This is a genomic window from Pseudomonas taiwanensis, from assembly GCF_013393345.1.
In the GTDB taxonomy this organism is placed as follows: Bacteria; Pseudomonadota; Gammaproteobacteria; order Pseudomonadales; family Pseudomonadaceae; genus Metapseudomonas; species Metapseudomonas resinovorans_C.
In genome coordinates this window covers 113,788-169,706 of record NZ_QJRF01000070.1, presented here as the reverse complement: position 1 = coordinate 169,706, position 55,919 = coordinate 113,788, and the positions used below count along the sequence as shown (strand labels likewise).

The window sequence follows — 55,919 nt, the reverse complement described above, 5'->3', positions numbered from 1 at the left end:
CATCTTTGCGGGCGCGGGATCTGACTCCGGAGTCGGCGTGGCAATGGGGTCTGGTTCGACGGGCGCTGCCTGGAACACGGGCTGCTGCGGCACCGACAGGGGCGCGGCCGGCGGCGCGGGAGCGGGTTCGACTATTTCCGACAACAGCGGGATGCCGTCGGCATCCAGGGTTTCGGTGAGCAAGGGTGGTTCGGCGTCGCCGGGCTCGTCATCGAGCAGGGCACGAATGGATTCGAGGTCGTCCAGCAGGTTCGCCGGCTTTTGGGGGTGCTTGGGGGTGTCCATCGGTGCGGTACGGCTAGAGTTCGACTCGTTTCGGATCATAGCCCCGCTGCCGGTAGCTACGGAAATTCTCCCGGCAGGCGGCAAGCAGGTCGGGTTCCTGGTTGACGATCTCGATGATCCGGCTGAAGTGCTCGACGTGAGGGGAAATGGTCGAAGCAAGGTTGATCAGCAGGCCCTGCTGGGTGGCGGGTGCTTCGTCCAGGGCCAGCACCACCGGGGCGCTGGCGTCGTCGTCGATCAGGCTGTGGGGAACGAAGCTTTCGCCGCGAAAACGCCAGAGCAACTCGTTCAGCTCGTCGCGCTGGGCGGCATCGGTGCAACGTACGAGGACTGGCAAGCCATGTCGCCAGCCCTTGGCGGCCAACTGGCAGGCCGCGCGCAGGCGGTCAGCCGGATTGGCCGAAGAGAGCACGTAGAACTCAACTCTCACTTGATGCGGTCCAGCAGGTACTGGGTGAGCAGGGGGACCGGACGGCCTGTGGCGCCTTTATCCTTGCCGCCGCTGACCCAGGCGGTGCCGGCGATGTCCAGGTGCGCCCAGTGGAACTTCTTGGCGAAGCGCGACAGGAAGCAGCCGGCGGTGATGGTGCCGGCCTTCGGGCCGCCGATGTTGGCGATGTCGGCGAACGGGCTGTCCAGCTGCTCCTGGTATTCGTCGAACAGGGGCAATTGCCAGGCGCGGTCGTCGGCGTACTCGCCGGCCTTGAGGATCTGCTTCACCAGCGCGTCGTTGTTGCCCATCAGGCCCGAGGTATTGCTGCCCAGGGCGACGATGCAGGCGCCGGTGAGGGTGGCGATGTCGATCACCGCCTGCGGCTTGAAGCGCTCGGCATAGGTCAGGGTGTCGCACAGCACCAGGCGGCCTTCGGCGTCGGTGTTGAGAATCTCGACGGTCTGGCCGCTCATGGTGGTGACGATGTCGCCCGGGCGCGTGGCGCCGCCGCTGGGCATGTTCTCGGCGCAGGCCAGCAGGCCCACCAGGTTGATCGGCAGTTGCAGTTCCAGCACGGCACGGAAGGTGCCGAGCACGCTGGCGGCGCCGCACATGTCGTACTTCATTTCGTCCATGCCGGCCGCCGGCTTGATGCTGATGCCGCCGGTGTCGAAGGTGATGCCCTTGCCGACCAGGGCGAAGGGTTGCTCATCCTTCTTGGCGCCCTGGTAATTGAGCACGATCATCCGCGGCGGTTGCTCGCTGCCCTGGGCTACGGCGAGGAAGGCGCCGGCGCCGAGCTCCTTGAGCTTCTTCTCGTCGAGCACTTCGACCTTGAGGTTCTTGTGCGCCTTGGCCAGGGCCTTGGCTTCTTCAGCGATGAAACTGGGGTGGCAGAGGTTCGGAGGCAGGTTGCCGAGGTCGCGGGTGAAAGCCATGCCGTTTGCGATCGCCTGGGCGTGCAGGCTGCCGCGCTCGACCTCGGCCTGGTCGGCCTTTTCCACCAGCAGGGTGATTTTCTTCAGAGCCCTGGGTTCGGCCTTCTGGCTCTTGAAGCGATCGAAGACGTAACCGCCATCGGCCAGGGTTTCCACCATCAGGCGGGCCTTGCCGTAGGCGTCGCGGCCTTTGACGGCCAGCTCGGAGAGGGCCAGCGTGGCATCGCCGCCGCCGAGTCCTTTCAGCACGCCATTCACGGCGGCGATCATTTTGCGGAACTGGCGGTCAGAGAGGTCGCGCTCCTTGCCACTGCCCACCAGCAGTACGCGCTCGGCCTTGAGATTGGGGAGGCTGTGCAGGAGCAGGGTCTGACCCACCTTGCCGGCAATGTCGCCGCGCTTGAGCAGGGTCGCGATGGCGCCGCCAGCTGCGGTATCAACGGCCTTGGCGGCGTCGCCAAGCTTGCGTCCTTCGCCGACAGCGACGACCAGTGTGGCGGTTTTCAGGGTTTCCAGACGGGCGCTTTTGACGAGGAATTCCATGACATGTGTCCCCAAGACAAAGAGCCGGGATTGACGGATAATGCCGGCTATTTTTTCAGTGGCCCGTCAGAACGGCGGGCTGGCCATAAAGCGGCTAGTTTGAGCGTAGCCGCGTGAGCCTGACAACCCTGGAGTGTCTGGTTTGATTGTCTTCCGTTATCTCTCCCGCGAAGTCCTGGTCACCCTGAGCGCGGTCAGTGCCGTGCTGCTGGTGATCATCATGAGCGGCCGTTTCATCAAGTATCTGGCGCAAGCCGCGCAAGGGGCATTGGACCCCGGCGTGCTGTTCATGATCATGGGGTTTCGGATCCCCGGTTTCCTTCAGCTGATCCTGCCTCTGGGGCTGTTTCTCGGTTTCCTGCTGGCCTACGGCCGCCTGTATCTCGAAAGTGAAATGACCGTGCTCAGCGCTACCGGCATGAGCCAGCAGCGCCTGATGGTCTACAGCCTCGCTCCTGCGCTGCTGGTGGCGCTGCTGGTGGCCTGGCTGAGCCTGGGTCTCGCGCCCCAGGGCGTTGGCCAGGTCGCTCGCATCCTCAACGAACAGGATGCCCTGACGGAGCTGGACACCCTCGTTCCCGGACGCTTCCAGGCGCTCAAGGGTGGCGGACGGGTGACCTATACCGAGACCCTGTCTTCCGATCGCGGTGAGCTGGGCGGCGTGTTCATCTCCGAGAAGCGCATTTCGCGCCAGGACGGCAAGGATCGTGGCATTGGGGTGCTGGTCGCGGAGAAGGGCCACCAGGAGGTCCAGCCGGATGGCAGCCGCTACCTGATCCTCAAGAATGGCTATCGCTATGACGGTAATCCGGGCAAGGCCGATTACCGCATCATCCACTACGAAACCTACGGCGTGCTCCTGCCCAAGCCCGAGATTACCTCGGAAATCGGCGAGCGCGAGGCGGTGTCCACTTCCGAGTTGATCGGCAGCACAGACCCGCGCTACCAGGCCGAGCTGCAGTGGCGTCTGTCGATCCCGCTGCTGGTGTTCGTCGTCACCCTGCTGGCGGTGCCGCTGTCCAGGGTCAATCCGCGCCAGGGGCGCTTCCTCAAGCTGCTCCCGGCCATCCTTCTGTATATGGCGTACCTCGCCCTGCTGATCGCCGCGCGCGGGCAGCTGGACAAGGGGCGCATTCCCATGGCCCTCGGCCTGTGGTGGGTTCACGCATTGTTCATCGCGGTAGGCCTGTTGTTGTTGTACTGGGAGCCTCTGCGCCTGAAGTGGGCGGCTCGTCGTGATGCCCGTGAGGTGGCCCATGGTTAGGTTGGATCGTTACATCGGCACTAGCGTGTTCTTCGGCATCCTCGCGGTGCTGGGGATCATCGTCAGCCTCGCGGCACTGTTTGCTTTCATCGATGAGCTGGGCGACGTGGGGGGCGACTACGACGTGTTCGCCGCAGCCTGGTATGTCTTCCTCACCCTGCCGCGTCGGGTCTACGACATGCTGCCCATGGCGGCCCTGATCGGTAGCCTGATCGGTCTCGGCACCCTGGCCAGCAGCAGCGAACTGACCGTGATGCGTGCCGCCGGTGTGTCCATCGGCCGTATCGTCTGGGCGGTGATGAAGCCCATGCTGGTGCTGATGCTCGTAGGCGTGCTGATTGGCGAGTACGCCGCACCCTGGAGCGAGAACCTGGCCCAGGCCAATCGTTCCCTGGCCCAGGGCGGCGGGGATGCACAAAGCTCCAAGCGTGGTCTGTGGCACCGTCAGGGCGAGGAATTCGTCCATATCAACGCCGTGCAGCCCAATGGCGTGCTCTATGGCGTGACGCGCTATCACTTCGATGGCGAGCGCCACATGCAGTCGGCCAGCTTCGCCAAGCGCGCGTTGTTCCAAGGTGACTACTGGCAGTTGGAGGATGTGACCACCACGCATTTCCGGGGCGATCACACCGAGGTGCTCAACAGCGTCACCGAGCGTTGGAATATCGAACTCAAGCCGGAGTTGCTCGGCACCGTGGTGATGGAGCCCGAGGCGCTGTCGATCACGGGCCTCTGGCGTTACACCCACTACCTGGCGGAGCAGGGGCTGAACAACGGCCGTTACTGGCTGGCGTTCTGGACCAAAGTGCTGCAGCCCCTGGTCACGGCGGCCCTGGTGCTGATGGCAATTTCCTTCATTTTCGGTCCGCTGCGTTCGGTAACCCTGGGCCAGCGCGTGTTCACCGGCGTCGTTATCGGGTTCGTGGTGCGCATCAGCCAGGATCTGCTCGGGCCATCGAGCCTGGTGTTCGGATTCTCGCCGCTCTTCGCGGTTCTGGTACCGGCGGGTGTCTGCGCCCTGGCTGGCGTCTGGCTGCTGAGGCGCGCGGGCTGACCCTGAATCGATCCAAGAAAAAGCCGGCTTCTGCCGGCTTTTTTGTGGGTCACTTCTTGTGTGCGTCCTTGGGGACGCGAACGACCCGGGTTTCCGAATAGATGTCGTGCCAGGTGCGCTTCTCTTTGTCCCAGAGACTCCAGAGGAAGCCCAGGCCCAGCGCCAACCATGAGCCGATGGCAATGACGAAACGCAGCAGGGCCTGCCACAGGCTGATGGCCGAACCATCCTTGTTCTGCACGCGGATACCCCACACCTGCATGCCGAGGGTCTGTCCGTTATGGGTCCAGAACTTGGCGAAGAATCCGAACAGGGCGAATACCAGCAGCGTGGAGAGCACCGGGTCGCCGGAGAGGGCACCCTGGTCGGCCAGTTGGCGCAGGCGCTCGCCTCCGTAAATCAGGCGAAGGACGACCTGTTGATAGATCAGGGTGACCACCATCAGCAGGGCGACGCAGAGGAGGAAGTCGTAGAAGATCGCGGCGAAGCGACGAACCAGCCCGGCGGAGGGGAATTCCCCCTGGGGGCGCAGCTGATGTTTCGGCATTGCGGGCTCTTGGCGTGTGGAAGGCGCACCATTCTAGCAGCCGATTCGCGGGCACAAAAAAGCCCCTGATGTTTCCATCAGAGGCTTTCGGCGAAGCTCAGGTAGTTAGTTAACTACCTGAACCTTGTCAGCCTGCATACCTTTCTGGCCCTGAACGGCTTCGAAGGTAACCTTCTGGCCTTCTTTCAGGCTACGGAAGCCGGAGCCTTCGATAGCGCGGAAGTGAACGAACAGATCCGGGCCGCTTTCCGGGGTGATGAAACCAAAACCTTTCTCGTCGTTGAACCATTTGACGGTGCCGGTTTGACGATTCGACATATCTTTTTCCTTGAAACTGAAGTTGATGACAGCCTGCTGTTCACTGGTGCGCCAGAAGGGCTGGAACTGGTTGCAAAGAGGTAAGAGAAGTCGAGCGGGATGTAGCGGATCTGGTGATCTACCGCATCAGGTCACGATTCAACAGCGACCCATGCAAACACAGTTGGCCAACTCTACGCTAAGTTTCCCGGAAATGCCAAGCCCCGAAAGACCAATATTTACGGGCGGGGAAAGGGCCCCGGACGGGCGGAAAGTTGAGGGGGAGAAAGCCCAGAAAGAGCTTGGAGATATCGTGGTGCCCCGGGAGAGACTCGAACTCTCACTCTGTCGCCAGAAACGGATTTTGAATCCGCCGCGTCTACCATTCCGCCACCGAGGCACGATGGCGGCGGAGTATAGGGAGACGCTCTGTGTCGGTCAATCCGTCTGCGTGGTCAGAAACAGGCATTTCCTGTACTATCTGCGCCCCTGCGATACGACCCCCCACCATGCGCGTAGCCGACTTCCACTTCGAGCTCCCTGAAGCTCTTATTGCCCGCCATCCACTGGCCGAGCGTCGCGCCAGCCGCCTCCTCGTGCTGAATGGCGAATCTGGTGCACTGAACCATCGCCATTTCACCGACCTGCTGGAATACCTGCGGCCCGGCGATCTGATGGTGTTCAACAACACCCGCGTCATTCCCGCGCGCCTGTTCGGCCAGAAGGCTTCTGGCGGCAAGCTGGAGATTCTTGTCGAGCGTGTGCTGGACAGTCATCGCGTGCTGGCCCATGTGCGCTCCAGCAAGTCGCCCAAGCCGGGCTCGATGCTGCAGATCGACGGTGGCGGGGAGGCTGAAATGGTCGCTCGCCACGATGCGCTGTTCGAACTGAAGTTCGCCGAAGAAGTGTTGCCGCTGCTGGACAGGGTCGGCCACATGCCGCTGCCTCCCTATATAGACAGGCCTGACGAAGACGCCGACCGCGAGCGTTACCAGACCGTCTACGCCCGCCACGCCGGTGCCGTTGCGGCGCCGACGGCGGGGCTGCATTTCGACCAGGACCTGCTGGCCGCCATTGCCGCCAAAGGGGTAAAAAGTGCTTTCGTCACGCTGCATGTCGGGGCGGGTACCTTCCAGCCGGTGCGAGTAGAGCGCATCGAAGACCACCACATGCACTGCGAGTGGCTTGAAGTGGGCCAGGACGTGGTCGATGCCGTTGCCGCCTGCCGTGCCCGTGGTGGCAGGGTGGTTGCGGTTGGCACCACCAGCGTGCGCTCCCTCGAAAGCGCCGCGCGAGACGGGCAGCTCAAGGCGTTCAGCGGCGACACCGATATTTTCCTGTACCCCGGCCGACCCTTCCATGTGGTCGATGCCCTGGTTACCAATTTCCATTTGCCCGAATCCACCCTGCTGATGTTGGTTTCCGCCTTTGCCGGCTATCCAGAGACCATGGCCGCCTACGATGCCGCCGTGGAGCAGGGTTACCGATTCTTCAGTTACGGTGATGCCATGTTCATCACCCGCAATCCCGCCCCTCGCGGGCCCGAGGACCAAGCATGACGCGCACCTGCCGGATGAACTTCGAGCTGCTGGCCACCGACGGCAAGGCCCGTCGTGGCCGTCTGACCTTCCCCCGGGGTGTTGTCGAGACGCCTGCCTTCATGCCCGTAGGCACCTACGGCACCGTGAAGGGCATGTTGCCGCGCGATATCGAAGGAATCGGCGCGCAGATCATCCTTGGCAATACCTTCCACCTCTGGTTGCGCCCGGGCATGGAAGTGATCAAGCGCCATGGCGACCTGCACGACTTTATGCAGTGGCAGGGGCCGATCCTCACCGATTCCGGTGGCTTCCAGGTGTTCAGCCTGGGTGCCATGCGCAAGATCAAGGAAGAGGGCGTGACTTTCGCTTCGCCGGTTGATGGCGCGAAGGTGTTCATGGGGCCCGAGGAGTCCATGCAGGTCCAGCGCGACCTGGGCTCCGACATCGTGATGATCTTCGACGAGTGCACGCCTTATCCGGCTGACTTCGATACCGCCAAGCGCTCCATGGAGCTGTCCCTGCGTTGGGCCAAGCGCTCCAAAGCGGCTCACGGTGAAAGCACCGCTGCGCTGTTCGGCATCGTCCAGGGCGGCATGCACGAAGAACTGCGCATGCGCTCCCTGGAAGGCCTCAGTGAAATCGGCTTCGACGGACTGGCCATCGGCGGTCTGTCGGTGGGCGAGCCCAAGGACGAGATGATTCGTGTGCTGGACTACCTGCCCGGGCAGATGCCGACGGACAAGCCGCGCTACCTGATGGGCGTGGGCAAGCCGGAGGATCTCGTGGAGGGTGTGCGCCGCGGTGTGGATATGTTCGACTGCGTGATGCCGACGCGTAATGCGCGAAACGGTCACCTGTTCATCGATACCGGCGTGCTGAAAATCCGCAACTCGGTGCATAAGCATGACGAGTCTACGCTGGACCCGACTTGCGACTGTTACACCTGCAAACACTTCTCGCGCGCCTATCTCCACCATTTGGACAAATGCGGCGAAATGCTCGGCAGCATGTTGAATACAATCCACAACTTGCGGCATTACCAGCGCCTGATGGCTGGTTTGCGCGAGGCAATCCAACAGGGTAAATTGGCCGCCTTTGTCGATGCCTTCTACGCCAAGCGCGGACTACCGACTCCGCCCCTGGACTGATAAAGCCGCATATTCACAGTCGATTTTTTCAAATTTCCGCAACAGGAGTGCTACATGAGCTTTCTGATTCCCGCCGCCTATGCCGACGCTGCTGCGCCGGCCGCCGCTGCAGGTCCTGCCGGTACCGGTTTCGAGTGGGTTTTCCTGATCGGTTTCCTGGTCATCTTCTACCTGATGATCTGGCGTCCCCAGGCCAAACGCGCCAAGGAGCACAAGAACCTCCTGGGCAGCCTGCAGAAAGGTGATGAAGTGGTCACCTCCGGCGGCATCGCCGGCAAGGTCACCAAGGTCACCGATGACTTCGTAGTCATCGAAGTGTCCGATACCGTAGAGCTGAAGTTCCAGAAGGCGGCTATTGCGGCGACCCTGCCGAAGGGCACCCTGAAAGCCATCTAACAGATACATGGATCAACACCGACGGGGCGCCATCAGGCGCCCCGCTTCATAACGGGCGGAGTCATGCTCAACAAGTATCCACTGTGGAAATATCTGCTGATCCTGGCGGTGCTGGCGATCGGCCTGGTCTATTCCGCACCCAATCTCTATCCGGATGATCCGGCGATCCAGATCAGCGGCACCAGCACCGCGCTGAAGATCCAGCAATCCGACCTGGACAAGGCGAGCGAAGCCCTGAAGCAAGCGGGCATCGAGCTCAAGTCCTCCAGCGTCAGCGAACGCGGCGGCCTGCTGCGTCTGACCAAGCTGGGTGACCAGCTGCCGGCGAAGGATGTTGTACGCAAGGCGCTGGGCGACGACTACGTAGTCGCACTCAACCTGGCCCCGACCACGCCGGACTGGCTGCGCAAGCTTGGCGCTGCACCGATGAAGCTCGGTCTTGACCTCTCCGGCGGTGTGCACTTCCTGCTGGAAGTGGACATGGAGAAAGCTGTCGATGCGCGCCTGAAGATCTACGAAGGCGAAGTTCGTACCCTGCTGCGCAAGGAGCGGATCCGTTACCGCAGCCTGCCGGCCCAGGAGAACGGCTTCCAGCTCGGCTTCACCGATCAGGAGTCCCTGGACAAGGCGCAGTCGCTGATTCGCAAGAGCTTCAACGATTTCCAGATGACCACCACCGCGCGTGGCGATCAGCAGGTCCTGCAACTGGTCCTGACCCAGGCCAAGCTGGCTGAGATCCGCGAATACTCCATCAAGCAGAACTTGACCACCGTTCGTAACCGCGTGAACGAACTGGGTGTGGCCGAGCCGATCGTGCAGCGCCAGGGTGCCAACCGCATCGTGGTTGAACTGCCGGGTGTGCAGGACACCGCCGAAGCCAAGCGTATCCTCGGCAAGACCGCCAACCTGGAGTTCCGCCTGGCCGCTGAGTCGACCGCCAGCAAGGCTTCTACCGAATCCTTCGAGTTCCGTGAGCCGGGTCGTCCGCCGGTGCCGCTGGAGCGCAGTCTGATCATCACCGGTGACCAGGTGACCGACGCCCAGGCCAGCTACGACGAGAACGGTCGCCCGCAAGTGAACATCCGTCTGGATGGCCATGGTGGCGAACTGATGAGCCGTGCTACCCGCAACAACGTGGGCCGCAGCATGGCGGTGATCTTCATCGAGCAGCGCCCGGTTACCCGCTACGTCACCCAGGACGTCAACGGCGTCCAGCAGGAAGTCGCGGTCCAGAGCTTCAAGGAAGAGAAGAAAATCATCAGCCTGGCGACCATTCAGTCGCCGCTGGGCAGCCAGTTCCGCATCACCGGCCTGAACGGCCAGGGTGAGTCTTCCGAACTGGCCCTGCTGCTGCGCGCTGGTGGCCTGGCTGCACCGATGTACTTCGCGGAAGAGCGCACCATCGGCCCGAGCCTGGGTGCCGAGAACATCATCAAGGGCATCGAATCCACCGAGTGGGCGATGGTCTTCGTATCGCTGTTCATCATGGCCATCTACCGCTTCTTCGGCTTCCTGGCCACCATTGCCCTGGCGTTCAACCTGGTGCTGCTGGTCGGCCTGATGTCGGTGATCGGTGCGACCCTGACGCTGCCGGGTATCGCCGGTATCGTGCTGACCCTCGGCATGGCGGTGGACGCCAACGTGTTGATCTACTCGCGTATTCGCGAGGAGTTGAACAACGGCCTGTCGGTACAGCGTGCGATTCACGAAGGTTTCGACCGCGCCTATACCGCGATCGTCGACAGTAACCTCACCACCCTGCTGGTGGGCGGCATCCTGTTCGCCCTCGGAACCGGTCCGATCAAGGGCTTTGCCGTGACCATGTCGCTGGGGATCATCACCTCGATGTTCACCGCCATCATGTTCACCCGCGGCATGGTCAACCTGATCTTCGGTGGCCGCAACTTCAAGAAACTGTGGATTTGAGGCCTGTCATGATCAAGTCAACCATCCGTTTCATGGCGATACGCAACGTTGCGTTCGCCATCACCGTGATCATCAGCCTGATCGGTATCGGCAGCCTGTTCATCAAGGGTCTGAACTTCGGCCTGGACTTCACTGGCGGTACGCTGATCGAGCTCGCCTACGAGAAGCCGGCGAACCTCGAGCTGATCAAGAAGGAACTGGGCCAGGTCGGCTACCCCGACGCCATTGTGCAGAGCTTCGGTGCTTCGACCGATGTCCTGGTTCGTCTGGCTGGTGAAGACCCGCAGCTGGGCAACAAGGTCGCCGACGCCCTGCGCAAGGTGGATGCCGAGAGCAAGTTCGAGCTCAAGCGCGTCGAATTCGTCGGCCCGCAGGTGGGTGAAGAGCTGCGTGACCAGGGTGGCCTGGCCATGCTGCTGGCACTGGGCGGCATCCTGCTGTACCTGGCCTTCCGCTTCCAGTGGAAGTTCGGTGTAGGCGCTGTGGCCTCGCTGGTTCACGACGTGATTGTCACCCTGGGTATCCTGGCTTTCTTCCAGATTCCCTTCGACCTCACTGTTCTGGCTGCTGTGCTGGCGATGATCGGCTACTCGCTGAACGACACCATCATCATCTTCGACCGTATCCGTGAAAACTTCCGCGTGCTGCGTCGTGCTGACCTGATCGAGAACATCGACGTGTCCTGCACCCAGACCCTGCTGCGGACCATTGCGACCTCGATGTCCACTGCCCTGGCGCTGTTCGCCCTGCTGATCTTCGGCGGTGACAGCCTGCACGGCTTCGCCCTGTCGCTGTTGGTCGGTGTGGTCGTGGGTACGTACTCCTCGATCTATATCAGTGCCCCGGTACTGATCTGGCTGGGTCTGTCTTCCGAGGACCTGATTCCGCCGGCGAATACCGCCGAAGCGGATGACCGTCCCTGAGGCGTACCGCAGCTGAAAGCGAGGCCCGGCAAATGCCGGGCCTCGTCGTTTCTGCTGTATGAGACTGTCGTCCCATTTGTCGGAATATTCCCATGGGTTTGGGAACTTGGCATTTATCCGCCTATCCAAGGCGTTGAGCAGGGCAAGTAGGCCCGCTATGGAAGATTCAGGAGGTTCAAGTGAACAAGTCGATGCTCGTCGGTGCTGTATTGGGTGCGGTTGGTGTGACTGCCGGCGGCGCCGTGGCCACCTACAACCTGGTAGGCAAGAACGGCCCGGAGTATGCCGAAGTGCTCGCTGTCCAACCGATCAATGAAACCGTGAAGACCCCGCGCGAGGTCTGCAACGATGTGGCGGTGACCCGTCAGCGTCCGGTCAAGGATCAACATCAGATTGCCGGCACCGTCCTTGGAGCGGTTGCGGGTGGTCTGCTGGGCAACCAGGTCGGCGGCGGTAGCGGCAAGAAGATCGCCACTGTGGCTGGCGCCGTCGGCGGTGGTTATGCCGGCAACAAGGTGCAGGAGCACATGCAGGAAGGTGACACCTACACCACGACTGAAACCCGCTGCAAGACCGTCACTGACACGAGCGAAAGGCTCGTCGGCTATGACGTGAAGTACCAGTTGGATGGCAAGGTTAGCCAGGTTCGCATGGATCATGACCCGGGTCGTCAGATTCCGGTGACGAAGGAAGGTCAGTTGATCCTGAGCCAGCAGGGCGGCGGTATCGAGCCCCAGGGTGGCGGTGCAGGCGTGCAGCAATAAGCTGCGCTTGAGTACAAAAAAACCCGGCCTTGGCCGGGTTTTTTCATGGCTGCGCGATCAGCGTTTCAGCGACGGCGGCAGGTGCGGCTGGATGGCGGTCAGCACCGCCTTGAAGCACTTGGTGTTGCCGGCAACGATGTGGCCCTTCTCAAGGAAGTCATGGCCGCCGGTGAAGTCGCTTACCAGGCCGCCGGCTTCCTGAACCAGGAGGGCGCCTGCAGCCATGTCCCACTCGGACAGGCCGAATTCCCAGAACGCGTCGAAGCGGCCAGCGGCGACGTAGGCCAGGTCCAGGCTGGCGGAGCCGGCGCGGCGGATGCCGGCGGTCTGACCAACCAGGCTGCGGAACATGCCCAGGTAGTTGTCGAGGTTGTCCAGCTGGCTATCGCGGAAGGGGAAACCGGTGCCCAGCAGGGCGCCTTCCAGGCTCTTGCGCGGGCTGACACGCAGGCGGCGGCCGTTGAGGGCGGCGCCACGGCCGCGGCTGGCAGTGAACTCTTCCTGGCGGACCGGATCGAGGATCACGGCGTGCTCCAGGCGACCCTTGTATTTGCAGGCGATGCTGATGGCGAAATGCGGAACGCCACGAATGAAGTTGGTGGTGCCATCCAGCGGATCGATGATCCACAGGTAGTCGGCGCCTTCGCCCTTGCCTTCCAGCAGGCCGCCTTCCTCGCCCATGATGCCGTGGTTCGGGTAGGCCTTGCGCAGGGCCTGCACGATGGACAGTTCAGCGGCGCGATCGACCTCGGTGACGTAGTCCTTGGCGTCCTTCTCGTTGACGGAGATAACGTCCAGGCGCTCGATAGAGCGGAAAATCAGTTCACCGGCGCTGCGAGCGGCGCGCAGGGCGATATTCAGCATAGGCTGCATGGGGAGTTCACCTGGGTCGTTAAAGAAGAAAGCCGCACATAGTAGCAGAAAAAGCTCAAGGCAGGCAGAGGACGAGGCGTCATTCGTGGCGTTGCGTCGGGGGCTCCGGTAATATTCCGCTCCCTTGAGGTTCCGCTGGGAGACTAGAGCGTTGCTGCAGAACATTCGCGTTGTGCTGGTCAATACCAGCCATCCCGGCAATATCGGTGGTGCCGCGCGCGCCATGAAGAACATGGGCCTGTCGAAGCTGGTGCTGGTCGATCCCGAGGACTTCCCCAGTCCCGAGGCTCAGGCTCGCGCATCCGGTGCGGATGACATCCTCGCGGGTGCTCAGGTCGTTGCCACCCTGGAAGAGGCGCTGGTGGGCTGCAGTCTGGTCATTGGTACCAGTGCTCGTGATCGCCGTATTCCCTGGCCACTGCTGGATCCGCGCGAGTGCGGCAAGACTTCCGTGGAGCAGGCGCAGCTCGGCGGTGAGGTTGCCTTGGTGTTCGGTCGCGAGTACGCGGGTCTGACCAACGAAGAGTTGCAGCGCTGCCAGTATCACGTGCATATCCCGTCCAATCCCGAGTTCTCCTCGCTGAATCTGGCGGCCGCCGTTCAGGTGCTGGTGTACGAGGTGCGCATGGCGTGGCTTGAGCAGGAAGGCTTGCCGAGCAAGGTGGAGAAGGTGGAAACCACCGCCATGCTCAATGCCCAGCCGGTCACCGTCGATGAGCTGGAGCGCTACTACGAACACCTGGAGAGCACCCTGGTCGAGATCGGCTTCCTGGACCCGGAAAAGCCGCGACATCTGATGTCCCGTCTGCGCCGTCTCTATGGCCGTAGCGCCATCAGCAAGTTGGAAATGAATATCCTGCGGGGCATCCTCACGGAAACCCAGAAAGCCGCGCGGGGCGAAACAAGCAAGCGGAGTGACAAGTGATGTTCGACAGCATTCGAGAAGACATTCAGAGCGTATTCCACCGTGATCCGGCTGCGCGCAATGCCTTCGAGGTGCTCACCTGTTACCCGGGCCTGCATGCCATCTGGTTGCATCGCGTGGCCCACGCTTTGTGGGTCTCCGGTTGGAAGTGGCTGGCGCGCCTGGTGTCCAACTTCAGTCGCTGGCTTACCGGCATCGAAATCCATCCCGGTGCCAAGATCGGCCGGCGGTTCTTCATCGACCACGGTATGGGCATCGTCATTGGCGAGACTGCCGAAATCGGCAATGACGTGACTCTCTATCAGGGCGTGACCCTCGGGGGTACCAGCTGGAACCAGGGCAAGCGCCATCCGACGCTGGAAGATGGTGTGGTGGTAGGCGCGGGCGCCAAGGTGCTTGGGCCTTTCACCGTTGGTGCGGGCGCCAAGATCGGCTCCAATGCCGTGGTGACCAAGGAAGTGCCTGCCGGTGCTACGGCGGTGGGGATTCCGGGTAGGGTCATCGTCAAGGCTGATCCCGAGCAGGAGGCCAAACGTCAGGCCATTGCCGAGCGTTTCGGTTTCGACGCCTATGGCCTGGGCCAGGACATGCCTGATCCGGTGGCTCGCGCCATTGGCCAGTTGCTCGATCACGTGCAGGCGGTCGACGAGCGCCTGGACGGCATGTGCAAGGCGCTTACTGCGCTGGGCAGTGACTATTGCGCCAAGGCGTTGCCGGAGCTTCGTGATGAGGACTTTGCGGGCGTCAAGGACGAAGAGCGCAAGCCGGTCGCCTGACGCTTCCGATTCGACTTTGGTCCGGTGTTTTCGGGGCGGATTATTAGGGTGCTAACGGGATGTGCCTCTGCTATCATGCACGCCCCTGCAAGATGTAATCCCGACTATTTTGATCAGGCTTATAGTTGACTTAAATAGTCGGGAATCGCATACTCGCTGCATTCCAGCGATCCCGTGGTACTCACCATGCGACTGACCACCAAAGGCCGTTACGCCGTCACCGCCATGCTCGACCTGGCGCTGCATGCGCAGCATGGGCCGGTGTCCCTGGCTGATATTTCCGAGCGGCAGGGCATTTCCCTGTCCTACCTCGAGCAGCTTTTCGCCAAGCTCCGTCGCGGCAACCTGGTCAGCAGTGTGCGCGGCCCGGGCGGTGGCTACCAGCTTTCCCGCGACATGCATGGCATTCATGTCGCCCAGGTAATAGATGCGGTCAACGAGTCGGTAGATGCCACCCGTTGCCAAGGCCTGGGCGATTGCCATTCCGGCGATACCTGCCTTACCCACCACCTCTGGTGTGATCTGAGTCTGCAGATCCACGAGTTCCTCAGCGGCATCAGCTTGGCCGACCTGGTCAATCGCCGTGAGGTTCAAGAGGTCGCACAGCGACAGGATCAACGCCGCTGTGGAAGCAATGGCAGGATGCCGCACCTCGATAAGATTGAAGCGTCCGCCATCGATTGAGCAGGGCGCCGGCCCGTGATTGGCCCCGATACCTGATAGGAGAGCCCCGATGAAATTGCCGATCTACCTCGACTACTCCGCCACTACGCCGGTGGACCCGCGCGTCGCTCAGAAAATGAGCGAGTGCCTGCTGGTGGACGGCAACTTCGGCAACCCGGCCTCGCGCTCCCACGTGTTCGGCTGGAAAGCTGAAGAATCGGTGGAGAATGCTCGTCGTCAGGTCGCTGAGCTGGTCAATGCGGACCCTCGCGAAATCGTCTGGACTTCCGGTGCGACCGAGTCCGACAACCTGGCCATCAAGGGTGTTGCACACTTCTACGGTGGCAAGGGCAAGCACATCATTACCTCGAAGATCGAGCACAAGGCGGTCCTGGACACCACCCGCCAGCTGGAGCGCGAAGGCTTCGAAGTGACCTACCTGGAGCCGGGCGAAGATGGCCTGATCACTCCGGCCATGGTCGAGGCTGCCCTGCGTGACGACACCATCCTGGTTTCCGTCATGCACGTGAACAACGAAATCGGCACCATCAACGACATCGCCGCCATCGGCGAGCTGACCCGTGCCCGCGGCATCCTTTTCCACGTCGACGCTGCCCAGTCCACCGGCAAGGTCGAGATCGACCTGGAGAAGCTGAAGGTCGACCTGATGTCCTTCTCTGCCCACAAGACCTACGGCCCGAAAGGCATCGGCGCGCTCTACGTCCGCCGCAAGCCGCGTGTGCGCCTCGAAGCCATGATGCACGGCGGCGGTCACGAGCGCGGCATGCGCTCCGGCACCCTGGCGACCCACCAGATCGTCGGCATGGGTGAAGCCTTCCACATCGCCAAGCAGGAAATGGCCTCCGAGCGCTTGCGTATCAAGGCCCTGGCTGATCGCTTCTGGTCCCAGATCGATGGCATGGAAGAGCTCTATCTGAACGGCAGCGCCACGGCGCGCGTGCCGCACAACATGAACGTCAGCTTCAACTACGTCGAAGGCGAGTCGCTGATCATGGCGCTCAAGGACCTCGCGGTCTCCTCCGGTTCCGCCTGCACCTCGGCTTCCCTGGAGCCGTCCTACGTGCTGCGCGCCCTGGGCCGCAACGACGAGCTGGCGCACAGCTCCATCCGCTTCACCTTCGGTCGTTTCACCACCGAGGACGAAGTGGACTACGCCGCTGCCAAGGTGCGCGAAGCGGTCAGCAAGCTCCGTGAACTGTCCCCGCTGTGGGATATGTATAAAGAGGGCGTCGACCTTTCCCAGGTCGAATGGCAGGCGCACTGACGCCACCCTGATGAGTGAGGAATAGTTACCATGGCATACAGCGACAAGGTCATCGACCACTACGAAAACCCGCGTAACGTCGGCAAGCTCGACGCCCAGGACCCCGACGTGGGCACTGGCATGGTCGGCGCGCCGGCCTGCGGCGACGTGATGCGCTTGCAGATCAAGGTCAACGAGCAGGGCGTGATCGAAGACGCCAAGTTCAAGACCTACGGCTGCGGTTCCGCCATCGCTTCCAGCTCCCTCGCCACTGAGTGGATGAAGGGCAAGACCCTGGACGAAGCGGCTGCCATCAAGAACACCACCATTGCCGAAGAGCTGGCTCTGCCGCCGGTGAAGATCCACTGCTCGGTACTGGCTGAGGACGCCATCAAGGCGGCCGTCCATGACTACAAGCAGAAGAAGGGTCTGCTCTAAGCGCTCGAACGAGTAAGGAGTTGCAATGGCCATCAGCATGACCGAATCCGCCGCCCGTCACGTGCAGCGTTCCATCGACGGACGCGGCAAGGGTGAAGGTATCCGTCTGGGGGTGCGTACGACTGGCTGCTCCGGTCTCGCCTATGTGCTGGAGTTCGTCGACGAGTTGACTGCTGAAGACCTGGTCTTCGAGAGTCATGGCGTCAAGGTGATCATCGATCCCAAGAGCCTGACCTATCTCGATGGCACTGAGCTGGACTTCGTTCGCGAAGGGCTCAACGAGGGCTTCAAGTTCAATAACCCTAACGTGCGCGGTGAGTGTGGCTGCGGCGAGAGCTTCAACGTCTGAGGCGTGTGTGGGAACTCCCTGTCATTTCGCCCTGTTCGACCTGAAGCCGGGTTATCGACTGGACCTTGACCAGCTTGCGGCGCGTTATCGCGAGCTGGCGCGTACCGTCCATCCCGACCGTTTCGCCGATGCCTCCGAGCGTGAGCAGCGTCTGGCGCTGGAGCGCGCGGCGCAGCTCAACGATGCATACCAGACACTGAAGAGCGCGCCGCGACGGGCACTTTATCTGCTGGCGCTGAAGGGGCAGGAGCTGCCGCTGGAAGTTACGGTGCAGGACCCTCAGTTCCTGCTGCAGCAGATGCAGTGGCGCGAAGAGCTAGAGGAATTGCACGACAGCGCGGACCTTGATGGTGCGGGTGCGTTCAAGCGCCGGCTCAAGGCGGCGCAGGCGGAGCTGGATGTCGAGTTCGCCGAGTGCTGGGATGATGGCGAGCGCCGCGAAGATGCAGAGCGTCTGGCGCGCCGTATGCAGTTCCTCGACAAGCTGACCCACGAAGTGCGCCAACTGGAAGAGCGCCTCGACGATTAACCCGCGATGCCGTCATGGTTGCCGGTACGCCTGATAAATAGACAAGCATGGCCTTACTGCAGATCGCCGAACCCGGGCTGAGCCCCCAGCCGCACCAGCGCCGCCTGGCGGTGGGTATTGACCTGGGTACCACCAATTCGCTGGTCGCTGCCGTGCGCAGCGGTGTCGCCGAACCCCTGCCGGATGACGATGGACAGGTCATCCTGCCTTCTGCGGTCCGCTATCACGCCGATCGCGTCGAAGTTGGCCGCAGCGCCAAGCAGGCTGCCGCCAGTGATCCGTTCAACACCATTATTTCCGTCAAGCGCTTCATGGGGCGTGGACTGGAAGACGTCAAGCAATTGGGCGAGCAACTGCCCTATCGCTTCGTGGGTGGCGAATCGCACATGCCCTTCATCGAGACCGTCCAGGGCGCCAAGAGCCCGGTGGAAGTCTCGGCCGATATTCTCAAGGCCCTGCGTCAGCGCGCCGAGCAGACCCTCGGTGGCGAGCTTGTGGGTGCGGTGATCACCGTGCCGGCGTACTTCGATGAGGCCCAGCGCCAGGCCACCAAGGACGCTGCGCGTCTGGCCGGGCTCAACGTGTTGCGTCTGCTCAACGAACCTACCGCAGCTGCCGTGGCCTATGGCCTGGACAAGCAGGCCGAAGGCGTGGTCGCCATCTACGACCTGGGCGGCGGCACCTTCGATATCTCCATCCTGCGCCTGTCTCGTGGCGTCTTCGAAGTCATGGCCACCGGCGGCGACAGCGCGCTGGGCGGTGATGATTTCGATCATGCGATTGCTGGCTGGATAGTCGAGCAGGCTGGTCTTTCCGCTGATCTCGATCCTGGCGCACAGCGCAGCCTGTTGCGTACTGCCTGCGATGCGAAGGAAGCCCTGACCGATGCCGGCAGCGTCGAGCTGGTCCATGGCGATTGGCGCGGCGTGCTCACTCGCGCACAGTTCGACGCCCTGATCGAGCCCATGGTCGCCCGCAGCCTCAAGGCCTGTCGTCGCGCCGTGCGGGATGCCGGCATCGAGCTGGATGAGGTCGAAGCCGTTGTCATGGTCGGCGGTTCCACCCGCGTGCCGCGCGTTCGCGAGGCAGCGGCGGAGATGTTCGGCCGCCAGCCGCTGACCGATATCGATCCTGATCAGGTCGTGGCCATTGGTGCTGCCGTGCAGGCCGATACCCTGGCGGGGAACAAGCGCGGCGAAGAGCTGCTGTTGCTCGACGTGATTCCGCTGTCGCTCGGCCTGGAAACCATGGGCGGGCTGATGGAGAAGGTGATTCCGCGCAACACCACGATTCCAGTGGCTCGCGCCCAGGACTTCACCACCTACAAGGATGGCCAGACGGCCATGATGATCCACGTGCTCCAGGGTGAGCGCGAGCTGATCAAGGATTGCCGTTCCCTGGCGCGCTTCGAGTTGCGCGGCATTCCGCCGATGGTGGCGGGGGCGGCGAAGATTCGTGTGACCTTCCAGGTGGATGCCGACGGCCTGCTGGGTGTGACCGCTCGCGAACTGGCGTCCGGCGTCGAGGCGAGTATCCAGGTGAAGCCATCCTATGGCCTGACCGATGGCGAAATCTCTCGCATGCTGAAGGACTCCTTCGAATACGCCGGCGAAGACAAGAACGCCCGTGCCCTGCGCGAGCAGCAGGTCGAGGCCGAGCGCCTGCTGGAAGCTGTCCAGGCTGCGCTGGACGTCGATGGGGAGCGCCTGCTGGACGATACCGAGCGCGCCGCCATCCTCGACAGCATGCAGACCCTGAGCGAGTTGGCGATCGGCAGTGATGTCGTCGCCATCGAGGCCCAGATCAAGCGCCTGTCCCAGGTGACCGATGCCTTTGCTGCGCGTCGTATGGATGCCGCCGTCAAGGCTGCCCTGTCCGGCCGCCGACTCAACGAAATCGAGGATTGAACCAGAAATGCCGCAGATCATCTTCCTGCCCCACGCCGAGCATTGCCCCGAGGGTGCCGTGATCGAAGCGCAGCCGGGCGAAAGCATCCTGAATGCCGCCCTGCGCAGCGGCATCGACATCGAGCACGCGTGCGAGAAGTCCTGTGCCTGCACCACCTGCCACGTGGTGGTGCGTGAGGGTTTCAACTCCATGGAAGCTTCCGACGAACTGGAAGACGACATGCTGGACAAGGCGTGGGGCCTGGAGCCAAATTCCCGCCTGTCCTGCCAGGCATTGGTGGCTGATGAAGACCTGGTGGTGGAAATCCCGAAATACACCATCAACCAGGTTTCCGAGGGTCACTGAGCATGAGCCTGAAATGGACTGACGTACTCGAAATCGCCATCCAGCTCGCTGAAACCAAGCCGGATGTCGACCCGCGCTACGTGAACTTCGTCGATCTGCACAACTGGATCCTGGCCCTGCCGGAGTTCTCCGATGATCCGCATCGTGGTGGCGAGAAGGTCCTGGAGGCCGTGCAGGCCGCCTGGATCGAAGAAGCCGACTGAGCGACGTCCACCCCTGGGCTCCGGCCCTACGCATTTCCCCCTAACCCGCGTATAATTCGCGGGTTTAATTTTTCGCTTTAATCCTTGTTTCTGGAGTTTTTCCATGGCTGTCGAACGTACTCTCTCCATCATCAAGCCGGACGCTGTTGCCAAGAACGTAGTGGGCGAGATCATCACCCGCTTCGAAAAGGCCGGCCTGCGCGTCGTTGCCGCCAAGATGGTTCAACTGTCCGAGCGCGAAGCCGGCGGTTTCTACGCTGAGCACAAAGAGCGTCCTTTCTTCAAGGACCTGGTTTCCTTCATGACTTCCGGTCCGGTAGTCGTTCAGGTTCTGGAAGGCGAGAACGCCGTTGCCAAGAACCGTGAGCTGATGGGCGCCACCGATCCGAAGAAAGCCGACGCTGGCACCATCCGCGCCGACTACGCCGTTTCCATCGACGAAAACGCCGTACACGGTTCGGATTCCGAGGCTTCCGCTGCTCGCGAAATCTCCTACTTCTTCGCCGCCACCGAGGTGTGCGCTCGCATTCGCTAATCGCGAATGGGAGAGGGTGAAGCCATGACTGAATCGACCGGTAAAGTGAACCTGCTGGGTCTGACCCAGCCGCAACTGGAAAGCTTCTTCGAGTCCATCGGGGAGAAACGCTTCCGCGCCGGTCAGGTGATGAAGTGGATTCACCACTTTGGCGTCGATGATTTCGACGCCATGAGCAATATCGGCAAGGCCTTGCGCGACAAGCTCAAGGCCTCTGCCGAAATTCGCGGCCCGGAAGTGGTCAGCCAGGACATCTCCAGCGATGGCACCCGCAAATGGGTGGTCCGCGTGGCCTCCGGCAGCTGCGTCGAAACCGTATACATCCCGCAAGGCGGCCGTGGCACGTTGTGTGTCTCGTCTCAGGCCGGATGCGCCCTGGACTGCAGCTTCTGCTCCACGGGCAAGCAAGGTTTCAACAGCGACCTCACCGCCGCCGAAGTGATCGGTCAGGTGTGGATCGCCAACAAGTCCTTCGGGACCATTCCCGCGAAGATCGACCGTGCTATCACCAACGTGGTGATGATGGGCATGGGCGAACCGCTACTGAATTTCGACAACGTGGTCGCCGCCATGAACATCATGATGGACGACCTCGGCTACGGCATCTCCAAGCGCAAGGTGACCCTGTCCACCTCGGGCGTGGCGCCGATGATCGACAAGCTGGGCGAGGTGATCGATGTCTCCCTCGCGCTGTCGCTGCACGCGCCGAACGACCCGCTGCGCAACCAGTTGGTGCCGATCAACAAGAAGTATCCCCTTGAAGTAGTGCTCGATGCCTGCCGCCGCTACATCTCCCGCCTGGGCGAGAAGCGCGTGCTGACCATCGAGTACACCCTCCTCAAGGATGTCAACGACCAGCCCGAACACGCTTCCCAGATGATCGAGCTGCTCAAGGACTTCCCCTGCAAGATCAACCTGATTCCGTTCAATCCCTTCCCGCACTCGGGTTACGAGCGGCCGAGCAATAATGCGATCCGCCGCTTCCAGGACCTGTTGCACAAGGCCGGGCACAATGTCACCGTCCGCACCACTCGTGGCGAAGACATCGATGCAGCCTGCGGCCAGCTGGTCGGCCAGGTCATGGACCGTACCCGTCGCAGTGAGCGCTACATCGCCGTGCGCCAGCTGAACGCCGAAGCGGAGGCGTCCAGTAACGCCGCGAACCGGAACTAGAGAAGGACAACCCATGACCCTGCGCGCTGCGCTGCTCCTCGTTTCCTCCGTATTGCTCGCGGCCTGCGTGTCGACTGGTCAGGTCGACCCGATGAAAACCGACGCGGGCCGTGATGCAGCGCGTGATGCGTATATCAACCTGGGCATCGGCTACCTCAAGCAGGGCGCAACCGAACGTGCCAAGGTGCCGCTGAAGAAAGCCCTGGAGATGGATCCGTCCAACGCCGATGCCAACGCGGCCCTGGCGCTGGTGTTCCAGACCGAGATGGAGCCGGACCTGGCCGACCAGCATTACCGCAAGGCCCTGTCGTCCCGTAACGATCCGCGCATCCTCAACAACTACGGCACCTTCCTGTACGAGCAGAAGCGCTACAAGGAAGCGTACGAACGCTTCCAGCAGGCCGCAGAGGACAACCTCTACCCGGAGCGCTCGCGGGTATTCGAGAACCTCGGCCTGACCGCCCTGAAGATGAACAACCCGGCCCTGGCCAAACAGCATTTCGACAAGGCGTTGCGCCTGAACCGGCAGCAGCCCCTGGCGTTGCTGGAGATGGCCCAGCTGGCTTTCGATGAAAAGCAGTACGTGCCGGCTCGCGACTACTACGATCGCTATTCGCAGATTGCCCCGCAGAATGCTCGCAGCCTGTTACTCGGCGCGCGTCTGTCGACCATTTTCGAAGACCGTGACCAGGCCGCCAGCCTCGGTCTGCAACTCAAACGACTTTATCCCGGCACGCCGGAATATCAGCAATACCTGTCGGAGCAATGATGAAAGCGTCGCATCCCGAAGCTGTAGCGGCGACCCGCGCCAACCCAGGTGTAACCCTGCGTCAGGCCCGTGAGAGCAAGGATCTGAGCCTGGGTGAGGTCGCCCGTCACCTGAACCTGACCGAGCATGCCGTGCGCCAGCTCGAAGCCGGCGATTTCGACCAGTTGCCAGGGCACACCTTCGCCCGTGGTTACGTGCGCGCCTACGCCAAGTTCCTGGGTATGGACCAGGCTGCACTGGTCGCCGAGTTCGACCACTTCACTGGTACCGATGCCAAGGGCAGCAATGTGCACAGCCTGGGGCGCATCGAAGAGCCGGTCCGCCTGTCCCAGAGCGTGCTGCGTGTCGTCAGCTTCATCATCCTGGTAGCGCTGGGCGCGGTGGGCTTCTTCTGGTGGCAGGAGCATTCCAGCCGCAACAGCGAAGAAGCAGCCAGCGTGAACATGGAACATGTGGAAGTGGAAAGTGCCGACGGCACTACCCAGATCCACCCGCTCGACGAACCCGAGGACCAGGCGGTCGCCGAGGCCCAGGAAAGCCAGGTGCCCGCACCTGCCCAGGTATCGCCGGAAACCGCTGCACAGCCTGAACAGCCGGCCACTGAAGCTACTGCACCGGTTGCCGCCGGCGAGACCGCACCTGTTGCTCCTGCCGCTCCGGCGCAGACCCCGGCACCGGCAATCGCCGCTGCTCCGAGCACCCCGGTCGTCGCGCAGCCGTCCGCGCCTGCAGTCGCTCCTGCCGCGCCTGCGGTTGCCCAGCCCGAGACTCCCGCTACCGCTGCAGCAACCCCGGCTCCCGCCGCCCCTGCAGCAGCTCCCGCGCCGGCCCCCGTGGTCGCACAGCAGGGCCAGGGTGTGTTGCGTATCCAGTTCACCGCCAATTGCTGGACCCAGGTCACCGACGCCAACGGCAAGGTACTGGTCAGCGCCCTCAAACGTACCGGCGACAGCCTGGAGTTGGCCGGCAAGGCACCGCTGGAAGTTCGCCTCGGTTTCGCTCGCGGCGCCCAGCTCAGCTACAACGGCCAGTCGGTCGACGTGGCGCCTTACGTCCGCGGCGAGACCGCGCGCCTGAAGTTGGGGCAATAAGTCATGCATTGCGAATCACCGATCAAACGCCGCGTCTCGCGGAAAATCTGGGTTGGCTCGGTTCCGGTGGGCGGTGATGCGCCGATCGCCGTACAGAGCATGACCAACACCGACACCTGCGATGTCGCCGCCACTGTCGGGCAGATCCAGCGCCTGGTGGATGCCGGCGTCGATATCGTCCGGATTTCCGTGCCGGACATGGACGCCGCCGAGGCCTTCGGCCGCATCAAGCAGCAGGTTCAGGTGCCGCTGGTGGCGGACATTCACTTCGATTACAAGATCGCACTGCGCGTTGCCGAGCTGGGTGTCGACTGCCTGCGCATCAACCCGGGCAACATTGGTCGCGAAGATCGCGTCCGGGCGGTGGTCGATGCCGCGCGCGACAAAGGCATCCCGATCCGCATCGGCGTCAACGCCGGTTCGCTGGAGAAGGACCTGCAGAAGAAATACGGCGAGCCCACGCCGCAGGCTCTGGTCGAGTCTGCACTGCGCCATGTGGAGCATCTCGACAAGCTGGACTTCCAGGACTTCAAGGTCAGCGTGAAGGCATCCGACGTGTTCATGGCCGTCGAAGCCTACCGCCTGCTGGCCAAGCAGATCGTGCAGCCCCTGCACCTCGGCATCACCGAAGCCGGTGGCCTGCGTTCCGGTACCGTGAAATCCGCAGTGGGCCTGGGCATGCTGCTTGCCGAAGGTATCGGCGACACCATCCGCATCTCCCTGGCTGCGGATCCGGTGGAAGAGGTCAAGGTCGGCTTCGACATCCTCAAGTCCCTGCACCTGCGTTCCCGTGGCATCAACTTCATAGCCTGTCCGAGCTGCTCGCGGCAGAACTTCGATGTGGTCAAGACCATGAACGAGCTGGAAGGTCGTCTCGAAGACCTTTTGGTGCCGATGGACGTCGCCGTCATCGGTTGTGTGGTCAACGGTCCGGGCGAAGCCAAGGAGGCCCATATCGGCCTCACCGGCGGTACCCCGAACAACCTCGTCTACATCGACGGCAAGCCGGCGCAGAAGCTGAACAACGACAACCTGGTGGACGAGCTGGAGCGGCTCATTCGCGAGAAGGCGGCCGCAAAGGCCGAAGCTGACGCGGCGCTGATCGCCCGTAGCTGAAACAAGGAACCGACGTGAGCAAGACCTTGCAAGCCATTCGTGGCATGAACGACATCCTGCCGGAGCAGACGCCCGCCTGGCGTTATCTGGAAAACACCGTAGCTGATCTGCTGGACTCCTACGGTTACAAGGAAATCCGCCTGCCGATCCTTGAGTTCACCGAGCTGTTCGCCCGCGGTATCGGCGAAGGTACCGATGTGGTCGACAAGGAGATGTACACCTTCCTCGATCGCAACGAAGAGTCGCTGACCATGCGTCCGGAAGGCACTGCGGGCTGTGTGCGCGCCGTGCTCGAGCATGGCCTCACCGGTGGCGGCCAGGTGCAGAAGCTGTGGTACGCCGGCCCCATGTTCCGTTACGAGAAGCCTCAGAAAGGCCGCTATCGCCAGTTCCACCAGATGGGTGTGGAAGTCTTCAACCTGCCCGGCCCGGACATCGATGCCGAGCTGATCGTGCTCACCTGGCGCCTGTGGAAGAAGCTCGGCCTGTCTGACGCCGTGACCCTGCAACTGAACAGCCTGGGTTCCAGCGAGGCCCGTGCTCGCTACCGCGATGCCCTGGTGGCTTACCTGCAGGAACGTTACGACCTGCTGGATGAAGACAGCCAGCGCCGTCTGACCACCAATCCCCTGCGTATTCTCGATAGCAAGGACGGTGGCACCCAGGCCCTGTTGGTGGATGCGCCGACCCTGCACGACTACCTCGACGAAGAGTCCCTGGTCCATTTCGCAGCCCTCAAGGCGCGACTGGATGCAGTGGGCATTCGCTATGAGATCAATCAGAAGCTGGTACGCGGCCTGGACTACTACAGCCGCACCGTCTTCGAGTGGGTGACCGACAAGCTGGGCTCCCAGGGCACCGTCTGTGCCGGAGGCCGTTACGATGGCCTGGTCACCCAGTTCGGCGGCAAGCCGACCCCGGGCGTGGGTTATGCCATGGGCGTTGAGCGTCTCGTGCTGCTGCTGGAAACCCTCGGCCTGGTGCCGGAGGAGCTGAACACCCCGGCCGACGTTTATATCTGCGCCTTCGGAGAAGCCGCCGAGTTGGCTGCGCTTGGCCTTTCCGAGCAGCTGCGCGACGCCGTTCCGGGCCTGCGCCTGCTGGTCAACGCCGGTGCCGGCAGCTTCAAGAGCCAGTTCAAGAAAGCCGACAAGAGCGGTGCTCGCTACGCGTTGATCCTGGGGGACGACGAACTGGCCAAGCGCGTGGTAGGTTGCAAGCCGCTTCGCGACGACAGCGAACAACAAAGCATTGCCTGGGATGCTCTGGCCGAGCATCTCGCAGCCTGCCTGAAGCAGGCTTGAGCAAACAAAGATCAGGAGTACGGGGTTAAGCATGCAGACTGAAGAAGAACAGATTGCGCAATTCAGGGACTGGTGGCAGCGCAACGGCAAACCCATGCTCACTGGCGGCGCGTTGGCGCTGGCGGTGGTCTTTGGTTGGCAGGCCTGGCAGAAGTACGAATCCAATCAGGCCCAGGGTGCCTCTATCGTTTACCAGCAACTGCTGGAAACCGCTCTGAATCCGAGCGGCACCCCCGATTCGGCGAAAGTCGCCGAGCTCGCCGGCAAACTGAAGAGCGACTTCGGCGGTACCCACTACGCCCAGTACGGCAGCCTGTTCGTGGCCAAGGTCGCGGTCGAGGCCGGCAAGCTGGATGACGCTGCTGCTGAACTCAAGTCCGTGCTCGACAAGCCTGCCGACGCAACCCTGGGCGAACTGGCGCGCCAGCGCCTCGCCCGTGTTCTGGCTGCCCAGGACAAGGCCGATGAAGCCCTCAAGCTGCTGGATGGCGATGCCGACAAGGCCTTCGCTGCCAGCCGCGAAGAACTCAAGGGCGACCTGCTGGTTCAGCTGGGTCGCACCGACGATGCGCATGCCGCCTACCTGAAAGCCAAGGCCGCACTGCCCGAAGACGCCGCCGTGGGTGGCCTGCAGATGAAGCTCGACGACCTGGCAAAAGGGGACGCGTGACGTGATGCGTTGGAAGAATGCCGCAGTGCTGGCCCTCGCCGTTCTGGCCGTGGGCTGCAGCAGCAACAGCAAGAAGGAACTGCCGCCGGCCGAGCTGCCCGATATCACTGAAGAAGTGACGCTGGACAAGGGCTGGAGCCGTTCGATCGGCGATGGCCAGGGTGAGACCTACAACCTGTTGGTGCCCGCTGTCGATGGCGACACCATTTACGCCTCGGATGTGAACGGCGAGGTCATGGCGCTCAATCGCTTCAATGGCGACGTGATCTGGAAACAGGATCTCGAACTGCCGGTTTCCGGCGCTGTTGGCGTTGGCTACGGCCTGGTGATGGTCGGCACCCTGAAGGGCGAAATCGTTGCCCTGGACGCCACCAACGGCGAAGAGAAGTGGCGTGCCCGCGTCAACGGCGAAGTGCTGGCTCCGGCGGCCAACAACGGTGACGTGGTGGTCGTGCAGACCCAGAACGACACCCTGTTCGGCTTCGATGCCGCCACCGGCAACCAGCTCTGGATCTACGAGAACACCCCGGCCGTGCTGACCCTGCGTGGTACCGGCGCGCCCATCGTGACCAACAACCTGGCCGTGGCCGGCCTTTCCACCGGCAAGGTGCTCGCGCTGGATATCAAGCGCGGCATTCCGGTCTGGGAACAGCGTGTGGCCGTGCCCCAGGGCCGCTCCGAGCTGGATCGCGTAGTGGACATCGACGGCGGCCTGTTGCTCTCCGGCGGTACCCTCTACATGGCCACCTACCAGGGTCGCGTTGCCGCGTTGGACCTGGAAAGCGGCCGTGTACTCTGGCAGCGCGAGGCGTCCAGCTACGCCGGCGTCGCCCAGGGCTTCGGTAACGTCTATGTGAGCCTGGCCAATGGCACCGTGGAAGGCGTGGATGAGCGTTCCGCCTCCGCCCTGTGGAGCAACGATTCCCTTGCCCGTCGCCAGTTGTCCGCGCCGGAAGTGTTTTCCAGCTATGTGGCGGTTGGTGACTTCGAAGGCTACCTGCACCTGCTGAGCCAGGTGGATGGTCACTTCGTCGGCCGCACGAAGATCGACGGCGACGGCCTGCGTGCCCGTCCGCTGGTGGTCGGCGAGTGGATGTATGCCTATGGCAACGGCGGAAAGCTGGTCGGCCTGACCATCCGCTAAGCTGAAGCTTGATACCCGGCCGCTGCCGTCGAACGGCAGCGGCCTTTGTGTTTTCTGAAATAACGAGTGGAGAGCCTCATGGTTCCCGTAATTGCCCTGGTGGGTCGGCCCAACGTCGGCAAGTCCACCCTGTTCAACCGCCTGACCAAGACCCGCAACGCGATCGTCGCGGAGTACGCAGGTCTTACCCGTGACCGCCAGTACGGCGAGGCGAAGTGGCAGGGCCGCACCTTCATCGTCATCGACACCGGCGGTATCTCCGGCGACGAGGAAGGCATCGACGCGAAAATGGCCGAGCAGTCCCTGCAGGCCATCGAAGAAGCCGATGCGGTGCTGTTCATGGTCGACTCCCGCGCCGGCATGACCGCCGCCGACCAGATGATCGCTGAGCACCTGCGCAAGCGGAACAAGCGCAGTTTCCTGGTGGCGAACAAGGTCGACACCGTCGATCCGGATATCGCCCGCGCCGAGTTCAGCCCACTGGGTCTGGGCGACGCCCTGCCGATCGCCGCTGCCCATGGTCGCGGTATCACCCAGATGCTTCAGGAAGCACTGGGTGAGTTTGGTCGTGACGACCAGGCTGACGAAGAGGCTGCCGCCGAGGCCGAAGTGGTCGCCGAAGGCGAGGAAGCCAAGCGCATCCCGGGACCGAGCGAGAAGGATGGCATCAAGATCGCCATCATCGGCCGCCCCAACGTCGGCAAGTCCACCCTGGTGAACCGCATGCTCGGTGAAGAGCGTGTGATCGTGTACGACCAGGCCGGGACCACGCGCGACAGTATCTACATTCCCTTCGAACGCAACGAAGAGAAGTACACCCTCATCGACACCGCTGGCGTACGCCGTCGCGGCAAGATCTTCGAGGCGGTGGAAAAGTTCTCGGTGGTGAAAACCCTGCAGGCCATCCAGGACGCCAACGTGGTGGTCTTCGTGATGGACGCCCGCGAAGGCGTGGTCGAACACGATCTCAACCTGCTCGGCTTCGTGCTGGAAACCGGCCGCGCGCTGGTCATTGCCCTGAACAAGTGGGACGGCATGGAGCCGAGTGAACGCGACTACGTGAAGACCGAGCTGGAGCGCCGGCTGTTCTTCGTCGATTTCGCCGACATCCACTTCATTTCCGCGCTGCACGGCACTGGTGTCGGTCACTTGTACAAGTCGGTGCAGGACTCGTTCCGCTCGGCCATCACCCGTTGGCCGACCAGCCGCCTGACCCAGATCCTCGAAGACGCGGTGCAGGAGCACCAGCCGCCGCTGGTCAACGGTCGCCGCATCAAGCTGCGCTACGCGCACCTGGGTGGTGCCAACCCGCCGCTGATCGTGATCCACGGCAACCAGGTGGAGTCGGTGCCGAAGTCGTACTCGCGCTACCTGGAAAACACCTACCGGCGCGTGCTCAAGCTGGTTGGTACGCCTATCCGCATCGAATACAAAGGCGGCGAAAACCCCTTCGAGGGCAAGAAGAACACCTTGACCGAGCGTCAGGTGAACAAGAAGCGCCGCCTCATGTCGCACCACAAGAAAGCCGAGAAGAAGCGCCGCGACAAGAAGCGCTGATTCGCCGGAACGAAAGAGGGCGCCTTCGGGCGCCCTTTTTCATTTAGGGGCACCGTTACAGGTAGGAGCGAGCTCTGCTCGCGAACTGAGTCGGCACAATGTTTCGCCAGCAGAGCTGGCTCCTACAGGGGCATTCCTGTGGTGGCGAAACCCCTCAGGCCTTAAGCTATGACCCACACTTCCCAGTCGCCAGCAGCCTGAAGAAATGATCGCCAGCAAGTTGCCCAACGTCGGCACCACCATCTTCACCCGCATGTCCCAGCTCGCCGCTGAAGTCGGCGCCATCAACCTGTCCCAGGGATTCCCGGATTTCCCCGCGCCGGCTGCCCTGTGCGACGCGGTCGGCCGGCACATCGCCAGTGGACATAACCAGTACGCCCCCATGACCGGCCTGCCGGCCCTGCGCGAGCAGGTGGCCACCAAGGTCGCCACCTTCTATGGTCGCCAGGTCAGCGCCGACAGCGAGGTGACCGTCACCCCCGGCGCTACTGAAGCCATCTTCTGTGCGATCCAGGCCGTGGTGCGGACCGGCGACGAGGTGATCGTCCTCGACCCTTGCTACGACAGCTACGAGCCTTCGGTGGAACTCGCCGGCGGCCGCTGCGTGCATGTGCCGCTGGCGCTGCCGGGTTTCTCCATTGATTGGCAGCGTATGCGCGACGCCCTCAGCCCGCGTACACGCATGATCATCCTCAACAGCCCGCACAACCCCAGCGGCGCGCTGATTTCCCGCGCGGAGCTGGACCAACTGGCTGAGCTGATCCGTGACCGCGATATCTATCTGGTGTCGGACGAGGTCTACGAACACCTGGTGTTCGACGGCCTCGACCACGTCAGCGTGCTCGCCCATGACGAGCTCTATGCTCGTTCCTTCGTGGTCAGCTCTTTTGGCAAGACCTATCACGTCACCGGCTGGAAGACGGGCTACGTGGTGGCGCCGCCCGCGCTGTCCGCCGAGCTGCGCAAGGTTCACCAGTACGTGAACTTCTGCGGCGTCACCCCCTTGCAGTGGGCGCTGGCCGATTTTATGGCGGCACACCCAGAACACTTGGCCGAGCTGCCGGCCTTCTATCAGGCCAAGCGCGATCTGTTCTGCGACCTGCTGGCCGGCTCGCGCTTCCGCTTCACCCGCGCCGCCGGTACCTACTTCCAACTGGTGGACTACAGCGCCATTCGCGACGACCTGGACGACGTGGCCATGTCCGAGTGGCTGACTCGCGAGCACGGCGTGGCCGCCATTCCGGTGTCGGTGTTCTACCAGCAAGCGCCCAAGGACCTGCGTCTGGTGCGCTTCTGCTTCGCCAAACGTGAGGAGACGCTGCAGCAGGCGGCGGAAAAGCTATGCGCGATCTGACTTCCCTGCCTGATCTCAAGCTGGCCCTGGTGCAGACCACCCTGGCCTGGCACGACCGCACCGCCAACCTCGCCCACTTCGAGACCCTGCTGGAGCAGGCGAAAGGGGCGGACCTGATCGTTCTGCCGGAGATGTTCACCACCGGCTTCTCCATGGACTCGGCAGCTCTCGCCGAGCGCGAAGAAGGTCCGACGCACGTCTGGCTGCGTGAACAGGCGCGGCACCTGGATGCGGTGATTACCGGTAGCGTCATCATCCAGGCCGCCGATGGTAGCCATCGCAACCGCCTGCTCTGGGCGCGTCCGGATGGCGAAGTGCTGCATTACGACAAGCGCCACCTGTTCCGCATGGCGGGCGAGCACAAGCACTACACACCGGGTGAGACCCAGGCGCTGTTCGAGCTCAAGGGTTGGCGGGTGCGCCCGCTGATCTGCTACGACCTGCGCTTCCCCGTGTGGAGTCGCGATCCCAACGATACCGACCTGCTCCTGTACACCGCCAACTGGCCGGCTGCCCGCCGCCATCACTGGAATCGCCTGCTGCCGGCACGGGCCATCGAGAACCTTTGCTACGTGGCGGCGGTGAACCGCGTCGGCACCGACGGCAAGGGCCATGGTTACAGTGGTGACAGCCAGGTGCTGGATTTCCAGGGCGAGCACCTGCTGGACGCCGGCGATGGCGATGGCGTGTTCATCTCAAACCTGTCCGCTTCGCAACTGGCGGCTTACCGCGAACGCTTCCCCGCGATGCGCGATGCGGACGCCTTCGACCTGCACCTTTGAGTCCGGGGACACCATGAGCGAGCACAAGCCAATACCTGCCGGGGGCAACCTGCTCGTGGCGGGGGAGAAGGTCTACAACACGCCGGTGGAAGTCACTCTGGCGGTGATCGGTGGCAAGTGGAAGTCGCTGCTGGTCTACCACCTGATCCCCGAGTCGCGGCGCTTCTCCGAGCTCAAGCGGCTGGTGCCGGGCATCACCGAGAAGATGCTGACCCAGCAGCTGCGAGAGCTGGAGCGCGATGGCATCGTCTCGCGCACCGTGTACGCGGAAGTACCGCCGCGGGTGGAGTACCGCCTGACCGAACATGGCTTCAGCCTCAAACCCGTGCTGGACTCCATGTGCGCCTGGGGCAAGTGCCACTGGCAGCAGCAGGGCTAGGACGAGTCCGGGTACTAATGTAGGGGCGAATTCATTCGCCAAGGGCGGCGTAGCCGCCCCATGGAATACCAGTGGCGCGCCTTCGGCCCGCTTGACGATTGAAATCGCCCCCACAGGAGAAGGGCCGCCCACAAAAGAAAACCCCGCCGGATGGCGGGGTTTTTTATTGCAGCATCAGCCTTCAGGCCGCTTCGGCCTCGGCCTGGCTCAGGGCGCGGTTGAGGGCGCTGAACAGGGCACGGAAGCTGGCGGTGGTGAGGTTCTCGTCGATGCCGATACCGTGCAGGGCACGGCCGCCGTTGACGCGCAGTTCGATGTAGGCGGCGGCCTTGGCATTGGTGCCGGCGCCGATGGCGTGCTCGGAGTAATCCATGATCTCCACTTTCACCGGCAAGCTGGCCACGAGGGCTTCCAGCGGGCCCTTACCCATGCCGCGCAGGTGCTGGGTTTCACCGTTGAACTGAACCTCGATATCCACAGCGCTGGTGCCATTCTCTTCCTGCAGGCGATGGCCCTTCAGGGTGAACGGAGTGCTGGCCCGCAGGTACTCGGCGTCCAGCAGCTTGTAGATCTGCTCGGCAGTCATTTCCAGGCCCAGGCGATCGGTTTCCTTCTGCACCACCTGGCTGAACTCGATCTGCATGCGGCGCGGCAGGCTGATGCCGTATTCCTGCTCCAGCAGGAAGGTGATGCCGCCCTTGCCGGACTGGCTGTTCACACGGATCACCGCCTCGTAGCTGCGGCCGATGTCGGCCGGGTCGATCGGCAGGTAGGGCACTTCCCAGACGCCGTCTTCCTTCTGCTGGGCGAAGCCCTTGCGGATGGCGTCCTGGTGGGAGCCGGAGAAGGCGGTATGCACCAGGTCGCCCACGTAGGGATGGCGCGGGTGGACCGGCAGCTGGTTGCACTCTTCGACGACCTTACGCACGGCATCGATGTCGGAGAAGTCCAGTTGCGGGTGCAGGCCCTGGGTGTACATGTTCAGCGCCAGGGTCACCAGGTCGACGTTGCCGGTGCGCTCGCCGTTACCGAACAGGCAGCCTTCGACGCGATCCGCACCGGCCATCAGGCCCAGTTCGGTGGCGGCGACGCCCGTGCCACGGTCGTTGTGGGTGTGCAGGCTGATGATGACCGAATCGCGGCGGCTGACGTGACGGCCGAACCATTCGATCTGGTCGGCGTAGACGTTCGGCGTCGCGCATTCCACGGTGGCCGGCAGGTTGAGGATGATCTTTTTCTCGGGGGTCGGCTGCCAGACGTCGATTACCGCGTCGCAGACTTCCACGGCGAAATCCAGCTCGGTGGAACTGAAGATTTCCGGCGAGTACTGGAATGTCCAGTCGGTGCCCGGCTGCTCGGCGGCCAGCTTCTTGATCAGCCTGGCAGCGCTGGTGGCGATCTCGATCACACCGGCCTTGTCCTGGTTGAAGACGATGCGGCGGAAAGACGGCGCGGTGGCGTTGTAGACGTGAACGATGGCCTTCTTCGCGCCCTTCAGGGATTCGAAGGTACGGGTGATCAGGTCTTCACGTGCCTGGGTCAGCACCTGGATGGTCACGTCATCCGGAATGTGGCCGCCCTCGATCAGCTCGCGAACGAAGTTGAAATCGGTATCCGACGCGGAGGGGAAAGCCACCTCGATTTCCTTCAGGCCCACCTGCACCAGAGTCTTGAAGAAGCGCATCTTCTTCTGTGCGTCCATCGGCTCGATCAGCGACTGGTTACCGTCACGCAGGTCGGAGCTGCACCAGATCGGCACTTCGGTGATGGTCTTCGACGGCCAGGTACGGTCCGGCAGATTGATGGCGGGGAAGGCGCGATATTTGCGGGACGGGTCTTTCAGCATGCTCATGGGGCAAATCCTTTTTACTGCGGGCCGTATGGTGGTCGGCCAGGCATTGAAGTCGGCGGGTGCGGCGGAGGTGGGATTCAGCCACGCAGTCGTGGGCTGACCAGTCGCAGGCAGGCGTGTTGACGCAGAAGGATGAGGGTGTGTGCGGTTTTCATAGGGGCTAACCCTATTCATCGTGCGTGAATATGGCAAGCATTGTTAAAAAAACGGTGAAAAAGAGCGCAAGAATTTGCAGGGGAGGGATTTATTGCGCAATTGCGGGGTTTTTCTTGAGATGATTGCGCCGCTTTTTTGGGGTTAAGCAGCTCGCCCGCGAAAAGCCCGGTGTCGGGCAATCCGCGGGCAGTTTGGTCAATCGACCTTTGGCAGGCGAAGCGCGCGCATGTCCGCGCCGCTGGGGTGCTGGAACACCCGCAGGCCGAACTCGGGAAGAATCGCCAGCAAGTGGTCGAAGATGTCGGACTGGATGGACTCGTAGCTCGCCCAGGCGGTGGTATTGGTGAAGCAGTAAAGCTCCAGGGGCAGGCCGTCGGCGGTGGGGGCCAACTGCCGCACGATCAGGGTCATGTCCTTGCGGATGTCGAGGTTCTCCCGCAGGTAGTGCTCGACGTAGGCGCGGAAGGTGCCGATGTTGGTCAACTGGCGGCTGTTGATGGGCAGGCGAAGGGATTCATCCAGCTGGCTGTTCCAGCTGAGCAGTTCGCTTTCCTTGGCTTTCAGGTAACCGTCCAGCAGGCGGAAGCGGTGCAGGCGGTCGATGTCATCCTCGCTGAGGAAATGCACGCTGTTCTGGTCCAGGTACAGGCAGCGCTTGATCCGACGGCCGCCGGATTCCTGCATGCCCCGCCAGTTCTTGAACGAGTCGGTGATGAAGCGTTTGGTGGGGATGGTGGTGATGGTCTTGTCCCAGTTCTGCACCTTCACCGTATGCAGGGCGATGTCGATGACGTCGCCGTCGGCATTGAGCTGCGGCATTTCCACCCAGTCGCCGACGCGGATGATGTCACTGGAGGTGATCTGCACGCTGGCCACCAGCGACAGCAGGGTGTCCTGGAAGATCAACAGCAACACCGCCGCCATGGCACCCAAGCCGGAGAGCAGGATCAGCGGCGAGCGGTCGATCAGGCTGGCGATCATCAGGATGGTGGCGATGGCGAAGATGGCGATCTTCAGCACCTGCACGTAGCCCTTGATGGGCCGCAGGTGGGCGTCCTTGCGGCGCTGGTAGAGGCTGCTGACGATATTCAGCGCAGCGCTCAGGGCGAGTGCGATGGTGAGGATGATGAAAGCAGCGCAGACGTTGCTGATCACTTCCACCAGCGCGCCGGGCAGGTTCGGTACCACCTTGACGCCGAATGCCAGCACCAGGGCGGGCACCACGTTGGCCAGGCGCTTGATCAGGCCGTGGTCCTGTATATGCGCGCCGGTAATGCGGAACAGGCCGCGCAGGAGGATGCGGCGGACTATCCAGTTGGAAACCCAGGCCAGGAGGATGAGGGCGCTGGTGGAGACGACGGTGTGCAATTCGTTGTGCTGTCTTAGCCACATCAGCCAGTGGGTGACTTCGTCTTGCATGGGCTGCTCCCTTTATCTATCCGCTGCACGGGGCGGGTCCCGGAAAGCGCCGGACCATAACAAATCCGTCCCTCCGGCCCAAACCGAGGCTGTAAGCGCGGATGTCGCTCAGGGTTTGTAGGCACCGATGAAAATGGCCGGGTCCACTCGCACATCATTCAAGCTGACATTCCAGTGCATGTGCGGTCCGGTGGCACGGCCGGTGGCGCCGACGCGGCCGACCACGCCGCCGCGGGGCAATTGCTGGCCGAGCTTCACCTCTACCTTCGACATGTGACAGAACATGCTGATCAGGCCCTGGCCATGGTCGACGAACACTGTCTTGCCATTGAAGAAGTAGTCGCCGATCAGGATCACCTTGCCCGCTGCCGGTGCCTTGATCGGCGTGCCGGCGCCCACGGCGAAGTCCAGGCCGGAGTGCGGGTTGCGCTCCTCGCCATTGAAGAAGCGGCGCAGGCCGAAGGGGCTGGAAAGCGGGCCGTTCACTGGCTTGTCGAACAGCAGGTTGCTCGGCGAGCCGGGACTGAAGCGGCGGTAGGCGGTGGTCTGCTCGGCCAGTTCGCGGTCGATGCGCTTGAGGTCTTCCGGCAGTGGGTTCACCTGCCGTGTGTTGGCCAGTTTGATGCGCTGCTCACGATAGGTACGAGGACCAACGGCGAACGCCAGCTTGCGTCCGTCGCTGACCTGGATCTGCTGTTGGCCGGCCTTGGTACCCAGCGGAATGCCGACGATGGCGATCCAGTCGCGGCCGTCTTCCTTCACCACCAGCACGGGCTTGCCCTGGTAGCGCGCGGTGGGGGCCTGGGCGCCGTTGCCCAATTGGACCACCGCCACGCCACCCGGCACCGGTTTGTTCAGCAGGCGCGTGATGAAGCCTTCGGCGTGGACGGGGAGGGCAAGGCAGAGGAGCAGGGCGGCAAGCAGGCGCATTATCAATCCAGCAGGGAGAGGTTCACGGGAGTGAGGTGGTTGTCTTCGACACGCACGTCCAACTCGCCTTCCCCGAGTCGGGCCTTCAGGCGCTGGCCGGGGCGGGTCTGGCTGGCGGCGCGGACGGCCTGGCCGCGTTCGTCGAGCAGGATGCTGTAGCCGCGCCCGAGTGTGGCCAGGGGGCTGACCACGTGCAGGGTCTGGGCGAGGGCGTCGAGGCGCTGGCGACGGTCCTTGAGGGCATCGCGGGCGGCGCGGGGCAGGCGCTCGGCGAGGCTGTCGAGCTTCTGTCGCAGCAATGCCAGGCTGCGCCCCGGATGCTGTGCGGCGAGGCGGGTGTCCAGGCGAGCCAGTTGCTCGGTACGAATCTGCTGGCGGCGCTCGAAGGCGCGGCGCAGGCGCATGTCCAGGTCGTCCAGGCGCTGGGCCTGCTGGCGCAAGCGTTCGCCGGGATGACGCAGGCGCCGGAACAGGCCGTCCAGGCGCAGGCGCTCGCGGGTCAGGTGTTCCCGCACGCGCAGGACGAGGCGGCGGTGCAGGCTATCTAGGCGCTGCTGCAGTTCGCTCGCGTCGGGTGCCAGCAGTTCGGCAGCGGCCGATGGGGTAGGGGCGCGTACGTCGGCAACGAAGTCGCTGATGGAAACGTCCGTTTCATGGCCCACGGCGCTGACGATGGGCGTCTGGCAGGCGGCCACGGCGCGCGCCACGGCTTCTTCGTTGAAGCACCAGAGGTCCTCCAGCGAGCCACCGCCACGCGCCAGGATCAGTGCGTCGAAGCCCTTGGCGTCGGCCAGCGCGAGAGCACGGACGATCTGTGCGGTGGCTTCACGGCCTTGTACGGCCGTGGGGATCAGGGTCAGTTGCACCTGCGGCGCACGACGGCGGAACACGCTGATGATGTCGCGGATCACGGCGCCTGTGGGCGAACTGATGATGCCGATGCGTTGCGGGTGAGCGGGCAGCGGGCGTTTGCGTTCGGTGGCGAACAAGCCTTCGGCGGCGAGCTTCTCCTTCAACGCCTCGAAGGCCAGGCGCAGGGCGCCATCGCCGGCTGGCTCGACCGTATCGGCGATCAGTTGGTAGTCGCCACGCCCTTCGAACAGCGAAACCTTGCCACGCACGCGCACGGCCAGGCCATCGCGCAGGGCCTGGCGCACGCGCTGGGCGTTCTGGCGGAACAGGGCGCAGCGAACCTGGGCCTGGGCATCCTTGAGGGTGAAATAGAGATGGCCGGAAGCGGGGCGGGCGAGGTTGGAGATCTCGCCTTCCACCCAGACCTGCGGAAACACGTCCTCCAGTAAATGGCGGGCGCGCTGGTTGAGCTGGCTGACGGTCAGCACCTCGCGGTCGAGGCCGAGCCGTTGAAAGGGGTCTTTGAGCATGGGGGGAAATGATAATGACTTTGTCGCCATGCGCCATAGTTGACGAGTGAGGGACGACGGTTAAGCTGCGCGCCCCTTCCACCCAAGCAGGAGACCCGCGATGGAATCGAGCCAGTTGATCATCGTGCCGCAGATTTCCACTGTGCCCGGCCAGCAGGCCCTGGCGGGGCGCATGCTGCGCTGGCTGGCGCGGCGCGAGGTGGTCGAGGCACTGCCGAGCACCTGTGGGCTGCGCGGCAATCGCATGGCCTATGCCATCGCCGCTGGCGCGCGTGAGGTGGTGGAGAATCCGGAGCGCCTGCCATTCGGCCAGCCGGTGAATGGCCTCGAACTGGTGGACAAGCGTTGCATCTATACACCTACCCGCAACTTCCTCAGCGAAGCGGGCTGTCCGGAGTGCCGCCAGGAAGTGGGAGAGCCGCTGTTCGAGAGCCTGGAGGAGTGGTGGCCGGGGCAGACGGACAATTTCAGTTGCCCGGAATGCGGCTTCGAGGATGACATCAACGGTTTCCTCTTCCTCCAGCCCTGTGGTTTTTCCAACCTGGGATTCATCTTCAATGGCTGGGGTGAAACCCGCTTCACCCCGGCATTTCTTGATGCTTTCAGTGATCGGCTGGGGTTCGCCGTGCGCCAGGTGCGAACGGACGGCTGACGACCACTGATCGGCTTGGCATGTTTTTTTGCGGGAAACGCTCTACAGCCCATCGGTTGCGTTGAGCGGAGGCCGTGGCCTCGTTATAATGGCGCGCTTCCAATTTTCCCGCCTGGGAGCCCCCGCCATGCTGCGCATCAGCCAAGAAGCCCTGACCTTCGACGACGTTCTCCTGATTCCGGGATATTCCGAGATTCTGCCGAAGGATGTCAGCCTCAAGACCCGCCTGACCCGCGGCATCGAATTGAACATCCCGCTGGTTTCCGCGGCGATGGATACCGTGACCGAAGCGCGTCTGGCCATCGCCATGGCGCAGGAAGGCGGCATCGGCATCATCCACAAGAACATGACCATCGAGCAGCAGGCTGCCGAGGTGCGCAAGGTCAAGCGTCACGAGACCGCGATCGTCCGTGACCCGGTGACCGTAACCCCCTCCACCAAGATCATCGAGTTGCTGCAGATCGCCCGTGAGTACGGCTTCTCCGGCTTCCCGGTGGTGGAAGAGGGCGAACTGGTGGGCATCGTGACCGGCCGCGACCTGCGTTTCCGCCCGAACGTGGGCGATAGCGTCGCTGCGATCATGACTCCCAAGGACAAGCTGGTCACCGCTCGTGAAGGCACCCCGCTGGAAGAGATGAAGGCCAAGCTCTACGAAAACCGCATCGAGAAGATGCTGGTGGTCGACGAGAACTTCTACCTGCGCGGCCTGGTGACCTTCCGCGACATCGAGAAAGCCAAGACCTACCCGCTGGCGTCCAAGGATGCCCAAGGCAGCCTGCGCGTAGGCGCAGCCGTGGGTACTGGCGCCGACACCGGCGAGCGCGTTGCCGCACTGGTTGCCGCGGGTGTCGACGTGGTGGTGGTGGACACTGCACACGGCCACTCCAAGGGCGTGATCGAGCGCGTGCGCTGGGTCAAGAACACTTACCCGCACGTCCAGGTGATCGGCGGCAACATTGCCACCGGCGACGCCGCCAAGGCCCTGGCCGAGGCTGGCGCTGACGCGGTCAAGGTCGGTATCGGCCCGGGTTCCATCTGCACCACCCGTATCGTCGCGGGCGTCGGCGTACCGCAGATTTCCGCCATCGCCAACGTCGCCGCTGCCCTGGCCGGCTCCGGCATCCCGCTGATCGCCGACGGCGGCATCCGCTTCTCCGGTGACCTGTCCAAGGCCATCGTGGCGGGTGCCTCCTGCGTGATGATGGGCTCCATGTTCGCCGGTACCGAAGAGGCGCCGGGCGAGGTCGAGCTGTTCCAGGGCCGTTCCTACAAGGCCTACCGCGGCATGGGCTCGCTGGGTGCCATGGCGCAGTCCCAGGGTTCCTCCGACCGTTACTTCCAGGACTCCTCGGCCGGTGCCGAGAAGCTGGTTCCGGAAGGCATCGAGGGGCGCGTTCCCTACAAGGGCACCCTGACCGCCATCGTCCACCAGCTGATGGGCGGCCTGCGTGCCTCCATGGGTTACACCGGTTGCTCCACTGTCGAGGAAATGCGTACCAAGCCGCAGTTCGTACGCATCACCGGCGCCGGCATGGCCGAGTCCCACGTCCACGACGTACAGATCACCAAGGAAGCCCCGAACTACCGCGTTGGTTGAGGCTGACTGAAAGCTAGTGCGTCACGGGGCTGTCTGATTCAGCCCCGTGTCGTTTGTGAATTCCGTAACGAGAGATGGCCATGTCCCAAGACATTCACGCCCACCGGATCCTGATCCTCGACTTCGGTTCCCAGTACACCCAGCTGATCGCCCGTCGTGTGCGCGAGATCGGCGTGTACTGCGAAATCCACCCGTTCGACATGAGCAACGAGGCGATTCGCGCCTTCGCGCCGCGCGGCATCATCCTCGCCGGCGGCCCCGAGTCGGTGCACGAAGCCAACAGCCCGCGCGCGCCGCAGGCCGTGTTCGACCTGAACGTGCCGCTGTTCGGCATCTGCTACGGCATGCAGACCATGGCCGAGCAACTGGGCGGCAAGGTGCAGGGTTCCGACCTGCGCGAATTCGGTTACGCCCGTGTCGACGTGGTCGGCAAGGCCCGCCTGCTGGACGGCATCGAAGACCATATCGATGACGACGGCGTACTCGGCCTCGACGTCTGGATGAGCCACGGTGACAAGGTCACCGACATGCCGTCCGGCTTCCACATCCTGGCCAGCACCCCGAGCTGCCCGATCGCCGCCATGGCTGACGATCATCGCGCTTACTACGGCGTGCAGTTCCACCCGGAAGTGACCCACACCAAGCAGGGCGGCCGTATCCTTTCCCGCTTCGTGCTGGAGATCTGCGGCTGTGCCGCTCTCTGGACTCCGTCCAACATCGTCGAAGACGCCATCGCCACCGTGCGTGCCCAGGTGGGCTCGTCCAAGGTGCTGCTGGGCCTGTCCGGCGGCGTGGACTCCTCCGTGGTAGCGGCGCTGCTGCACCGCGCCATCGGCGACCAGCTGACCTGCGTGTTCGTCGACAACGGCCTGCTGCGCCTGCACGAGGGTGACCACGTGATGGCCATGTTCGCCGAGAACATGGGCGTACGCGTGATTCGCGCCAATGCTGAAGAGAAGTTCCTGTCTCGTCTGGCCGGCGTCGCCGACCCGGAAGAGAAGCGCAAGATCATCGGCCGTACCTTCATCGAAGTGTTCGATGAGGAAGCCACCCGCCTGCAGGGCATCAAGTTCCTCGCCCAGGGCACCATCTACCCCGACGTGATCGAGTCGGCCGGCGCCAAGACTGGCAAGGCCCACGTGATCAAGTCCCACCACAACGTCGGTGGCCTGCCGGAAGACATGCAGTTCGAACTGGTCGAGCCGCTGCGCGAGCTGTTCAAGGACGAAGTGCGCAAGATCGGTCTGGAGCTGGGCCTGCCGTACAGCATGGTCTACCGCCACCCGTTCCCCGGCCCGGGCCTGGGCGTGCGCATCCTCGGAGAAGTGAAGAAGGAATATGCCGACCTGCTGCGTCGTGCCGACCACATCTTCATCGAAGAACTGCACAAGGCGGACTGGTACCAGAAGACCAGCCAGGCCTTCGTAGTGTTCCAGCCGGTGAAATCCGTCGGTGTGGTCGGCGATGGCCGCCGCTATGCCTGGGTCGTGGCCCTGCGCGCGGTGGAAACCATCGACTTCATGACCGCCCGCTGGGCGCACCTGCCCTACGAGCTGCTGGAGACCGTCTCCAACCGCATCATCAACGAGATCGAAGGCATCTCCCGCGTCACTTACGACGTGTCGAGCAAACCGCCGGCGACCATCGAGTGGGAATGATGCGAGTGCGCAAGCACTAGCGAAACAGAACCGGCCAGGCCTCAAAGCCTGGCCGGTTTCGTTTTGGGGGGAGAGTTGCGCGGCGGGCTCTTTGTGGGGGCGAATTCATTCGCCAAGGGCAGCGCAGCTGCCCCGATTCCCCGTTGGCAGACCTTCGGCCTGCTCAGCGACTGAAGTCGCCCCCACAGTCATCACAAACGCTCAGGTATTGGCGCGGGTATCGACCACCAGTGTCAGCCGTGCGATGAATCCGTCGCCATCCTCCACCAGTTCAGCAACCGACTGTTCCCCGCCCTGCCGGCGATAGATGTAGTCCTGCTCCCGGGGTGTCCAATCCTGGCCAGGGTGGGAGTAGGGCGGTTTCGCCATCGCCGGGCGGATGAGCGATTCGGGGAAGTACAGCTGCCCGGTGTGGATATCCCGCTCGCTCAGATGCACCTTCAGGTGCACATGGTTGGTTCTGCCGGGGTAGTAGCCAGGGAGGATGCTGCGAAACTCCGCGCGACCGTCGTCGTCGGTGATCTGTACGCCACGGAGGAATCGGCTCGCCGCTTCGCTCCCCACGCCCGAATAGGCGCCGTGCGCATCGCAGTGCCAGATCTCCAGGGCGGCATCGCCCAATGGGCGACAGCTGTCGAGCTGCAGCACCTCGAACTGCAGTCGCAAAGCTGTGCCTGGTTTGCCGTCCGTGATGTCCTGGCGCAATAGCGCATCTTCCAGGTAGAAGGGGCCGGCGGTCTGCGCCGGGCTGAGGCGGCAGGTCCTGGTGGTATCGGCCTGGCCGAAACGCGGCCAGTTCAATAGCACCAGGCCGCCGAGACCGAGTTGCATCACTTGGCGGCGGGTGGGATGCACGGAGACGTTCCTCTGTAGAGAGTCGGACCTCACTTTCAGCCTAGACCTGGCGCGGACCGGCTGCTGCGCCCATCGGTCGCGGTCGACGCAGATGCTTTTACTTATCTTTCACAGCCCCTGGGTGTATCTTGTGCGCCCCAAAGCCGGCCCGACAGAGGCTGGTTCGATTAGCCGATGGGACAGCCCCGTTCTTCCCCAGAGGAGCCTGACCCCATGTCCTTCACTCGCAGACAGATTCTCGGCGGCCTTGCCGGCCTCGGCGTTGTCGGCCTTGGTGCCGGTGGCGCTCGCTACTGGCTGGGTCGCACCCTGGATGCCAAGACCCACGATTACGAACTGATCGCCGCGCCGCTGGATCTCGAACTGGTCCAGGGTCACACCACGCCTGCCTGGGCCTATGGCGGTCAGGCACCGGGCGTGGAGCTGCGCTCCCGCCAGGGGGACTGGCTGCGGGTGCGCTTTATCAACAAGCTCGACGAACCCACCACCATCCACTGGCACGGCATCCGTGTGCCCCTGGAAATGGATGGCGTTCCCTACGTTTCGCAGTTGCCGGTGCTGCCCGGCGAATACTTCGACTACCGTTTCAAGACCGACGACGCGGGCAGCTTCTGGTACCACCCGCACCTGTCCAGCGCCCATCAGCTGGGGCGCGGCCTGGTCGGTCCGCTGATCGTCGAAGAGCGTGAACCTTCCGGCTTCAAGCACGAGAAAGTGCTCAGCCTGAAGACCTGGCACGTGGATCAGGAAGGCGCCTTCACTGCCTTCAGCGTCCCCCGCGAGGCCGCCCGTGAAGGCACCCGTGGCCGCCTGAGCACCATCAACGGCAAGTCGCTGCCGACCATCGAACTGCCCGCGGGGCAAGTGGTGCGTCTGCGAATCCTGAACCTGGACAACACCGTCACCTACCGGCTCAACCTGCCGGGTGGCGAAGCGCGCATCTATTCCCTCGATGGTCACCCGGTGAAACCGCGCGACCTGGGCAAGGAGTACTGGCTTGGGCCGGGTATGCGCATCGAACTGGCGATCAAGGTGCCGGCCGAAGGCACCGAGGTGCCACTGCGCAATGGTCCGTTGCGCCTGGCGACACTGAAGAGCGTCGCCAGCAGCGAGGTGCCCGGCGACTGGCCGGCGCCGCTGCCGGACAACCCGGTGCCCGAGCCCGACCTGGAGAAGGCCCAGGTGTTGCGTTTCAACTTCGAGTGGGCGGCGACCCTGGCCAGCGCCGCCGGACGTCCGAGCAACTACTGGCAGATCAACGGCAAGGCCTGGGACATCAACGACAAGACCTGCGCGGACCGTCCCATCGCCCGGCTGAAGAAGGATGGCCACTACATCTTCGAGCTGCGCAATATGGCCCAGTACCTGCACCCCATCCACCTGCATGGCATGGCGTTCAAGGTGCTGGACTCGGACCGCAAGGACATCATTCCCTACTTCACCGACACCTACCTGCTGGGCAAGAACGAGACCGCGCGCATCGCGCTGGTGGCGGAGAACCCAGGTGTCTGGATGTTCCACTGCCACGTCATCGACCATATGGAAACCGGTCTGATGGCCGCCATCGAGGTTGTCTGAACCCACCATGCGCCAGCCCCAGATCATCGACCGCAGCCGCGACGAACATTTCATGCGTGAAGCCCTCTCCCTGGCGCAGCAGGGCGCGGCGTTGGGGGAGGTGCCGGTGGGCGCGGTGCTGGTCAAGGACGGCGAGATCGTCGGGCGTGGTTTCAATTGCCCGATCTCCGGCCACGACCCCAGTGCCCATGCCGAGATGGTGGCGGTGCGCGACGCCGCCAGCCGCCTGGAGAACTACCGCCTGGTGGGAAGCACCCTCTACGTCACCCTGGAGCCCTGCAGCATGTGCGCCGGGCTCATCGTCCACTCGCGGATTACCCGCGTCGTCTACGGTGCCACCGAGCCCAAGGCGGGCGTGGTGGTCAGCCGTGGCCAGTTCTTCAACCAGGAGTTCCTCAATCACCGCGTGCTGGTGGAGGGCGGGGTGCTGGCGCAGGCGTGCAGCGAGATGCTTTCCGGCTTCTTCCAGGCCCGTCGCGCCGCGCGCAAGGACGTCTGACTCGGACGCTTCCGACAGGCTATTCGACCAAGGTCGGGACAATTCCTGCTAGACCCTGAAACCTCCTGTGCTAAGGTGCGCGCCCGCCCGAACAGGGCGTCCCAGAGCGGCGTAAGCAAAAGTCGCCGGGGAAGGCCCCTACAAGGGGCCACCGCCAGGAGGCATCCGCAATCCCGTTGTCCCGCAGTGCCCGTTTCATCGTTTGACGGAAAGGCCATGGCAGCTTCAGGTCAGGGGCCTCCTGAAAACGAGAATGTGTTGTTGAGGGTGCTGTTATGAGTGAAACCAGGGTCCAGTCTTACCAGGATCAGGTTGGGACGGAGCCAGTCGATTCGTCGGGGCTGGCGGTCCATCGGCTGAGCTTCCTTGAAGCGGTCGCCATGATCGTAGGCACCAACATTGGGGCGGGCGTACTCTCCATGGCCTACGCCAGCCGCAAGGCGGGCTTCATGCCCTTGCTGCTGTGGCTCGCGGTGGCGGGCGTGTTCACCACCATTTCCATGCTGTACGTATCGGAAACCGCGCTGCGGACCCGTACCCACAACCAGCTGAGCGGCCTCGCACAGCGCTACGTGGGGTCGTTCGGTGCCTGGGCCATTTTCCTTTCGGTTGCGGTCAACAGCATCGGTGCGCTGATCGCCTACATGAGCGGCAGCGGCAAGATCCTCAGCGCCTTCTTCGGCATCAGTCCGGCGCTGGGCAGCTTGCTGTTCTTCCTGCCGGCGGCGCTGGTGCTCTATCTCGGCCTGGGCGCGATCGGCAAGGGTGAAAAGTTCATCAGCATCGGCATGGTCAGCATGATCGTGGTGCTGGTGGTCGCCACCCTGGTCAACGAGAACACCGACGTAGCCCGCCTGCTGGAAGGCGACTGGATCTACATGGTGCCGGTATTCAACATCGCGGTGTTCTGCTTCTCCGCGCAGTACATCGTCCCGGAGATGGCCCGTGGATTCAGCCATGCGCCGTCGCAACTGCCCAAGGCGGTGATCACCGGCATGCTGGTGACTTTCTGCCTGCTGGCGATCGTGCCCATGTCAGTGATCTCCCTGAACGGGCTGGAAAACCAGAGCGAAGTCGCCACGCTGGCATGGGGCCAGGCGCTGGGGCAGTGGGCGTTCTACACCGCCAACACCTTTGCGCTGTGCGCCATGCTGACCTCCTACTGGGGCCTGGGTGGCAGCTTCCTGACCAACATCTTCGACAAGTTCCACAAGCTCGGTTCGGAAAGCCAGCCGAAGACCCGTCTGCTGGTGCTCGGAATCGTGTGCGTACCACCCTTCCTGCTGGCCTACAGCGGCATGGTCGGCTTCGTGAACGCGCTGTACTTCGCCGGTGCCTTCAGTGGCGTGATCCTGTCCATCATGCCGATCCTCATGCTGCGATCTGCTCGTCGCCACGGTGATCTGCAACCGGCCTGGCAGTGCGGCTGGATCGCCCATCCGCTGATCCAGGTGTTCATTGTGATGATCTACCTGGCCAGCGCCGCTTATGCCATCTGCAGCGCGCTCAACCTGCTGCCGTCTGGCTGGTGATCGCCTGATGTGAAAAAGCCCGCTCGATGCGGGCTTTTTCATGTCCGGAACAACAGCTCAGAGCTTTTCGTCCTGCTGGTCTTCCGGTGGACGGGTCTTGTTGATGCCGGGCAGGTGGCTGGCGTTCTCGGCCAGCTGGCTGCCTTCCATCTGCGGCTGGGTCACCCAGGTGAGGATGTCGTAGTAGCGGCGGATGTTCTGCACGAAGTGCACCGTCTCGCCGCCACGGGCATAACCATAGCGGGTCTTGCGGTACCACTGCTTCTGCGACAGGCGCGGCAGCATCTTCTTCACGTCCAGCCACTTGTTCGGGTTCAGGCCCTCGGCTTCGGCCAGCTTACGGGCGTCACCCAGGTGGGCGATGCCGATGTTGTAAGCGGCCAGGGCGAACCAGGTGCGGTCCGGTTCCTTGAGATCGTCGGAGAGACCGTCCTTGATCATGGTGAAGTACTTGCCGCCGCCATGGATGCTCTGCTGGGCGTTCAGGCGGTTGGATACGCCCATGGCCTTGGCAGTGCCCTCGGTCAGCATCATCAGGCCGCGCACACCGGTCTTGGAGGTGGCCGTGGGCTGCCAGAGGGATTCCTGGTAGCCGATGGCCGCCAGCAGGCGCCAGTCCACGTCGTTCTTCTGCGAAGCCAGGCGGAAGTGCTGCTCGTACTTGGGAAGACGCTGCTGCAAGTGCTTGGCGAAGGTGTAGGCGCCAACGTAGCCGAGTACGTCGACATGGCCGTAGTAGCGATCTTTCAGGCGCTGCAGGGTGCCGTCCTTGCGGGCCTTGTCGAGGAAGGCATTGACCTCGTTGTAGAGGCTGTCGTCCTCGCCCGGCGCCATGGCCCAGGCCAGGCTGGTGGCGTCACCCAGGTCGAAAGCCACGCGCACATTGGGGAAGTAGACCTGGTTCATCGCCAACTCGTTGGAATCCACCAGGGTCAGGTCGATCTGCCCTTCGTCGACCATGCGCAGCAGATCGACCATCTCGACTTCGTCGGATTCCTCGTACTTCAGACCCGGCAGGGTGGCTTTCAACGTCGCCAGTTGCTCGGCGTGGCTGCTGCCCTTGAGGACCAGGATGCGGCGGCCCACCAGGTCTTCGGGGCGGGTGGGGCGGCGTTCGCCATTGCGGTAGATGACCTGGGGGGTGACATCCAGGTAGGAATGGGAGAAACGCACATCGTTCTTGCGCGCGTCGCTGGCCACCAGGCCCGCGGCGGCCAGCACCGGGCCGTTGGCCTGGCCCAGGCGGAAGTAGAGGTCGTCCAGCTTGTCGGCGGTTTCGATCTTGAGTTCGACGCCCAGATCGTCGGCAAAACGCTTGACCAGTTCGTACTCGAAACCGGTTTCGCCGTTGCGATCTTCGAAATAGGTGGCGGGGCTGTTGCGTGTGATCACGCGTAGCACACCCTCCTCCTGAACGCGCTCGAGGGTGGTGGGCTGCTTGCAGCCGACGAGCATCAGGAAGAATCCGGTAGCCAGGGCCCAGAACGCCCGACGTGTGCCGAACACGTGGTGATTTAGCATCCACGGAGTATACGCAAAGCCTGGCGGGCGCCATATCTCGACAGCGGGCATCTTCTCTGCTAGCTGTCGGGCGACGCGAGGCACCTTCAGAGGTGCCGGAAAGCGGCGCTTTGCGCTAGAATGCACGGCCTCCAAGCACACCCCTTCCCCAGAGGCTGTCCCGAAGATGTTGATCCTGCGCGGTGCTCCCGCCCTTTCCGCTTTTCGCCACGGCAAACTGCTCGAGCAACTGACCCAGAAGGTCCCCGCCGTCAGCGGACTCTATGCCGAGTTCACCCACTTCGCCGAAGTGATTGGCGTACTCGGCGGGGAGGAAGAGCAAGTCCTGGCTCGCCTGCTCAAGTACGGCCCGAGCGTCCCGGTTCAGGAGCCCAGCGGCCGCCTGTTCCTGGTAGTGCCGCGCTTCGGCACCATCTCGCCCTGGTCGAGCAAGGCCACCGACATTGCCCGTAACTGCGGCCTGGCCAAGATCGAGCGTCTGGAACGCGCTATCGCCTATTACGTGACAGGCGAGTTCAGCGACGCCGAGGCGCAGCTCATCGCCAGCAGCCTGCACGACCGCATGACCCAGCTGGTGCTGGCCGGCGCGGAAGAGGCTGCCAGCCTGTTCAGCCATGCCCAGCCCAAGCCGCTGACCGCCGTGGACATCCTCGGTGGCGGCCGCGCCGCGCTGGAAAAGGCCAACGTCGAACTGGGCCTGGCACTGGCCGAAGACGAAATCGACTACCTGGTGAAGAGCTTCGGCGACCTGGGCCGCAACCCCCACGACGTCGAGCTGATGATGTTCGCCCAGGCGAACTCCGAGCATTGCCGCCACAAGATCTTCAACGCCAGCTGGGATATCGACGGCCAGGCGCAAGAGAAGAGCCTGTTCGGCATGATCAAGAACACCTATGAGATGAACCGCGAAGGCGTGCTGTCCGCATACAAGGACAACGCTTCGGTGATCGTGGGCTCCACCGCCGGTCGATTCTTCCCGAACCCGGCGACCCGTCAGTACGGCGCTACCCAGGAGCCCGTGCACATCCTGATGAAGGTGGAAACCCACAACCACCCGACCGCCATCGCCCCGTTCCCCGGCGCCTCCACCGGCTCCGGCGGCGAGATCCGCGACGAAGGCGCGACCGGCCGCGGTGCCAAGCCCAAGGCTGGCCTGACCGGTTTCACCGTATCCAACCTGCAAATCCCCGGTTTCGAACAGCCTTGGGAAAAGCCGTACGGCAAGCCCGAGCGCATCGTTACCCCGCTGGACATCATGATCGAAGGCCCGCTGGGCGGCGCCGCGTTCAACAACGAGTTCGGCCGTCCGGCCCTGACCGGTTACTTCCGTACCTTCGAGCAGGCCATCGACACCCCCCACGGTAACGAGGTGCGCGGCTACCACAAGCCGATCATGCTCGCCGGCGGCATGGGCAACATCCGCGAAGAGCACGTGCAAAAGGGCGAGATTTCCATCGGCGCCAAGCTGATCGTCCTCGGCGGCCCGGCCATGCTCATCGGCCTGGGCGGCGGTGCCGCATCCTCCATGGCCACCGGCGCAAGCTCCGCAGACCTGGACTTCGCCTCCGTGCAGCGCGACAACCCGGAAATGGAGCGTCGCTGCCAGGAAGTGATCGACCGTTGCTGGCAGATGGGTTCGGAAAACCCCATCAAGTTCATCCACGACGTGGGTGCCGGCGGTATTTCCAATGCCCTGCCCGAACTGATCAACGACGGCGGCCGTGGCGGTCGCTTCGAACTGCGCGCCGTGCCCAACGACGAGCCGGGCATGAGCCCGCTGGAAATCTGGTGCAACGAATCCCAGGAGCGCTACGTGCTCTCCGTGGACGCCGCTGACTTCGAGCGCTTCAAGGCCATCTGCGAGCGCGAGCGCTGCCCGTTCGCCGTGGTTGGCGAGGCAATCGCAGAGCCTCACCTGACCGTGGCCGACAGCCACTTCGGCAACAACCCAGTGGACATGCCGCTCGAAGTCCTGCTCGGCAAGCCGCCGCGCATGCACCGTTCGGTCAGCCGCGAGGCCGAACTGGGCGATGACTTCGCCGCCGCCGAACTGGACATCGACGAAGCCGTCAGCCGTGTCCTGCATCACCCGGCCGTGGCCAGCAAGAACTTCCTGATCACCATCGGCGACCGCACCATCACCGGCCTGGTTGCCCGCGACCAGATGGTCGGCCCCTGGCAGGTCCCGGTAGCCGATTGTGCCGTTACCGCCACCAGTTTCGACGTCTACACCGGCGAAGCCATGGCGATGGGCGAGCGCACGCCGCTGGCCCTGCTGAACGCCCCTGCGTCCGGCCGTATGGCCATTGGTGAGACCATCACCAACCTGGCGGCCTCGAAGATCGAGAAGCTGGGCGACATCAAGCTCTCCGCCAACTGGATGGCCGCCGCTGGCCACCCGGGCGAAGACGCCCGTCTGTACGACACCGTCAAGGCCGTCGGCATGGAACTGTGCCCGGCGCTGGGCATCACCATCCCGGTGGGCAAGGACTCCATGTCCATGAAGACCCGCTGGCAGGACGAGGGCGCGGACAAGTCCGTTACCTCGCCGCTGTCGCTGATCGTCACCGGCTTCGCGCCGGTCAGCGATGTGCGCCAGACCCTGACCCCGCAACTGCGCCTGGACAAGGGCGAGACCGACCTGATCCTGGTCGACCTCGGCCGCGGCCAGAACCGCATGGGCGGCTCCATCCTCGCCCAGGTCTACAGCAAGCTCGGCCAGCAGGTACCGGACGTCGACGACGCCGAAGACCTGAAAGCCTTCTTCGCCGTGATCCAGGGCCTGAACGCCGATGGCCACCTGCTGGCCTATCACGACCGTTCCGACGGCGGCCTGCTGGCCACCGTGCTGGAAATGGCCTTCGCCGGCCATTGCGGCCTGGACCTTTACCTCGACGCCCTGGCCGACAACCGTGAAGGCCTGGCCGCCGTGCTGTTCAACGAAGAACTGGGTGCGGTCATCCAGGTTCGCCAGGACGCCACGCCGGAAGTGCTGGCCCAGTTCAGCGCCGCTGGGCTCGGGGATTGCGTTGCCGTCATCGGCCAGCCTTTCAACGGCGCCAACGTCGCCATCAGCTTCAACGGCGAAGCCGTGTTCGGCGGTGAGCGCCGCATGCTGCAGCGCCAGTGGTCCGAGACCAGCTATCGCATCCAGCGCCTGCGCGACAACGCCAACTGCGCTGACCAGGAATTCGATGCGCTGCTGGAAGAAGACAACCCCGGCCTGTCCGTCAAACTCAGCTTCGACGTCAACCAGGACATCTCCGCGCCCTACATCAAGAAGGGTGTGCGTCCGCAGGTGGCGATCCTCCGCGAGCAGGGCGTCAACGGCCAGGTGGAAATGGCCGCCGCCTTCGACCGCGCTGGCTTCGCTGCCATCGACGTGCACATGAGCGACATCCTCGCCGGCCGCGTCAGCCTGGAAGACTTCAAGGGCCTGGTGGCCTGCGGTGGCTTCTCCTACGGCGACGTACTCGGCGCCGGTGAGGGCTGGGCCAAGTCGATCCTGTTCAACACCCGTGCCCGTGAAGGCTTCCAGTCGTTCTTCGAGCGCAAGGACAGCTTCGCCCTGGGCGTGTGCAACGGTTGCCAGATGATGTCCAACCTGCACGAGCTGATCCCCGGCACCGAGTTCTGGCCGCACTTCGTGCGCAACCGCTCGGAGCAGTTCGAAGCGCGCGTGGCCATGGTCCAGGTGCAGGAGTCGTCCTCGATCTTCCTGCGTGGCATGGCGGGTTCGCGCATGCCGATCGCCATCGCCCACGGCGAAGGTCATGCCGAGTTCGAGAGCGAAGAGGCGCTGCTGGAAGCCGACCTGTCCGGTTGCGTCTCCATGCGCTTCGTCGATACCCACGGCAAGGTCACCGAGACCTACCCGGCCAACCCGAACGGCTCGCCCCGTGGCATCACCGGCCTCACCAGCCGCGACGGCCGCGTGACCATCATGATGCCGCACCCGGAACGCGTGTTCCGTGCCGTGCAGAACTCCTGGCGCCCGGACGAGTGGCAGGAAGACGGCGGCTGGATGCGCATGTTCCGCAATGCCCGCGTCTGGGTAGATTAAAAGCCGGCCGAAGGCCATCTGATGACCCTCTCCCTCCGGGAGAGGGCTAAATTGGCCCACTCGGACATCGACAGCGAAAGGCGGGAGAAGGCAATCTTCTCCCGCCTTTTTCGTTTCCGAGCCTGCCCATGCCGGACCCGATCCTTCCTGAAGTCCGCCTGCTCCAACCCGGCGACCATTGCCGGCTCTGCCGCTGTGGTCGTTCGCCCGAACTGCCGGATTGCCCATCCGACTGCGCCGACGGCTTCGACCTGATCGCTCGCCGTGAGCAGCGGTTGCTGCTCTGTCGTTGCGGCCTGTCCGCTCGCTTGCCCTGGTGCGATGGCAGCCACAGTCCGCCCACGCCCAGCCTCGGGCAACGCTGGCGGCGATTCTGGAAAGGTGAGTAGCACGTCACCTTTATCACCAGACGCACTATCCCCGCGCAGAACGCTTTACTGCGCTCCGGGTCCAAATCGCCGTATGTGAACCGTGCCTCGGTAAACTGACGTCAAAGTGCCATCATTCGTGACATCATTTCCCGTGCACGAACCGCAGTCTGAGCCATTGGGAGGACTCGATGTACAAGTTGTGCTTCTACGTTCCGGAGAGCCATCTGGAACCTGTGAAAAAGTCCATCTTCGCCGCAGGCGGCGGGCGCATCGGCGCCTATGACAGCTGCTGCTGGCAAGCGCTCGGGCAGGGACAGTTCCGTCCGCTGGAGGGCAGCAATCCCTATCTGGGCCAGTCCGGCACCGTCGAGCATGTGGCCGAGTGGAAAGTGGAAATGGTGGTGGCCGATGAGCTCATCCATGAGGCGGTCAAGGCACTGAAGAAGGCCCATCCCTACGAAACGCCCGCGTTCGAAGTCTGGCGCCTGTCCGACCTGGTGTTCTGATCAGCGAAACGCCGACCTGAAGGCCCCTGGCGTGCCGCCAACCGTCGCGCGGAAGCGATTGCTGAAGTGGCTGGCGCTGGCGAAACCGCAGGCCAGGGCGATCTCTCCCAAAGGCAGTTCAGTGTCGCGCAGCAGCTTGCGCGCCCGTTCCAGGCGGCGCGCCAGTACGTACTGGTGGGGCGGCATGCCGAAGCTCTCGCGGAACATCCGTGCGAAGTGGTACTCCGACAGCGCCGAAAAGGTCGCCAGCTCACCCAGGCTGATGGGCTCGGCCAGGCGGGTCTCGATGTAGTCCACCAGGCGCTTGCGCAAGGTCGGCGCCAATCCCCCCTTCAAGCGCAAACCTTCACGCATGCCCACCTGGGTCAGCAGACTGTGATGGATCATCTCGTGCGCCAGGCTGGTGGCACGCAGGCGCTCGCTGGGTTCGTCCCAGTCCAGGCGGATCAACTGGTGGAAGTTCTGCGCCTGCAGCGGGTCGTCGAGGAAGGTACGCTCGCACAGTTGCAGTTCGCGGGGCTCGCGGTCCAGCAGGGTCACGGCGGCCTGGGCGAAGTGCTCTGCGCTGAAGTACAGGTGCGCCAGTCGGATGTCGCCGTTGATCACCCAGGACGACTCGTGGCCGGCCGGCAGGATGCACAGTTTGCCCGGGGCGCCCTTGGTATCCGGGCGCTCGCGGCGGTAAGTGCCGGTGCCGCCCTCCAGGTAGCAGGACAGGGTGTGGAACTTCGGCCCCTGGTAATCCCGCGCATCGTGGTGATTGCTCCAGAGTGCCGCGCCCAGGCCATCGCCCAGCTCCGCGCTGTGCTCGAGGCGAGCATGGGGCGAACTGCTGAGGGACTGGAAGACCTGGTTCTGTTCGAGTAGCGACATGGACAAAGCGGCCGGTGTGCGAATGGGGTTCATCCTAGCGCGCGCGTAAACCGACGGGCAGGTCTCCGACGAGATAAGCGCAAGTTTGTGCAAGCCGGAAGCCGGTGGCGGACGGAGACTGGTTCCATCGAAACCGGAGTCGCCGTGATGAACCTGTCCCTGTACCTGCTCACCGTCCTGATCTGGGGCACCACCTGGATCGCCATCAAGCTGCAGATGGGCAGCGTCGCCATTCCCGCCTCCATCGCCTACCGTTTCGCCCTGGCCGCCGCCGTGCTCTTCACCATCCTGCTGATCAGCCGACGCCTGCAGAAGCTCGATGGCCGCGCGCAGATGGTCTGCCTGGCCCAGGGCCTGTGCCTGTTCTGCGTCAACTTCATGTGCTTCTACACCGCCAGCCAATGGATACCCAGCGGCCTGATCGCCGTGGTGTTCTCCACCGCCACCCTGTGGAACGCCCTCAATGCACGCATCTTCTTCGGCCAGCGCATCGCCCCCAATGTCCTCGGTGGCGGCGGCCTTGGCCTGCTGGGGCTGGGCTTGCTGTTCTGGCCGGAGCTGTCGCACCACAGCGCCAGCCGTGAAACCTTCATCGGCCTTGGCCTGGCTCTGCTCGGAACCCTGTGCTTCTCCGCCGGCAACATGCTCTCCAGCCTGCAACAGAGGGCCGGCCTCAAGCCGCTGACCACCAATGCCTGGGGCATGCTCTATGGCGCCCTGATGCTCAGTGCCTGGTGCCTGGCGAGCGGCACGCCGTTCGGCATGGAGTGGAATACCCGTTACATCGGTTCGCTGCTCTACTTGGCGATTCCCGGCTCGGTGATCGGCTTCACCGCCTACCTGACCCTTGTGGGACGCATGGGCCCGGACCGTGCCGCCTATTGCACCGTGCTGTTCCCGGTGGTGGCACTGAATATCTCGGCCTTTGTCGAAGGCTACCAATGGACCTTGCCGGCGCTGTTCGGCTTGGGCCTGGTGATGGCCGGTAACGTGCTGGTGTTCCGCAAGCCCAAGCCGTCCGTGCCAGCCGCTGCCACAGCGGGTCGCGCATGAGTGCCGGGCGAGTGGTGCGCAGCTGCGAGTTCACTGCGGAGCGGGCGTGGGGCGCGATGGGTATCGCCAACATGGATGGCACCACGGTGCGCTTGCACTGGACCGACCGGCCCTACGTCTGGCACGTCAATGACGGCCCGGAAGTCTTCGTGGTGCTCGATGGCGAGGTAGAGATGCGTTATCGCGAGGAAGGCGAGGAGCGACGGGTGTCGCTGCGGACCGGGGATATCTTCTTCGCCGAGGTGGGCTGCGAACATGTCGCCCATCCCGTCGGCGCCGCCCGCGTCCTGGTCATCGAGCGGGAAGGGAGCATCTAGTCGCCCTCGGTCTTTTTCACCCCACGCATGTTCATGGCCGCGAGGCAGAACTGCAGCACGATCAGTGCATAGGCATCGGCATGAAGGCCCCAGGCGATCCACAGCGCATTGCTTGCGATGAACGCCCAGAAACCGGCATTGCGCCGCGAGTCGCGATTGGAACCGATCAGCCACGCGGCCAGTACGGTCACCAGCATCGCCGGCCATTGCAGCAGGTCCAGGTAGTCCATCGCCAACTCCTCGCACACCTTCTGCTTAGTGGCGAGCGATGGGCGACGGTTCCATCGATCAGCCGTTGAGCGGATGGCTCAGGTAAAGGGCGATTTCTTCGGCCGCGACTTCGGTCGGGTCGTAGAGCATGGTGTTCAGTCCGCAGAAGGTGAAGCCGGCGCGTTGGTAGAAGCCGATGGCCGGGTGGTTGCTGGTCTGGGTTTCCAGCCACAGGCAGCGCATCGCCTGGCTGCGGGCGTAGGCCATCGCCCCTTCCAGCAGCGCACGGCCGATGCCCTGGCCCTGGTGCGCAGGCGCAACGAACAGCGCGCTCAGTTCCGCGCTGCGATTCCACGGCACCAGGCGCACGCAGGCGAAACCGGCGAGGCTGCCGTCGCGGGCTTCCGCCGCAAGGGCGAAGTCGGCATCGGCCACATCATCGGGAAACCCGGCGGCGTCGTACGCCTTGTGGAAGGGCTCGGCGAGTTTTTCCTCGACCAGCCGCAGGGCCAGGCCATCGGCTTCGATGCGCCAGATGTGAGAGGTGATGTAGGAAGCGTCGAAAGCGGCGAGCCGATCGCTATCGGCCGGCACGCGCAAGGGGCGGTAGTTCATGGTGGACATCCTTGTTGGCCATCAGCGGACTTTCGTGAATACCCGCTCCGACAGCAGCAATGCGGCCATCACCG

57 protein-coding genes and 1 tRNA gene (2 of these 58 only partly in view) are annotated in these 55,919 nt (G+C 63.4%); 41 read left to right on the top strand and 17 right to left on the bottom strand.

Annotation, left to right across the window (positions count from 1 at the left end):
* The 3 genes in view from DM872_RS23690 to DM872_RS23680 are tightly spaced (at most 13 nt apart) and all read right to left on the bottom strand, a layout consistent with a single transcriptional unit that may run on beyond the window.
* On the bottom strand, nt 1-285 hold the 5' portion of the coding sequence (locus DM872_RS23690) for a DNA polymerase III subunit chi (RefSeq protein ID WP_179061714.1). It extends 192 nt beyond the left edge of the window; only the first 285 of its 477 coding nucleotides appear in the window; it begins with the start codon at nt 283-285; the stop codon falls past the left edge of the window.
* 13 nt (nt 286-298) lie between these two features.
* On the bottom strand, nt 299-715 hold the full coding sequence (locus DM872_RS23685; protein ID WP_179061713.1) for a DNA polymerase III subunit chi: 417 nt from the start codon (nt 713-715) through the stop codon (nt 299-301).
* Entirely contained in the window at nt 712-2,199 is a 1,488-nt protein-coding gene (locus tag DM872_RS23680) for a leucyl aminopeptidase (protein ID WP_179061712.1), read from the bottom strand. Before DM872_RS23680 ends, DM872_RS23685 begins: the two co-directional genes overlap by 4 nt.
* Nucleotides 2,200-2,341: 142 nt before the next feature.
* Here DM872_RS23680 and lptF point away from each other — a divergent pair, with 142 nt between their 5' ends.
* Entirely contained in the window at nt 2,342-3,463 is a 1,122-nt protein-coding gene (gene lptF, locus DM872_RS23675; RefSeq protein ID WP_077522680.1) for an LPS export ABC transporter permease LptF, read from the top strand.
* Complete coding sequence (gene lptG / locus DM872_RS23670) at nt 3,456-4,517, top strand: LPS export ABC transporter permease LptG (protein WP_179061711.1); 1,062 nt, start codon at nt 3,456-3,458, stop codon at nt 4,515-4,517. The genes lptF and lptG overlap by 8 nt, the downstream gene beginning before the upstream one ends.
* 49 nt (nt 4,518-4,566) lie before the next feature.
* On the opposite strand, the gene DM872_RS23665 is transcribed toward lptG, so the two are convergent.
* From DM872_RS23665 to DM872_RS23655, 3 genes are all read right to left on the bottom strand, one after another.
* Nucleotides 4,567-5,064 (bottom strand): RDD family protein, encoded by a 498-nt coding sequence (locus DM872_RS23665; RefSeq protein ID WP_179061710.1) that lies wholly within the window; start codon nt 5,062-5,064, stop codon nt 4,567-4,569.
* 105 nt (nt 5,065-5,169) lie between these two features.
* The gene (locus DM872_RS23660) at nt 5,170-5,382 is read right to left on the bottom strand and encodes a cold-shock protein (RefSeq protein WP_016491057.1); all 213 of its coding nucleotides are present in this window, start codon (nt 5,380-5,382) and stop codon (nt 5,170-5,172) included.
* A gap of 293 nt (nt 5,383-5,675) precedes the next feature.
* Nucleotides 5,676-5,761, bottom strand: a tRNA-Leu gene (locus DM872_RS23655).
* Between the two features lie 109 nt (nt 5,762-5,870).
* Here DM872_RS23655 and queA point away from each other — a divergent pair.
* The 6 genes from queA (at nt 5,871) to DM872_RS23625 (ending at nt 12,059) form a co-directional block, all read left to right on the top strand.
* Nucleotides 5,871-6,920: a tRNA preQ1(34) S-adenosylmethionine ribosyltransferase-isomerase QueA gene (gene queA / locus DM872_RS23650; protein ID WP_179061709.1), complete on the top strand. Its 1,050-nt coding sequence runs from the start codon at nt 5,871-5,873 to the stop codon at nt 6,918-6,920.
* Nucleotides 6,921-6,934: 14 nt separating this feature from the next.
* The gene (gene tgt, locus DM872_RS23645; RefSeq protein WP_179061819.1) at nt 6,935-8,050 is read left to right on the top strand and encodes a tRNA guanosine(34) transglycosylase Tgt; all 1,116 of its coding nucleotides are present in this window, start codon (nt 6,935-6,937) and stop codon (nt 8,048-8,050) included.
* Between the two features lie 54 nt (nt 8,051-8,104).
* On the top strand, nt 8,105-8,446 hold the full coding sequence (gene yajC, locus DM872_RS23640; protein ID WP_077522670.1) for a preprotein translocase subunit YajC: 342 nt from the start codon (nt 8,105-8,107) through the stop codon (nt 8,444-8,446).
* Between the two features lie 63 nt (nt 8,447-8,509).
* On the top strand, nt 8,510-10,372 hold the full coding sequence (gene secD / locus DM872_RS23635) for a protein translocase subunit SecD (protein ID WP_179061708.1): 1,863 nt from the start codon (nt 8,510-8,512) through the stop codon (nt 10,370-10,372).
* An 8-nt stretch (nt 10,373-10,380) separates the two neighbouring features.
* Nucleotides 10,381-11,295 carry a protein translocase subunit SecF gene (gene secF / locus DM872_RS23630; RefSeq protein WP_179061707.1) on the top strand — a complete coding sequence of 305 codons (915 nt, stop codon included), beginning with the start codon at nt 10,381-10,383 and terminating at the stop codon, nt 11,293-11,295.
* 179 nt (nt 11,296-11,474) lie between these two features.
* Entirely contained in the window at nt 11,475-12,059 is a 585-nt protein-coding gene (locus DM872_RS23625; protein WP_179061706.1) for a glycine zipper 2TM domain-containing protein, read from the top strand.
* Nucleotides 12,060-12,116: 57 nt separating this feature from the next.
* On the opposite strand, the gene suhB is transcribed toward DM872_RS23625, so the two are convergent.
* Nucleotides 12,117-12,932 (bottom strand): type III secretion system regulator SuhB, encoded by an 816-nt coding sequence (gene suhB, locus DM872_RS23620; RefSeq protein ID WP_179061705.1) that lies wholly within the window; start codon nt 12,930-12,932, stop codon nt 12,117-12,119.
* A 151-nt stretch (nt 12,933-13,083) separates the two neighbouring features.
* Here suhB and trmJ point away from each other — a divergent pair, with 151 nt between their 5' ends.
* The 22 genes from trmJ to DM872_RS23510 all read left to right on the top strand — a co-directional run bounded on the left by trmJ (nt 13,084) and on the right by DM872_RS23510 (nt 32,206).
* Nucleotides 13,084-13,857: a tRNA (cytosine(32)/uridine(32)-2'-O)-methyltransferase TrmJ gene (gene trmJ / locus DM872_RS23615; protein WP_179061704.1), complete on the top strand. Its 774-nt coding sequence runs from the start codon at nt 13,084-13,086 to the stop codon at nt 13,855-13,857.
* Nucleotides 13,857-14,633 (top strand): serine O-acetyltransferase, encoded by a 777-nt coding sequence (cysE, locus tag DM872_RS23610; protein ID WP_179061703.1) that lies wholly within the window; start codon nt 13,857-13,859, stop codon nt 14,631-14,633. The genes trmJ and cysE overlap by 1 nt, the downstream gene beginning before the upstream one ends.
* 186 nt (nt 14,634-14,819) lie before the next feature.
* Nucleotides 14,820-15,317 (top strand): Fe-S cluster assembly transcriptional regulator IscR, encoded by a 498-nt coding sequence (iscR, locus tag DM872_RS23605; RefSeq protein WP_016491067.1) that lies wholly within the window; start codon nt 14,820-14,822, stop codon nt 15,315-15,317.
* A gap of 49 nt (nt 15,318-15,366) precedes the next feature.
* Nucleotides 15,367-16,581, top strand: coding sequence for an IscS subfamily cysteine desulfurase (locus tag DM872_RS23600; protein WP_179061702.1), 1,215 nt, complete (start codon nt 15,367-15,369; stop codon nt 16,579-16,581).
* 30 nt (nt 16,582-16,611) lie between these two features.
* Complete coding sequence (gene iscU, locus DM872_RS23595; RefSeq protein WP_028628659.1) at nt 16,612-16,998, top strand: Fe-S cluster assembly scaffold IscU; 387 nt, start codon at nt 16,612-16,614, stop codon at nt 16,996-16,998.
* A 25-nt stretch (nt 16,999-17,023) separates the two neighbouring features.
* Nucleotides 17,024-17,347 carry an iron-sulfur cluster assembly protein IscA gene (gene iscA, locus DM872_RS23590; RefSeq protein ID WP_077522652.1) on the top strand — a complete coding sequence of 108 codons (324 nt, stop codon included), beginning with the start codon at nt 17,024-17,026 and terminating at the stop codon, nt 17,345-17,347.
* Nucleotides 17,348-17,354: 7 nt separating this feature from the next.
* A complete protein-coding gene (hscB, locus tag DM872_RS23585) occupies nt 17,355-17,876 on the top strand; it encodes a co-chaperone HscB (protein ID WP_179061701.1) in 522 nt (173 codons plus the stop codon).
* A 47-nt stretch (nt 17,877-17,923) separates the two neighbouring features.
* Nucleotides 17,924-19,783 carry a Fe-S protein assembly chaperone HscA gene (hscA, locus tag DM872_RS23580; protein WP_179061700.1) on the top strand — a complete coding sequence of 620 codons (1,860 nt, stop codon included), beginning with the start codon at nt 17,924-17,926 and terminating at the stop codon, nt 19,781-19,783.
* 7 nt (nt 19,784-19,790) lie between these two features.
* Nucleotides 19,791-20,129 (top strand): ISC system 2Fe-2S type ferredoxin, encoded by a 339-nt coding sequence (fdx, locus tag DM872_RS23575; protein WP_120652805.1) that lies wholly within the window; start codon nt 19,791-19,793, stop codon nt 20,127-20,129.
* A gap of 2 nt (nt 20,130-20,131) precedes the next feature.
* On the top strand, nt 20,132-20,332 hold the full coding sequence (gene iscX / locus DM872_RS23570) for a Fe-S cluster assembly protein IscX (protein WP_077522644.1): 201 nt from the start codon (nt 20,132-20,134) through the stop codon (nt 20,330-20,332).
* Between the two features lie 103 nt (nt 20,333-20,435).
* Entirely contained in the window at nt 20,436-20,867 is a 432-nt protein-coding gene (gene ndk / locus DM872_RS23565; RefSeq protein ID WP_077522642.1) for a nucleoside-diphosphate kinase, read from the top strand.
* 24 nt (nt 20,868-20,891) lie between these two features.
* Nucleotides 20,892-22,040 (top strand): 23S rRNA (adenine(2503)-C(2))-methyltransferase RlmN, encoded by a 1,149-nt coding sequence (gene rlmN / locus DM872_RS23560; protein WP_179061699.1) that lies wholly within the window; start codon nt 20,892-20,894, stop codon nt 22,038-22,040.
* A gap of 13 nt (nt 22,041-22,053) precedes the next feature.
* Nucleotides 22,054-22,809, top strand: coding sequence for a type IV pilus biogenesis/stability protein PilW (pilW, locus tag DM872_RS23555; protein ID WP_179061698.1), 756 nt, complete (start codon nt 22,054-22,056; stop codon nt 22,807-22,809).
* Nucleotides 22,806-23,900, top strand: coding sequence for a RodZ domain-containing protein (locus DM872_RS23550; RefSeq protein ID WP_179061697.1), 1,095 nt, complete (start codon nt 22,806-22,808; stop codon nt 23,898-23,900). The genes pilW and DM872_RS23550 overlap by 4 nt, the downstream gene beginning before the upstream one ends.
* Nucleotides 23,901-23,903: 3 nt before the next feature.
* Nucleotides 23,904-25,016 carry a flavodoxin-dependent (E)-4-hydroxy-3-methylbut-2-enyl-diphosphate synthase gene (gene ispG, locus DM872_RS23545; protein WP_120652801.1) on the top strand — a complete coding sequence of 371 codons (1,113 nt, stop codon included), beginning with the start codon at nt 23,904-23,906 and terminating at the stop codon, nt 25,014-25,016.
* 14 nt (nt 25,017-25,030) lie between these two features.
* Entirely contained in the window at nt 25,031-26,320 is a 1,290-nt protein-coding gene (hisS, locus tag DM872_RS23540; RefSeq protein WP_179061696.1) for a histidine--tRNA ligase, read from the top strand.
* A gap of 31 nt (nt 26,321-26,351) precedes the next feature.
* Complete coding sequence (locus DM872_RS23535) at nt 26,352-26,990, top strand: YfgM family protein (protein WP_179061695.1); 639 nt, start codon at nt 26,352-26,354, stop codon at nt 26,988-26,990.
* Between the two features lies 1 nt (nt 26,991).
* Nucleotides 26,992-28,134, top strand: coding sequence for an outer membrane protein assembly factor BamB (gene bamB / locus DM872_RS23530; RefSeq protein WP_373273736.1), 1,143 nt, complete (start codon nt 26,992-26,994; stop codon nt 28,132-28,134).
* Between the two features lie 78 nt (nt 28,135-28,212).
* On the top strand, nt 28,213-29,691 hold the full coding sequence (gene der / locus DM872_RS23525; RefSeq protein WP_179061693.1) for a ribosome biogenesis GTPase Der: 1,479 nt from the start codon (nt 28,213-28,215) through the stop codon (nt 29,689-29,691).
* Between the two features lie 205 nt (nt 29,692-29,896).
* Nucleotides 29,897-31,045 carry a pyridoxal phosphate-dependent aminotransferase gene (locus DM872_RS23520; protein WP_179061692.1) on the top strand — a complete coding sequence of 383 codons (1,149 nt, stop codon included), beginning with the start codon at nt 29,897-29,899 and terminating at the stop codon, nt 31,043-31,045.
* On the top strand, nt 31,033-31,827 hold the full coding sequence (locus DM872_RS23515; protein WP_179061691.1) for an amidohydrolase: 795 nt from the start codon (nt 31,033-31,035) through the stop codon (nt 31,825-31,827). Before DM872_RS23520 ends, DM872_RS23515 begins: the two co-directional genes overlap by 13 nt.
* A gap of 13 nt (nt 31,828-31,840) precedes the next feature.
* Nucleotides 31,841-32,206, top strand: a complete 366-nt coding sequence (locus DM872_RS23510; RefSeq protein ID WP_179061690.1) for a winged helix-turn-helix transcriptional regulator — start codon at nt 31,841-31,843, stop codon at nt 32,204-32,206.
* Between the two features lie 181 nt (nt 32,207-32,387).
* Here the strand turns inward: DM872_RS23510 and leuA are convergent, their stop codons facing one another.
* From leuA to xseA, 4 genes are all read right to left on the bottom strand, one after another.
* Nucleotides 32,388-34,058, bottom strand: a complete 1,671-nt coding sequence (leuA, locus tag DM872_RS23505) for a 2-isopropylmalate synthase (protein WP_179061689.1) — start codon at nt 34,056-34,058, stop codon at nt 32,388-32,390.
* 351 nt (nt 34,059-34,409) lie between these two features.
* The gene (locus DM872_RS23500) at nt 34,410-35,633 is read right to left on the bottom strand and encodes a mechanosensitive ion channel family protein (RefSeq protein WP_179061688.1); all 1,224 of its coding nucleotides are present in this window, start codon (nt 35,631-35,633) and stop codon (nt 34,410-34,412) included.
* 108 nt (nt 35,634-35,741) lie between these two features.
* Complete coding sequence (locus tag DM872_RS23495; protein ID WP_179061687.1) at nt 35,742-36,563, bottom strand: peptidoglycan DD-metalloendopeptidase family protein; 822 nt, start codon at nt 36,561-36,563, stop codon at nt 35,742-35,744.
* A 2-nt stretch (nt 36,564-36,565) separates the two neighbouring features.
* Entirely contained in the window at nt 36,566-37,945 is a 1,380-nt protein-coding gene (gene xseA / locus DM872_RS23490) for an exodeoxyribonuclease VII large subunit (RefSeq protein ID WP_179061686.1), read from the bottom strand.
* A gap of 100 nt (nt 37,946-38,045) precedes the next feature.
* Between xseA and DM872_RS23485 the strand changes: the two genes are divergently transcribed.
* The 3 genes from DM872_RS23485 to guaA all read left to right on the top strand — a co-directional run bounded on the left by DM872_RS23485 (nt 38,046) and on the right by guaA (nt 41,852).
* Nucleotides 38,046-38,597 carry a sugar ABC transporter ATPase gene (locus DM872_RS23485; protein WP_179061685.1) on the top strand — a complete coding sequence of 184 codons (552 nt, stop codon included), beginning with the start codon at nt 38,046-38,048 and terminating at the stop codon, nt 38,595-38,597.
* A 127-nt stretch (nt 38,598-38,724) separates the two neighbouring features.
* The gene (gene guaB, locus DM872_RS23480; RefSeq protein WP_179061684.1) at nt 38,725-40,194 is read left to right on the top strand and encodes an IMP dehydrogenase; all 1,470 of its coding nucleotides are present in this window, start codon (nt 38,725-38,727) and stop codon (nt 40,192-40,194) included.
* Between the two features lie 80 nt (nt 40,195-40,274).
* Nucleotides 40,275-41,852: a glutamine-hydrolyzing GMP synthase gene (guaA, locus tag DM872_RS23475; RefSeq protein WP_179061683.1), complete on the top strand. Its 1,578-nt coding sequence runs from the start codon at nt 40,275-40,277 to the stop codon at nt 41,850-41,852.
* A gap of 201 nt (nt 41,853-42,053) precedes the next feature.
* Here guaA and DM872_RS23470 read toward each other — a convergent pair whose 3' ends face one another.
* On the bottom strand, nt 42,054-42,707 hold the full coding sequence (locus DM872_RS23470) for an intradiol ring-cleavage dioxygenase (RefSeq protein ID WP_179061682.1): 654 nt from the start codon (nt 42,705-42,707) through the stop codon (nt 42,054-42,056).
* Between the two features lie 213 nt (nt 42,708-42,920).
* Here DM872_RS23470 and DM872_RS23465 point away from each other — a divergent pair, with 213 nt between their 5' ends.
* The 3 genes from DM872_RS23465 (at nt 42,921) to DM872_RS23455 (ending at nt 46,316) form a co-directional block, all read left to right on the top strand.
* Nucleotides 42,921-44,285 carry a multicopper oxidase family protein gene (locus tag DM872_RS23465; protein ID WP_179061681.1) on the top strand — a complete coding sequence of 455 codons (1,365 nt, stop codon included), beginning with the start codon at nt 42,921-42,923 and terminating at the stop codon, nt 44,283-44,285.
* A gap of 7 nt (nt 44,286-44,292) precedes the next feature.
* Nucleotides 44,293-44,784, top strand: coding sequence for a tRNA adenosine(34) deaminase TadA (gene tadA, locus DM872_RS23460; protein WP_179061680.1), 492 nt, complete (start codon nt 44,293-44,295; stop codon nt 44,782-44,784).
* A gap of 275 nt (nt 44,785-45,059) precedes the next feature.
* On the top strand, nt 45,060-46,316 hold the full coding sequence (locus DM872_RS23455; protein ID WP_179061679.1) for an aromatic amino acid transport family protein: 1,257 nt from the start codon (nt 45,060-45,062) through the stop codon (nt 46,314-46,316).
* Between the two features lie 57 nt (nt 46,317-46,373).
* On the opposite strand, the gene mltF is transcribed toward DM872_RS23455, so the two are convergent.
* Nucleotides 46,374-47,837, bottom strand: coding sequence for a membrane-bound lytic murein transglycosylase MltF (mltF, locus tag DM872_RS23450; RefSeq protein ID WP_218649548.1), 1,464 nt, complete (start codon nt 47,835-47,837; stop codon nt 46,374-46,376).
* A 166-nt stretch (nt 47,838-48,003) separates the two neighbouring features.
* Here mltF and purL point away from each other — a divergent pair, with 166 nt between their 5' ends.
* The 3 genes from purL to DM872_RS23435 all read left to right on the top strand — a co-directional run bounded on the left by purL (nt 48,004) and on the right by DM872_RS23435 (nt 52,777).
* A complete protein-coding gene (gene purL / locus DM872_RS23445) occupies nt 48,004-51,900 on the top strand; it encodes a phosphoribosylformylglycinamidine synthase (protein ID WP_179061678.1) in 3,897 nt (1,298 codons plus the stop codon).
* A 128-nt stretch (nt 51,901-52,028) separates the two neighbouring features.
* Nucleotides 52,029-52,289, top strand: coding sequence for a CDGSH iron-sulfur domain-containing protein (locus DM872_RS23440; RefSeq protein WP_179061677.1), 261 nt, complete (start codon nt 52,029-52,031; stop codon nt 52,287-52,289).
* Between the two features lie 170 nt (nt 52,290-52,459).
* A complete protein-coding gene (locus tag DM872_RS23435; RefSeq protein WP_077522591.1) occupies nt 52,460-52,777 on the top strand; it encodes a Nif3-like dinuclear metal center hexameric protein in 318 nt (105 codons plus the stop codon).
* Here DM872_RS23435 and DM872_RS23430 read toward each other — a convergent pair whose 3' ends face one another.
* Nucleotides 52,778-53,650, bottom strand: coding sequence for a helix-turn-helix domain-containing protein (locus DM872_RS23430; protein WP_179061676.1), 873 nt, complete (start codon nt 53,648-53,650; stop codon nt 52,778-52,780).
* Nucleotides 53,651-53,797: 147 nt separating this feature from the next.
* Between DM872_RS23430 and DM872_RS23425 the strand changes: the two genes are divergently transcribed.
* Complete coding sequence (locus tag DM872_RS23425) at nt 53,798-54,703, top strand: DMT family transporter (protein ID WP_179061675.1); 906 nt, start codon at nt 53,798-53,800, stop codon at nt 54,701-54,703.
* Entirely contained in the window at nt 54,700-55,020 is a 321-nt protein-coding gene (locus DM872_RS23420; protein WP_179061674.1) for a cupin domain-containing protein, read from the top strand. The genes DM872_RS23425 and DM872_RS23420 overlap by 4 nt, the downstream gene beginning before the upstream one ends.
* Here the strand turns inward: DM872_RS23420 and DM872_RS23415 are convergent.
* The 3 genes in view from DM872_RS23415 to DM872_RS23405 are tightly spaced (at most 58 nt apart) and all read right to left on the bottom strand, a layout consistent with a single transcriptional unit that may run on beyond the window.
* The gene (locus tag DM872_RS23415; RefSeq protein ID WP_179061673.1) at nt 55,017-55,250 is read right to left on the bottom strand and encodes a hypothetical protein; all 234 of its coding nucleotides are present in this window, start codon (nt 55,248-55,250) and stop codon (nt 55,017-55,019) included. The genes DM872_RS23420 and DM872_RS23415 overlap by 4 nt on opposite strands.
* Before the next feature lie 58 nt (nt 55,251-55,308).
* Entirely contained in the window at nt 55,309-55,845 is a 537-nt protein-coding gene (locus DM872_RS23410; protein WP_179061672.1) for a GNAT family N-acetyltransferase, read from the bottom strand.
* Nucleotides 55,846-55,866: 21 nt separating this feature from the next.
* Nucleotides 55,867-55,919: the final stretch of a hypothetical protein gene (locus DM872_RS23405; protein WP_179061671.1), read on the bottom strand. It continues 316 nt past the right edge of the window; 53 of the gene's 369 nt are visible here — the last part of the coding sequence; its start codon lies off the right edge, out of view; its stop codon occupies nt 55,867-55,869.

Bases quoted from the DNA above. Each gene is read 5' to 3' on its own strand.
- DM872_RS23680 (WP_179061712.1), bottom strand. From the start codon at position 2,199: ATGGAATTCCTCGTCAAAAGCGCCCGTCTGGAAACCCTGAAAACCGCC.
- lptG (WP_179061711.1), top strand. From the start codon at position 3,456: ATGGTTAGGTTGGATCGTTACATCGGCACTAGCGTGTTCTTCGGCATC.
- DM872_RS23665 (WP_179061710.1), bottom strand. From the start codon at position 5,064: ATGCCGAAACATCAGCTGCGCCCCCAGGGGGAATTCCCCTCCGCCGGG.
- DM872_RS23660 (WP_016491057.1), bottom strand. From the start codon at position 5,382: ATGTCGAATCGTCAAACCGGCACCGTCAAATGGTTCAACGACGAGAAA.
- queA (WP_179061709.1), top strand. From the start codon at position 5,871: ATGCGCGTAGCCGACTTCCACTTCGAGCTCCCTGAAGCTCTTATTGCC.
- tgt (WP_179061819.1), top strand. From the start codon at position 6,935: ATGAACTTCGAGCTGCTGGCCACCGACGGCAAGGCCCGTCGTGGCCGT.
- yajC (WP_077522670.1), top strand. From the start codon at position 8,105: ATGAGCTTTCTGATTCCCGCCGCCTATGCCGACGCTGCTGCGCCGGCC.
- secD (WP_179061708.1), top strand. From the start codon at position 8,510: ATGCTCAACAAGTATCCACTGTGGAAATATCTGCTGATCCTGGCGGTG.
- secF (WP_179061707.1), top strand. From the start codon at position 10,381: ATGATCAAGTCAACCATCCGTTTCATGGCGATACGCAACGTTGCGTTC.
- suhB (WP_179061705.1), bottom strand. From the start codon at position 12,932: ATGCAGCCTATGCTGAATATCGCCCTGCGCGCCGCTCGCAGCGCCGGT.
- cysE (WP_179061703.1), top strand. From the start codon at position 13,857: ATGTTCGACAGCATTCGAGAAGACATTCAGAGCGTATTCCACCGTGAT.
- iscR (WP_016491067.1), top strand. From the start codon at position 14,820: ATGCGACTGACCACCAAAGGCCGTTACGCCGTCACCGCCATGCTCGAC.
- DM872_RS23600 (WP_179061702.1), top strand. From the start codon at position 15,367: ATGAAATTGCCGATCTACCTCGACTACTCCGCCACTACGCCGGTGGAC.
- iscU (WP_028628659.1), top strand. From the start codon at position 16,612: ATGGCATACAGCGACAAGGTCATCGACCACTACGAAAACCCGCGTAAC.
- iscA (WP_077522652.1), top strand. From the start codon at position 17,024: ATGGCCATCAGCATGACCGAATCCGCCGCCCGTCACGTGCAGCGTTCC.
- hscA (WP_179061700.1), top strand. From the start codon at position 17,924: ATGGCCTTACTGCAGATCGCCGAACCCGGGCTGAGCCCCCAGCCGCAC.
- fdx (WP_120652805.1), top strand. From the start codon at position 19,791: ATGCCGCAGATCATCTTCCTGCCCCACGCCGAGCATTGCCCCGAGGGT.
- iscX (WP_077522644.1), top strand. From the start codon at position 20,132: ATGAGCCTGAAATGGACTGACGTACTCGAAATCGCCATCCAGCTCGCT.
- ndk (WP_077522642.1), top strand. From the start codon at position 20,436: ATGGCTGTCGAACGTACTCTCTCCATCATCAAGCCGGACGCTGTTGCC.
- rlmN (WP_179061699.1), top strand. From the start codon at position 20,892: ATGACTGAATCGACCGGTAAAGTGAACCTGCTGGGTCTGACCCAGCCG.
- pilW (WP_179061698.1), top strand. From the start codon at position 22,054: ATGACCCTGCGCGCTGCGCTGCTCCTCGTTTCCTCCGTATTGCTCGCG.
- DM872_RS23550 (WP_179061697.1), top strand. From the start codon at position 22,806: ATGATGAAAGCGTCGCATCCCGAAGCTGTAGCGGCGACCCGCGCCAAC.
- ispG (WP_120652801.1), top strand. From the start codon at position 23,904: ATGCATTGCGAATCACCGATCAAACGCCGCGTCTCGCGGAAAATCTGG.
- DM872_RS23535 (WP_179061695.1), top strand. From the start codon at position 26,352: ATGCAGACTGAAGAAGAACAGATTGCGCAATTCAGGGACTGGTGGCAG.
- der (WP_179061693.1), top strand. From the start codon at position 28,213: ATGGTTCCCGTAATTGCCCTGGTGGGTCGGCCCAACGTCGGCAAGTCC.
- DM872_RS23520 (WP_179061692.1), top strand. From the start codon at position 29,897: ATGATCGCCAGCAAGTTGCCCAACGTCGGCACCACCATCTTCACCCGC.
- DM872_RS23515 (WP_179061691.1), top strand. From the start codon at position 31,033: ATGCGCGATCTGACTTCCCTGCCTGATCTCAAGCTGGCCCTGGTGCAG.
- DM872_RS23510 (WP_179061690.1), top strand. From the start codon at position 31,841: ATGAGCGAGCACAAGCCAATACCTGCCGGGGGCAACCTGCTCGTGGCG.
- leuA (WP_179061689.1), bottom strand. From the start codon at position 34,058: ATGAGCATGCTGAAAGACCCGTCCCGCAAATATCGCGCCTTCCCCGCC.
- DM872_RS23500 (WP_179061688.1), bottom strand. From the start codon at position 35,633: ATGCAAGACGAAGTCACCCACTGGCTGATGTGGCTAAGACAGCACAAC.
- DM872_RS23495 (WP_179061687.1), bottom strand. From the start codon at position 36,563: ATGCGCCTGCTTGCCGCCCTGCTCCTCTGCCTTGCCCTCCCCGTCCAC.
- xseA (WP_179061686.1), bottom strand. From the start codon at position 37,945: ATGCTCAAAGACCCCTTTCAACGGCTCGGCCTCGACCGCGAGGTGCTG.
- DM872_RS23485 (WP_179061685.1), top strand. From the start codon at position 38,046: ATGGAATCGAGCCAGTTGATCATCGTGCCGCAGATTTCCACTGTGCCC.
- guaB (WP_179061684.1), top strand. From the start codon at position 38,725: ATGCTGCGCATCAGCCAAGAAGCCCTGACCTTCGACGACGTTCTCCTG.
- guaA (WP_179061683.1), top strand. From the start codon at position 40,275: ATGTCCCAAGACATTCACGCCCACCGGATCCTGATCCTCGACTTCGGT.
- DM872_RS23465 (WP_179061681.1), top strand. From the start codon at position 42,921: ATGTCCTTCACTCGCAGACAGATTCTCGGCGGCCTTGCCGGCCTCGGC.
- tadA (WP_179061680.1), top strand. From the start codon at position 44,293: ATGCGCCAGCCCCAGATCATCGACCGCAGCCGCGACGAACATTTCATG.
- DM872_RS23455 (WP_179061679.1), top strand. From the start codon at position 45,060: ATGAGTGAAACCAGGGTCCAGTCTTACCAGGATCAGGTTGGGACGGAG.
- mltF (WP_218649548.1), bottom strand. From the start codon at position 47,837: ATGCTAAATCACCACGTGTTCGGCACACGTCGGGCGTTCTGGGCCCTG.
- purL (WP_179061678.1), top strand. From the start codon at position 48,004: ATGTTGATCCTGCGCGGTGCTCCCGCCCTTTCCGCTTTTCGCCACGGC.
- DM872_RS23440 (WP_179061677.1), top strand. From the start codon at position 52,029: ATGCCGGACCCGATCCTTCCTGAAGTCCGCCTGCTCCAACCCGGCGAC.
- DM872_RS23435 (WP_077522591.1), top strand. From the start codon at position 52,460: ATGTACAAGTTGTGCTTCTACGTTCCGGAGAGCCATCTGGAACCTGTG.
- DM872_RS23430 (WP_179061676.1), bottom strand. From the start codon at position 53,650: ATGTCGCTACTCGAACAGAACCAGGTCTTCCAGTCCCTCAGCAGTTCG.
- DM872_RS23425 (WP_179061675.1), top strand. From the start codon at position 53,798: ATGAACCTGTCCCTGTACCTGCTCACCGTCCTGATCTGGGGCACCACC.
- DM872_RS23420 (WP_179061674.1), top strand. From the start codon at position 54,700: ATGAGTGCCGGGCGAGTGGTGCGCAGCTGCGAGTTCACTGCGGAGCGG.
- DM872_RS23415 (WP_179061673.1), bottom strand. From the start codon at position 55,250: ATGGACTACCTGGACCTGCTGCAATGGCCGGCGATGCTGGTGACCGTA.
- DM872_RS23410 (WP_179061672.1), bottom strand. From the start codon at position 55,845: ATGAACTACCGCCCCTTGCGCGTGCCGGCCGATAGCGATCGGCTCGCC.